The sequence below is a fragment of the Nocardia sp. NPDC004123 genome (assembly GCF_053603795.1).
On record NZ_JBSGGG010000017.1, the window covers coordinates 168,972 to 224,478 of the forward strand.

Genomic DNA, 55,507 nt, shown 5'->3' on the forward strand with positions numbered 1-55,507 from the left:
ATCAGATCCGTGAGCACGTCCTGCATGGTGCGTCCTCCGGGCGCGATGCGGCTGGTAGGCACTGCGTCCACCTCCAAACTAGACTCGGGTTGTGACGCCCGCCCAGCTTCGGGCCTACTCGACGGTGGTGCGGCTCGGCTCCGTCCATGCGGCGGCCAGAGAGCTGGGGATATCCGACGCCGGTGTCTCGACGCACATCGCGCAGTTGCGTAAAGAGCTCGACGACCCGCTGTTCACTCGCACGGCGGCCGGTCTGGCCTTCACGCCCGGTGGGTTACGCCTGGCCAGCCGGGCGATCGAGATTCTCGGACTGCAGCGCCAGACCGCCATCGAGGTGAGCGAGGCGGCGCACGGCCGGCGGCTGCTCCGGATCGCGGCCTCGAGCGCGTTCGCCGAACATGCCGCGCCCGGCCTCATCGACCTGTTCGCGGCGCGGGCGAAAGATCTGTCGGTCGAGCTGAGTGTGCATCCCACCAGCCAGTTCCGCAGCTTGATCGAGACCCGTGCGGTGGACATCGCGCTGGGACCCGGGCAGAACGACACCGACACGGCCATCACCACCCGGCCGTTCCTCAAGTACCAGATCATTTCGGTAGCGCGCCCCGACAGCCCGCTGGCGGACGTCGCACCGCATCCGGCGCTGCTGCGGGAGCAGCAGTGGATGCTGGGCCCCGGCGCCGGCAGTGTCGACGGGCGGATCGCAACGATGTTGCGCGAGTTGGCGATTCCCGAATCACACCAGCGGATCTTCCAGAGCGACGCGGCCGCCCTCGAGGAGGTCCGCCGGGTCGGGGGCATCACCCTAGCGATCGGCTTCGCCGTCTCCTCCGACCTCGCCGCCGGTCGGTTGACCCGCATCAAGGGAGCCGGCCTTCAGGCATCCGACGAGTGGTGCGCGACCACTCTGCCACCCGACACCCGACAGCCCGCGGTGTCGGAACTGCTGCGGTTCATCGCCACCCCGCGATGCATCCAGGCGATGATCCGCGGGTCCGGGGTCGGAGTCACCCGGTTCCGCCCGAAAGTGCATGTGACGTTGTGGAGTTGACCCTACTGACCGGCCAGATTTCCGCGCCGAGACACCGAGGGAGCAGCACATGGACGACGAGTTCGAACGCACGCCGCGTCTCACGGCCTTCCCGCGCATCGACGACTACGGTTTCATCTCCGACTGCGAGGTCACTGCGCTGATCGCCCCCAGCGGGGCCATCGAGTGGATGTGTCTGCCTCGCATCGACTCCGCCAGTGTCTTTGCGGCCATCCTGGATCGCTCCGCCGGTTCGTTTCGGTTCGCCCCGGTCGAATTCATGGTGCCCACCGATCGCCGCTACGTCCCCGGGACGATGGTCATGGAGACGAGTTGGCGCAGTGGCGAAGGGTGGGCGACGGTTCGCGACGCGCTGCTGGTCGGGCCCTGGCGGCATCAGACACCCGGCCACAGCGCCCATCGTCGAACCCCCACCGACTACGACGCCGAGCACATATTGCTGCGGACAGTGCATTGTGAGACCGGGCAAATCCAGTTCGGCCTCGACTGCCACCCGTCCTTCGACTACGGCAAGAATCATGCCCATTGGGAGTACCTCGACAGTTACTACCTCGCGCAGGCCAGCGCCGACGGGACCGATCTGGAGCTGACGCTCAGCACCGACATGCGCTTGGGACTGGAAGGTACGCACGCGCTCGCGCGCACCCTGCTGAAGGCGGGCGACACCCGTTTCTGCGCGCTCTCCTGGGGTAGTCGCAACGCGCCCACCGCCGTCGACGAGGCCGAAGAACGGCTGCTGCGGACGGTCCACCATTGGCGGCACTGGCTCGCCGGCGGGCGGTTTCCGGACCATCCATGGGCGGCCCAGCTGACCCGCAGCGCGCTGACCCTCAAGGGGCTGACCTTCGCACCCACCGGTGCCATCAGCGCCGCTGCCACCACTTCACTACCCGAAACGCCAGGTGGACAACGCAATTGGGACTACCGCTACTCGTGGATCCGTGACTCCGCCTTCGCGCTGTGGGCCTGTACACGCTGGGCTTCAGCTGGGAGGCGAACGACTTCTTCTCCTACATCACGAACTTGACCGAAGGCGTCCGCGACATGCAGATCGTCTACGGCATCGGCGGCGAAAGCGACCTCACCGAGCAGACCCTCACCCACCTGCGCGGCTACGAGAATGCCAGCCCCGTGCGCATCGGCAACGACGCGTACCGGCAACGCCAGCACGATGTGTGGGGCGCTGCGCTGGACGCGGTCTACCTCTACGCGCGCAACCAGGACCGAATCGACGCACGCGCCTGGCCGGTGCTGGGCCGGGCCGTCAAGAGCGCCCTCACCTACTGGCGCGAGCCCGACCATGGCATCTGGGAAGTGCGCGGAAAGCCCCAGCACTTCACCTCCAGCAAGGTGATGTGCTGGGTGGCCGCCGACCGCGGTGCCCGGCTGGCCCGCATCCACCAGGACTTCGAACGCGCGCATCGCTGGCAACAGGCCGCGGACGAAATCCACGCCGACATATGCGCTCACGCGGTCGACTCCCGGCAGGTGTTCACCCAGTACTACGGCAGTACGGCGCTGGATGCTTCGGCCCTGCTCATCCCACTGGTTCGATTCCTGCCTCCCGACGACGAACGGGTACGCAACACGGTGTTGGCCATCGCCGACGAATTGACCGAGGACGGCCTCGTATTGCGGTACCGAGTCGGTGAAACCGACGATGGATGCACGGGAGAAGAAGGCGCCTTCACGATCTGCTCGTTCTGGCTGGTCTCGGCATTGTCGGAGATCGGCGAAAAGAAACGAGCCAAACAGCTGTGCGAGAAACTGCTCGCCTACGCCAGCCCCCTCGGTCTCTACGCCGAGGAGATCAACCCTCGAACCGGCCGGCACTGGGGCAACTTCCCCCAGGCGTTCACCCACCTCGCGCTGATCAACGCCGTCATGCACGTCATCCAGGACGAACAAGCGGTCACGCGGCAGGCGCTCGGCGGGGAATCGATCTCCCCGCGGCTCGACGATGCATCATTCTCGCTGGGATACATTCGGTGACGTCCCTGGCGGGCTCAGTGGCGTTTGGTGATCACGACCGGTTTGATCTCGGTGGGAATGCCGTCCAGCGCCGAAACCGGGATGCCGAGAACAGTGGCGGTGACCTCCCGCGGAATCGAATTCAGGGCAGCGAGAATGCCGATATCGTCGCTTGTCTCCGGGGCGCTGGTGTTGAAGACGATAAGTAGTTCGAGTGGGGCGTCGGCGCGGGCATTTTCGAAGTAGTGAAAGAACCCCTGCGGGGCGAAGACCAGGTCGCCCGCGTGTGCTTCGAATACATCGTTGTGGTAGCTGCCGTCCGGATGGGTACCCATGACCGTCCATTTCGCGCTGCCGGAGATGTGGTAGTTGAGTTCCCACGCCGTGGGGTGCCAGTGCGGTTCGCGGACGCCCCCGGGCTCGAGCCGCACGAAGTACGCCGCACCGTTCTGGCCGGCCAGCACCGGGAAGTTCTGTTCGTGGGCTCCCTGCAGCGTGCCGCCGTCGTAACGGTCCGGTTCGGCGGCGGTGAGGTGGAACAGATGCGCGGACTTGTTCAGATTGGCATCGATGCTGCCGGCACTCGGTAGTTCGGTCCGCGCAGGCTCGGCGCAGGCCGCGGCGGCTGTCAAACCCGCACCGAGCGCCGCGCCGCCCAACATTGCCGCACCGGTCCCGATGGCAGCGCGGCGGTTCACTGCCGGTGTTTCGTCAGGACGATCGCTCGACATGTCGCTCCGTTCCACACAGATTCGTCGCGGTCAACTCAGGGTTCGTCGCGGTCAACTCCGGGCAAATGCATCGACAGGGGCGCTCGACAGGGAAGCGTACCCAGGGTCGCGCCGCCGGCGCTGAAGCCACTCCCGGACAGATGAACGCGCCGGGAGTGGTGGAACAGCAACGACTTACGCAGCGCTGCGAAGAAGACGTCGATTTCTGTTGTGGCGCTCAGCTTTTGATGACCTCCCCGAGGCCATCCGCCAGCGAGTCCGTTTCACCAGCACCGAAGGGGACACTCCAGCGGAGTACCCCCTCGAAACCACCTCTGATCAGGCGAGTTTCAGGCTGCGGCCGATGATCTCCTTCATGATCTCGGTGGTGCCGCCGTAGATGGTCTGGACGCGGGCGTCCATGTACGCCTTGGCAATCGGGTACTCGCGCATGTACCCGTAGCCGCCGTGCAGCTGCAGGCACTTGGTGATGAGGTCGACCTGCTCCTCGCTCGACCACCACTTGACCATGGCGGCCTCCTCGACGGTCAGCTTCTGGTCGTTGAGCAGCTCGATGCAGCGGTCCACGAACACGCGCACGGCGGTGGTCTTCGTGGCCAGCTCGGCGAGCACGAAGCGGGTGTTCTGCTGGGCGCCGATGGGCTTGCCGAACGCCTTGCGGTCGCGCACGTACTGGCAGGTCAGGTCCAGGCAGGCCTCCATGGCGGCGGCGGCCATGACCGCGATGGACAGGCGCTCCTGCGGCAGGTTCTGCATCAGGTGGACGAAGCCCTGCCCCTCGGTGCCCAGCAGGTTCTTGCCGGGGACGCGAACGTCGGTGAAGGACAGCTCGGCGGTGTCCTGCGCCTTGAGCCCGATCTTGTCCAGATTGCGGCCGCGCTCGAAGCCGGGCATGCCGCGCTCGACCACGAGCAGCGAGAAGCCCATCGCGCCCTTCGACGGGTCGGTCTGGGCGACCACGATCACGATGTCGGCATTGATGCCGTTGGTGATGAAGGTCTTGGCGCCGTTGAGGATCCAGTCGTCGCCGTCCTTGACCGCGCGGGTCTTGATGCCCTGCAGGTCCGAGCCGGTGCCGGGCTCGGTCATGGCGATGGCGGTGATGATCTCACCGGAGCAGAAGCCCGGCAGCCAGCGCCGCTTCTGCTCCTCGTTGGCCAGCTCCAGCAGGTAGGGCGCGATCACGTCGTTGTGCAGACCGAAACCCAGGCCGGAGTAGAAGCCCTTGGTGACCTCCTCGGTCACGATGGCGTTGTAGCGGAAGTCCAGCACGCCCCCGCCGCCGTACTCCTCCGGCACGGCCATGCCGAGGAACCCCTGCTTGCCGGCCTCCAGCCAGACCGAGCGATCGACGATGCCGTCGTGCTCCCACTGCTCATGCTGGGAAGCCACATGCTGATCGAGAAACTTACGGAACGACTCCCGGAACAGCTCGTGTTCGGGTTCGAAAAGAGTGCGCTCCACGCCAACCTCCTACAGTGACCACATCGGCACCATCGCCTGTGCTCATTACCGTACTCGAAAGTCGAACGGAGGTTAACTTCACGGGAGAAGAAAGTGGTCCGAACTGCGACAGTCGCCATTGACGCCGCGGAACGGGGCTGCTGAACCCCGGTAAACCTACCGGGAAATCAGGGTGATGCTCAGAGGCCGAAGCGGCCCAGGGTGCGGCCCAGCAGGCTGCGACCGCGGTCCCGGTCGCGCTCGGCCAGCAGGAAGTCCAGTTCACCTTCCAGGGCCTTCTTCACCACGGTCTGCAACTCGGTGGCGGCGGCCTCGAGATCCTCGGCGTCACGCCAGGGGCTGGTGTCGATCGGGGTGCCGAGGGCGTAGTAGAAGCGCTCGGGCTTGGGCACCAGTGTCGGACCGAGGCCGCGAATCAGCGGCGGCGTCAGATTCGAGCGCAGGCCCAGGCCCTCGACGGCCTTGCGCAGCGGCAGCATGACCGGGTGATCGCCGTCGAAGACGATGTCGTAGATGTCGTCGCCGCCGATCATGGCGATCGGGACGATGGGCGCGCCGGTCGCGATGGCCATCTTGGCGAAGCCGGTGCGGCCCTCCCACAGCAGCTGGTACTTCTGCCCCTTGCCGCGCATGGCCTCGCGGCCGCCGCCCGGGAACACCGCCACGGCCTCGCCCTGCTCCAGCAGCGTGGTGCAGTTGTGGCGGTTGCCGCGCACGATTCCCCAGCGGTGCAACACATCTCGCAGCCCCGGCAGATCGATGAGCACATTCTCGGCGAGCCCCCGCACCAGCCGATCGTGCTGCACCAGAATCTCGTGCGCGAGCAGCGGGGCGTCGGTGCCGCCCGCCAGGCTGTGATTGCCGACGAGCAGCACCGGGCCCTGCTCCGGGAAGTTCTCCATCCCGTAGAAGCGCGGGCTGAACCAGGCCCGCGAGGGGGCGACGAGCAGATCGATGATGCGGCGATCGGCATCGGTGAGATCGACGTGCAGTGGCGCGCCGTCGGTCAGCCCCCTGGGCGATTCGGTGTCGGACCATTGATCGTCATGACGAGACAAGACAAACCCTCCCTGCAAGAACCTTCGATAACGGCATCGTAACGAAAGTTCGCGCAGGTCACCGAATCAGGGTTAGAACAGGTTCGAGCGCCCGAATGAGACAAACTCGGCTTCGAGTTCCAATTTGCCGGAATCGGTGAAGAGGTTGTACTCCGGTTTGCCGCGACCGGCCCAGCGATAGATCGGCTCGGCAGTGTGCCAACGCTGTTCCTGGAGTTCGCGTTTGAGCACCTTGTTGGAGCCGGTGACGGGCAGATTTCCCGACACCCGCAGCAGCCGGGGCGCGCCCTTGCTGCCGAGATCGTCCTGGGCGCTGAGGAATTCGGCGAACTCGGCGGCATCGAATGCGGCCGGGTCGGCCACCTCGATGGCGGCCATCACCTGGTCGCCCGAGCGGGCGTCGGGAACGCCGTAGACCGCGGCGGCAATGACCGCCGGATGGCGTCGGATCACCTGTTCGATCAGCAGCGTCGAGGTGTTCTCGCCGTCGACGCGAAGCCAGTCGCCTTTGCGTCCGGCGAAATAGAGGAATCCGTCCGCGTCGATATATCCGAGATCGCCGGTCCAATACCAACCGTTCCGCAAACGTTCGGCATCCGCGACATCGTTTTTGTAATAGCCCTCGAAGACGAGCGCACCCGCTTTGTCGATCATCTCGCCCACCGATTCGTCCGGATTCAATACACGACCGTATTCATCCAATTCCGCTCGCGCGCAATCGGCGAGGGTCTCCGGATTCACCACCGCCACCCCCGGATGGGCCGGCCGGCCCAGCGCCGCGGCCGGAGCGGCCGGGTCGATGGCGGCCAGGGCCGGGCCCTCGCTGGAGCCGTAGCCCTCGAAGAGCTCGGCCCCGAAGCGGCGCCGGAACTCGGCCTGGTCGGCCACCGACGCCTCGGTACCGAAACCACGGTCCAGGGTGTTGTCGGCGTCCTGCGGACTCACCGGGGTGGCCAACAGGTAGCCGAGCGCCTTGCCCACATAGGTGAAGAAGGTCGCGCCGAAATACCGCACGTCCGAGAGGAATCCGGAGGCCGAGAACTTCGGGGTGAGGCAGACGGTCGCACCGTTGGCCAAGGCCGGAGCCCACAGCGCCATGATGGCGTTGCCGTGGAACAGCGGCATGCAGCAGTAGTCGACATCCTCGCGCACGTGACCGAACTTGTCGGTGGCCGCGTACGCGATCACCGCCAGGCGGCGCTGCGTGCACTTGACCGCCTTGGAGGTGCCGGTGGTGCCGGAGGTGAACAGCAACAGCAGCAAGGCTTCCGGGCCCGCGTGGGCGGCGGGCTCGACCCGGTGCGCGTCGAGCCGCTCGGCGTAGGCCGGATCGTCGACCAGCAGGAACCGCTCGGGTTCCAGGCCGAGATCCAGCCCGCGCAGGCGGGCCATCCCGGCCGCGTCGGTCACGATCAGCTGGCAGTCGACATAGCGAATATCGGCCTCCAACTGGGCGTTTCCGCGCGTCGGATTGATGCCCACCAGGGTCGCGCCCGCCAGCGCGGCAGCGCCCAGCCAGAAGACGAAGTCGGGCACGTTGTCCAGCAGCACCCCGATGTGGAAGGGCCCGTCGCGCCGCAGTTCCCGGGCCAGTTCGGCGCGCGCCGCCGACTCCCGCACCACCGCGTCCCAGGTCCAATCCCGGTCGCGGGTCCGCACTCCGAGCCGCTCGTCGCCGAGGCGGTCGAGCAGCATGGTCGCGATGTCCGCGCGACGCCGGGGTTGCTCCGGCGACACCGCCGGAGTCTCCGCCGTCACGGCCGGGGGTGCCACTGACAGGTCCGTCATGTCCGATTCGCCTTCCATATGCCGAGTCTCGCCGCTGTCAGACGGCCGGGTGCACGAGTTCGACGTATTCCCTGGGCAGCTCGTCGAAGGACAGCTTGCGGATCTCCACCGGGCCCGAGTGGTAGGAGTCCTCGCCGACGATCAGGCCGTTCGCGTCGACCGGCCACAGCAGCAGCTGGCGGAAGGTGATCAGGTAGTCGGCGGCGGGATCGTCGACGGGGATGCCGATCTGGGCGGCGTAGGCGCCCGGATAGATCTGCTTGAGGAAGCCCTCGGTGACCACGCAGTCGTCGTCCACCAGCAGGCGGTCCAGCTCGAACTCCAGGATGTTGGACTTGCTCTCGACGAAGGCCGAGTAGTAGGCGTGCACGGTGTCCCACCCCTTCGGTCCGACATCCTGGCCCGCGTTCCAGAAGTGGTAGTCCGGTTCCGCGACCAGGGTGCGCATCAGACCGTCCAGGTCGGGGGCGGCCTCGGCCTTCATGTGCTCGATGACGATGCCGAGCACCTGGCGGTGGCGCTCGTTGGTGGTGACGGCCAGCCGCTGCTCGAGCAGCTCCCAGGTCTTGGCCGGATCGACAATCGCCATGGTGTGAATCTCCTTCTCCCGCACCGGTTGTGCCCACCGATCGTCACCGAACGACGTGACCCGGATCACCCGCCGCCCGTCGCGGGTATCACCGCCTTCACCCGACACCTGTCGGATCGGGCGGCATGCGGCCCGCCAACTGCGCGGAGGACAACGTCATGCGCCGGACCGTCAGCACCAGGGTGGCGGTGAACCGGTCCAGCGCCTCGTCCACATCCCAGCCCATCACCGCCTCGACCTGCGCTATCCGCGCGGCCACCGTGCTGTGGTGCAGGTGCAGTTCGGTCGCGGTCCGCCGCAGGGTGCCGAAGACGCAGAACGCCTCGAGGGTGTCGACGGCCAGCGCTCCCGCCTCGGTGGCGGCGAACTCGTTGATCCGCATGACATCCGCCGTCCCCAGCAGCCGCTGCACCGGCAGATCCGCCAGCAGCTCCAGCGCCCCCAGCCGCTCGAACGCGATCACCCGCCGTCCGTGCCAGGTCGACGACGCGAATCGCATCGCGCGGCGCGCCTGCTCCCACGAGGTGGCCGCCGCGAAGGCCGGCAACCGCTCCCCCACCCCGATCCACGGCCCGCCGGTGCCCGCCTGCGATGCCGGGAACGACTGCGCGACAGCAGCATTCAAGACATCCGACAGCCCACGGTCGACCATCGACGGACGCCCGGGACCGGTCGGGACCGGCACCGCCGAGCTCCCGGCCGCCGGCACCGAGCGGTCCGAGGCGGCAGCCGGGCGTCGCGTGGTCTCCCCGGCACCACCGGGCGGCGCGAAATCCTGGACCAGCACCGCGGTCGTCGCCCCGATCACGGCCTGCCGCAGGATCGGCACGTGCTCGCCGATGATCCGCACCGCGGCCGCGGCGCCCGGCCCGGCCACCGCCAGCACCCGCGTCGCCCGCGCCGGATCCAGCCCGAGCAACCGCATGGCCCGCACGCGATCCTCACGCCGTTCCTTCTCCGAGAGCACCACTTCCAGCAATGCCGGATCATCCATCCGCAGCGGATTGGCCGCCTGCCGCACCGACACCACGCGCAGACAATGCCGCAGCCGATCCAGCACCACGCCGTCCAGCGGATGCGCCGCGGCCGCAGGTTGCCCGTGCGGACCCGAGCGCTCAGCGATCATGTTGTCCCGCTGCCGATTTCGTGGTCCGGCCGCCGTCGCACCGTTGCGTCGCGGCCGGTCGGATTCCCCTGCGGCGGCCGCGGCCGGCGCCGCCTGCCGCTCCAGCCAGACGGCGGGGTCGGTCCCGACCGCGTCGGCGGGCGTGCCCGTGGCGGGCAGCAGGCGGCCCGCGGCGTCGTAGCGGATCACGGTCCCGGACGGCCAGCTCGCCCCGACCGGGCATTCGGCCAGCAGCGCGGCGGCTCGCACGACCGTGTCGGCATTGGCGGCGGACTCGTCGAAATCGTCGAAGTGCGCGATGACGCGCAATACCGCGGTCGAATCAGCACCGAGCTCGGACAGTCGCAGCGGGTTCGGGGTCGGCGCAGGCTCCATCCCGCTGCTCCCTCCACTCTGATGGGATATCCCCTCAGATTCGCAACCGCTCGGCCGAATTCATCACGAATCGGTCGAACCGTCCAACTGAGTGGGACGCGACAACGCCGAGGGGTCAGGCGCGAAGGAACAGTCTGAGCGATTCGTCGACCACCGCATCGCGGGTGCGGTGGTCCGGATCGGCCTCGGGGCGCAGCCAGATGGAGGCGTGGTTGAGGATGCCGTGCAGGCAGTGCAGGGCCACCGAGGGGTCGGGGCAGTCGAAGGCGCCGGAATCGATTCCGCGGTCGATGACCTCGCGGAAGAGGCGGTCGTGGCGGCGGCGCATGGTCTTGATGGCCTCGGAGTGCTCGCTCGGCCAGGGGGCGGGGAACGAGAAGAGCTTGCCGACCTCGGGATACAGCACCGTCAGCACATGCAGCTGGGCCGCGATCAGGACCCGCAGCTGCTCGGCGGGCGGCGCGTCGGCGGCGGTGTCCAGGGCCGCGCGGAGGCTGGTCAGGACGTCGGCGGTGAGTTTCTCCAGCGCCGCGGACACCAGCGCGTCCTTGCTCGGAAAGTAGTGGTAGAGCGTGGCTTTGGCGATGTCGGTGCGCTCGGCGACGTCCTCGAACCGCATGCCCTGATAGCCACTGCTGGACAGGATCTGCAGCGCGGTCGCGATGATCTCCGCCTTGCGGCGGTCACGCCGGCGTGCCGCGCGCCCGGCGGGGGCGGCGTCCTCGTCCACGGTCGAAGTCATCGCTCGATCATAGGCGGCGCTCGGGTCGGTTGTTCCGACCACAAAGATGGTTTACCGACTAGCCAGATCAAAACTCGACCCGTAGGTTGGGAAATGTGACGGAGACCAGCGCACCCGAGTCCAGCTACTTCCGGCGAGTCGGCGAACACCGATTCGTCCCCACCCGCCATGCGGGCGGCGCGTGGGCCGACGACGAACAGCACTTCAGCCCGGTCGGTGGCCTGATCGTGCACGAGATCCTGCGCGCCCGCGCCGATCGCCCGGGTCTGCTGTTGAGCCGCATCAGCTTCGACATCCTCGGCCGGATCGGGTTCGAGGAGTTCGAGATTCGCGTCGAGACCGTCCGGCCCGGCCGCACCATCGAGCTGGTGCAGGCCACGGTGACCATCGGCGGCCGCAGCGTGGTGAGCGCCCGGGCCTGGTTCCTGGGCGTCCAGGACACCGACAGCGTCGCGGGCGGCGAACCGGATCGGCTGCCCGCGCCCGATGAGCTGGAGTCCTGGGAGCTCGGTTCGCTCTGGTCGGGCGGCTACATCGCCTCGATCGACACCCGGCCGGTCGGTATCCCGCAGCCCGGCCGCACCACGGCCTGGATCACCACCTCCCTGGACCTGGTCGCGGGCGAGCAGTCCGAGGCTCTCGCCTCCTACATCGCACTGGTCGACACCGCCAACGGCATCGCGGTCCGGCAGGAGCCCACCAAGTGGATGTTCCCGAACGTGGACCTGACCATCCACCTCTACCGGCAGCCGGAGGGCGAGTGGACCGGCCTCGATACGACGGTCACCTTCGGCCACACCGGGCAAGGGCTGACCAGCACCGTTCTCCACGACGTCCGCGGCGCGGTCGGTTACGCCCAGCAGATCCTGACCGTGCGCCCGCAGCCCTGACCGATCGGGCCCTATAGTCGATGGGCATGACCTTCCACAGCGACAGCGGCACAGTGCCGTCGATCGTCCTGAACGACGGAAACGTGATTCCGGCACTCGGTTTCGGAGTGTTCCAGGTCGCCGGCGCGGAGACGTTCGACACCGTCACCGCGGCGCTCCAAACCGGTTACCGCAGCATCGATACCGCCGCGATCTACGGCAACGAGGTCGAGGTGGGCCGCGCCATCCACGAGTACGGGCTGCCGCGCGAACAGGTCTACCTCACCACCAAACTGTGGAACTCCGAACAGGGCTACGACTCCACTCTGCGCGCCTTCGACGCCAGCATGGCGCGGCTCGGAATGGACTATCTGGACCTGTATCTCATTCACTGGCCGGTGGCGCAGGCCGGTCGGTTCGTCGATACGTTCCGGGCCTTCCAGACCCTGAAGTCCGAGGGCCGGATCCGGTCGATCGGCGTCTCGAACTTCAACCGCGATCACCTCGAGCGCGTTATCGACGAGACCGGCGAAACCCCGGCGGTGAACCAGATCGAACTGCACCCGCACCTGGCGCAGACCGAGCTGCGGGCCTTCCACGCCGAGCACCGCATCGTGACCGAGGCCTGGAGTCCGCTCGGCCGGGGCGCGGATCTGAAGGATCCGGCCATCGTCGAGATCGCGGAGGAAACCGGCCGGACCCCGGCGCAGGTGATCATCCGCTGGCATCTGCAGCTCGGCAATGTGGTGATCCCGAAATCGGTGACCCCGTCCCGCATCCGGGAGAACTTCGATGTCTTCTCCTTCGAGCTGACGCCCGGCCAGCTGGCCCGCATCGACGGCGTCGACCGGGGCACTCGGATCGGCCCCGACCCGGCCACCCTCACCGCCGGCCTGGACGTCTGAGCCCGCCGGCTATCGAGCGGCCTTGTGCTGGTGCGCGATTCGATAGCGGCCGGGGGTGGTGCCGACGAGGGCCGTGAAAGCGGTGATGAAGCCGCTGGGATTCGACCACCCGCACGCGTGCGCGACCTGCGTCGTGTCATGGCCGTCGGCGAGGAGGACGAGGGCGTGATAGACCCGGACCTGGGTGCGCCACTCGTAGAAGGTCATGCCGAGTTCGTTGCGGAACAGCCGGCTCAGGGTGCGGGAGCCGGCTCCGGCCGCCCGGCCGAGATCCGCCAATGAGCTGTTGTCCCCGGGATTTTCGTACAGCATCCGCGCAAGGGCCTGCAACCGATCATCGCGGGGCTCCGGCAGTTGCAGTGGCTGCTCGCGCGCTTCGCGCAGTTCGTCGACGAGGACACGTTGCAGGCGGGCGCGCGCGGCGCGGTCGTGCTCGCGGGTGCCGGTGAGCGCGAGCACGATTTCGCGGGCCAGGTCGGAGGCCAGGAACACGGCGGGATGGTCCGGTATCAGCCCGGCGAGCGCGGGCGGCAGGAAGACGATCCGCATGTCGGTGTGGCCGTGCGCGCGGTGGTAGTGCGTGAATCCCGCTGGCGTCCAGGCGATTCGATTGGCCGGGACGATCGAGGTGCCGCGTTCGGTGTGCACCGACAGCACGCCGCGCGCCGCGTACACCAGGTGCCCACGCGAATGGGAATCGGCCGAACTCGCCGCGCCCGACGACCAGAGGTGGGCTCCGCCGGACGGCCACAGCCGCGACTCGAGAGGTTGGCGGCTATCGGGCATAGCTTGGCATTCTATCGGTAGCCCGCCAGCCTGCCGGTCGTCGACAGTGGATGCATGAACACGATGACGCGAGTGAATACGACTATGCGAGCAGCGATCTGCGGCCGGGCCGGCGACCCCGAGGTTCTGGACATCCGCGAGCTGCCGATCCCCGAGGTCCGGGAGGGCTGGAGCTTGGTGCAGGTGAAGGGCGCGGGCCTCAACCGGTCGGAGCTGCGGACCCGCCAGGGACACTCCCCCAGCGTGCGCTTCCCGCGGGTACTCGGCATCGAATGCGTCGGAATCATCGCCGCCTCCACCGATCCCGCGCTTCCGGAGGGCACGACCGTCGCCGCGGTCATGGGCGAGATGGGCCGCGATTTCGACGGCGGCTACGCCGAGTACGCCCTCCTGCCGAACTCCCTCCTGATGCCGATCACCACCACCCTGCCGTGGGAGATCCTGGCCGCCCTCCCCGAGTCCTACCTGACCGCCCAGGGCTCGCTCGACGCGCTGGGAATCGAGCCGGACACCAAGGGCCGGTTGCTGATTCGCGGCGGCACCTCCTCGGTGGGCATGGCCGCCGCGTCGATCGCCGTCGGCCACGGCCTCGAGACCGCGACAACGACGCGGCAGCCCAGCAGGATCGACGCCCTGCGCGCGACCGGCGTCGACCATGTGCTCATCGACGACGGCGAATCACTGGCCGCGAGCGTGCACGCCATCTGGCCCGACGGCCCGGACTACGTCCTGGACCTGGTCGGCGCCCGCACCGCGGTGGACTCGCTCCACCTGGTCCGGCGCGGCGGCACGGTCTGTGTGTCGGGCTCGCTCAGCGGATGGCTCATCTCCGATTTCGAACCGATCGCGATGATCCCCTCCGGCACCAGACTCACGGCCTTCCACAGCAAGAACCGCGAGGGCGGCGCGGGAACGCCTGTGCTGCAACGGATCATCCACGACATCGAATCAGGCGCCTACCACCCCACCATCGACCGCATCTTCCGCCTCGACGAGATCGCCGCCGCCCATCGATACATGGAAAACAACCAGGCCACCGGCAAAGTCGTGATGCTGCCCTGAGCCGCCGCGCACCGATGTTCAGGCAGGCTGCCAGCGCTCGATCCGATTCCCCTCCCGGATCGGTCACCCAGCCGCACGTCCACACCATTCAGTCGCCGCTGGGGCAAGATGCCTGGCATGAAGGTGATCCTCTTCGGAGCGACCGGCATGATCGGGCACGGGGTTCTCAACGAGTGCCTGCGCGACGCTCGGGTCGAGCAGGTCCTCGCCGTCGGGCGCAGCTCGCTCGGTGTCGAGAACCCCAAGCTGCGCGAGCTGGTCCAGCCCGACCCGTCCGATCTCTCCGCGATCGCCGGCGAGCTACCTGAGTTCGACGCCTGCTTCTTCTGCCTCGGTGTTTCCTCCGTCGGCATGAAAGAGGAGGACTACCGCCGGATCACCTATGACCTGACCCTGAAGGTCGGTCGCACGCTGGCGGCCGGGAACCCGAAGCTGACATTCGTCTACGTCTCCGGCCAGGGCACCGACAGCAGCGAGAAGGGCCGCTCGATGTGGGCGCGAGTGAAGGGAAAGACCGAGAACGACCTGCTCGCACTTCCCTTCCAGGCGTACATGTTCCGCCCCGGATTCGTCCAGCCCATGGACGGCGTGATCTCCAAGACCCCGCTGTATCGCGCCGCGTACGCGGTCACAGGCCCACTGATCCCGCTGCTGAAGCGGCTGGCCCCGAACGCGTTCAACGACAATCGCGAAATCGGTCGCGCCATGATCACCATCGCAGCCTCCGGAGCGGACAGCCACGTCCTCACGCCCCGGCAGATCTCCGCGCACGCCAGGTCGTAACGGAGAGCGTCAGCCCTGACCAGTTGCCTCGCGAGGCCACGACTTCGGCGGTCGACGACGCCCTCGATCCGACCGCCGCCATGTCACCGGCGGCGGTGTGCCGGATCAGCTGTTGCACTCCGTGGTCACGATGCGCCATTCGTCGTGCGTGCCGACCGCGCTGCCGACGGGCGGTAGGCCCGAGGGCCCGGTCGGCAGCGCCACACCCGACCGGTCGTCAGCGGAAGCCGCCGTAGGGCACCGTGATGATCTCCAGTCCGTGGCCGTCGGGGTCGTTCCAATAGAGGCCGCGCCCACCGTCATGGGTGTTGATCTCGCCCTCGAGGGTGTGGTGGGGGTCGGCCCACCAGGTGAGGCCGCGGTCCTTGATACGGGCGTGAATGGCGTCGAACTCTGGCTCGGAGACCAGGAAGGCGTAGTGCTGGGGGTGCGGGATGCCGCCGCCGTCGGCGAAGTCGAGGGAGACGTCGTTGTCGAGGACGACCATGAGGAACGGTCCGGCGACGACGGGGGCGGGGAGGCCGAGGATGTCGGCGTAGAAGTGGGATGACACCTGCTTGTCCGAGCAGCGGACGATGGTGTGGTTGAGGTGAACACTCACAGTGCTTCTCCTGATCGTGTTGTGCCGGGCGCCGCCACCGCCGCCTCCGCCGGGCGGGAGCCTTGCGCATCTCCGGCATGGTCAACCCGATGGCGGCCACACAGCAATTCTGGCAGGTCCGCGTCCGCTCTCGACGCCTCCGAATCCTCGACCACCGCGCCGGCGGCCCGCGACGACATCGCCTGGGTCGCGGTGACCACCGCCTGTCGACGCTGATCCGCACCCGAACCAAGGAGCGGCCGAGTACGGAACGCGGACCGTTCGACACGGGTAATCAGCGAAAGTGGATGCTTGTCGAGTCGCGCTGGGCAGCGCGGTGGACGGGTGTTCGTCTCCGACAACGCGGCGGCGAGGAGCGTCTGATGTGCGTCTGCACGTACTCCGCGCATGAAGTTCCCGAAATCCATGCGAGAGACCGTCAATTCAGTCATTTCTTAGCCTCGCTATCTGGGAAATGTCCGCCACGGACGCCGCCGAGACGGACTTTCATCGCATTTCGTGAAATGTCAGCGAGGGACTCACTCCGGCAACACGTTTGGATGTCTACTTATCACAGAGCGTCAGCAAATCAGATTCGACCGCAGGTTCATTCGCAATCCGAAGAAACAGTGGGAGTCGTAATGCCTTGGGATGCTTGGGTTTTGTCGCTGATGACCGTTTTGGGCGGAATATTGCTCGCCGCTTGCCTCGTCGAAGACATCAGGAGCTCCGCTCGCCGCGCACGGGCGGGGCGGCACCGTGCGGAGCGGCGACAGGCGAGGAGCTGAGCCCCGGCGATGACGCCGGACACGCCACAGCCGGAGGTAGTCGGCTACCTCCGGCCGGGCGGGTCAGGAGGGTTGTGAGCCGTTGGGCGAGCCGCCCGCGTGGGCGAACTCGGTCAACTGGCCGGCGAGAGCATCCGGGACGCGGGCGTGGACCCGGGTGCCGGACTCCTCGTGTTCGGAGCTGAGGATCTTGCCGTCGGCGTGGATGCGGGCGAGCAGGTCGCCGCGGGTGTACGGCAGCAGCACGCTGACCTCGACATCCAGGCCGCCGAGGATCTGGCCCAGGAGGTCACGGAGCTGGTCGAGACCCTCGCCGGTGCGGGCCGAGACGAAGGCCGCGTCCGGCAGCCAGCCGCGCAGCTGGGTCAGCTCCAGCGGTTCGAGCGCGTCGATCTTGTTGACCACCAGGAACTCCGGCGGCGCGGGCAGCTTGGACTCGCGCAGCACGTCGGTGATGACCTCGCGGACCGCCTTGATCTGCTGATCCGGCAGCGGGTCGGAGCCGTCGACCACGTGCAGCAGCAGGTCGGCGCCCGTCACCTCTTCCAGGGTGGACCGGAACGCCTCGACCAGCTGGGTGGGCAGGTGACGCACGAAACCGACGGTGTCGGTGAACACCACTTCGCGGCCGTCCTCCAGGGCGGCGCGGCGGGTGGTCGGATCCAGGGTGGCGAACAGCGCGTCCTGCACCAGGATTCCGGCATCGGTCAGCGCGTTCATCAGCGACGACTTGCCCGCGTTGGTGTAGCCGACAATGGCCACCTGCGGGATGCTGCTCTCCGAACGCTTGGCGCGCTTGGTGTCGCGGGCGGTCTTCATCTCGCGAATCTCGCGGCGCAGCTTGGCCATTCGCTCACGAATGCGGCGACGGTCGGTCTCGATCTTGGTCTCACCGGGACCACGCAGACCCACACCGCCATTGCTGCCGGCGCGACCACCGGCCTGCCGGGACATGGACTCACCCCAGCCGCGCAGCCGCGGCAGCATGTACTCCATCTGCGCGAGCGAGACCTGCGCCTTGCCTTCGCGCGAGGTGGCGTGCTGGGCGAAGATGTCCAGGATCAGCGCGGTGCGGTCGATGACCTTCACCTTCACGACCTTCTCCAGCGCGGTCAGCTGCGCGGGGGTCAGTTCACCGTCGCAGATGACGGTGTCGGCGCCGGACTCGAGAACGATGGCGCGTAGCTCCTCGGCCTTGCCGGAGCCGATATAGGTGGATTTGTCGGGGCGGTCACGACGCTGGATCATCGCGTCGAGCACCTCCGAACCGGCGGTCTCGGCCAGCGCGGCCAGCTCGGCCATGCTCGCCTCGGCCTGCGTGGCCGTACCCTCGGTCCAGACGCCGACCAGCACCACGCGCTCCAGGCGCAGCTGCCGGTACTCGACCTCGGTGACGTCGGTGAGTTCGGTGGACAGACCCGCGACACGGCGCAGGGCGCTGCGGTCCTCGAGCTGCAGTTCACCTACCGTCGGCGCGGCCGACCAGCCGTTGCGGCCGGTCTCGGGGGCGTCGTTGATCTCCTCGTCGAGGTCTTCGGCGGGAGTGAACTCATACGTTTCTGGCTTACTCATACACCTCCATGTTCCCACGTCCCAACGAACGACCGCACTCGGTTATTTCGCGGCGAAGCGTTCCCCGGCTCGCGAGATGACATCGTCGAGGACTTCGCGGGAGCGCAGCAGCTCGGCGATGGTGCGGTCGATGCGATCGCGTTCGGCAACCAACTCGTCGACGAGCTCGGGCGTGGCTCGCTCGTTGGCGCCCCCGTCGGTGTCGCGCATGCAGGGCAGGATCTCGAAGATCTTCTTGCTGTTGAGGCCGGCGGCGAAGAGCTCCTGGATGTGGATGACGCGGTCGACGGCGAGGTCCGGATAGTCGCGCTGGCCGCCGGGGGTGCGGGCGGCGACGAGCAGGCCCTGCTCCTCGTAGTAGCGCAGCGATCGTTCGCTCACGCCGGTGCGTCTGGCCAGCTCACCGATTCGCATGCGGCACTCCGGATTCCGAGGCTTGCACCTCACATCAATGTCAGGTTCTACCTTACGGTCATGACGAACACGGACCTCTTCAGCACCGGCCGGATCGGCCACCTGGAACTCCCGAACCGGCTGGTCATGGCCCCTATGACCCGCAATCGCGCCGCAGCCGACGGGACCCCCACCGAGCTCATGGCGACCTACTACACGCAGCGCGCGGGAGCGGGACTGATCATCGCCGAAGCGGCCACCCCGAACCCGGCCGGGCTGACCTACCCGAACATCCCGGCCCTCTACACCGATTCGCACCTCGCCGGCTGGCGGCGCGTCACCGACTCGGTGCGGGCCGCGGGCGGGCGGATGTTCCTGCAACTCCAGCACGGCGGGCGGGTCGGGCACCCGGACAACAGCGGACTGACCCCGGTCGCACCGTCGCCGATCCCACTGCCGGAGACCATCCACACACCGTCCGGCCGGCAGGAGGCGGTGACTCCGCACGAGCTCACCGAGGACGAAATCCAGGACACCATCGCCGATTTCGCGACGGCCGCCCGCAAGGCGGTGGCCGCCGGATTCGAGGGCGTCGAGATCCACAGCGCCAACGGCTATCTGCTGCACCAGTTCCTGTCGGGCAATACCAATCACCGCACCGACGCGTACGGCGGCTCGATCGAGAACCGGATCCGGTTCACCCTCGAGGTGGTGGACGCGGTGATCGCGGCCATCGGCGCGGAGCGGGTCGGGGTGCGGATCGCACCCGGCGTCACCGTCAACGGCATCGCCGAAACCGATACCGGCGAGCTGTACCCGGCACTGGTCGCGGCGCTGGCGCAGCGCCATCCGGCCTACCTGCACGTGGTGTTCGCGGACCCGGAAAGCACGCTCTTCCAGCAGATTCGGAGCTTGTGGCCGACCACGCTGATCGCCAATCCGAACCTCGGCTGGGGCGTCCCGCTGCCCGCCGACGGCGGCGCCGCCGCGGCCCGTGCGCTGCTCGCCGCGGGCGCGGACCTGGTGTCACTGGGCCGGTCGTTCCTGGCCAACCCGGATCTGGTGGACCGCCTGCGGATCGGTGCGCCACTGAACCCGGTGCGCGACGCACACCTGATGTATGTCGGCGGCGCAGAGGGCTACACCGACTACCCGGCACTCGAATCCGCCGCCGACGCGGCGCTCAGCAGCACCGCGGCGTGATCAGCGGGTCAGGCGTCCTGCCACCACTTGGCCGCAATGCGGCCCGTCGCCACCAGCTCCGACGGGCCGCGCAGCCAGGCCGCCCCGTTCTCGATACCGACGGTCACCACGCCACCGGGAATGCGGACCTTCACATGCCCGACATCGGAGGCCAGGTCGAAGCCGTCGCGGGCCAGGGCGGCGGCCGCCGCGGCCACGGTTCCCGTTCCACAGGAGCGGGTTTCGCCGACACCGCGCTCGTAGACGCGCATGTCGACGCCCCGCTCACCGTCCGAGCCGACGGCCAGCGCGGTGAGGATCTCGACGTTCACGCCGTTCGGGAACAGGGTGTGGTCGAAGCCCGGCAGCTGCTCGAGGTTCAGTTCCGCGAGCGAAGCCGTGGTCAGCTCCGGGTCCACGCAGGCCAGGTGCGGATTGCCGACATCGATGCCGAGGCCGGTGAATTCGCGTCCGCTCACGGTCGCGGTCGAGATGCCGAGCGTCTTCACCCGGCCCATGGCCACGGTCACCTCGCCGTGCACGGGATCGGCGTGGTGCACCACCACCGGCCGCGCGCCAGCGCGCGAACCGACCACGAATTCCGCACTCTGCTCCATCCCGGTCGCGACCAGGTAATGCGCGAACACGCGCACCCCGTTGCCGCACATCTCGGCGATGGATCCGTCCGCATTGCGGTAGTCCATGAACCAGTCCCCGGCGCTGACGCCCTCGGGCAGCGCGGCCAGCACGCCGGTTTCGATCAGCGCGCCCGCGCGCGCGACCCGCAGCACCCCGTCCGCGCCGAGCCCGCGCTGCCGGTCGCACAGCGCGGCGACCCGGGACGGCGTGAGCTCCAGCCACGCGTCCGGGTCCGGCAGCACCACGAAATCGTTCTGGGTGCCGTGGCCCTTGCTGAATTCGATGTCAGCGGCGCTGTTCTCGGTCGTCATAGTCCTCACCGTAGCGCCCGGCGCTGCCGGGATATTTCGTAGAGGGCCACCGCGGCCGCCGAGGGCGCACCGAGGGTGCCGTCGGTCGGGATGCAGATCAGCTCGTCGCACACCTGCCGCCAGCCGGGCGCGAGCGATTCGCTCTCGTCACCCAGGACCAGGACGGTGCCGCCGTCGAACTCGGCGTCGTCGAGGGCAAGGCCGCCGTGGTCGTCACTGCCGACGAGACGGGTGGCGACGCCGCGGGCCCGCTGCCGGTCCCGGAACGCGCCCACCTGCGCCGGGCCCGAGGCGCGCAGCACGGGGACGGCGAAGAGCGCACCGTCGGAGGCACGCACGCTCTGCGGGTCGTAGTGGTCGACGCCGGAACCGGTCACGATCACCCCGCCCACCCCGAACGCCGCCGCCGAACGGATGAGCGCCCCCAGCCGGATCGCCGACGCGGGCCGGTCGATGACCACCACGGTGGCCGGATCCTCCGGCGTGCCCGGCGCGAAATCCTCCAGCTCGGGCCGCTGGGTCACCGCCACCGCCACCAGTTCCGGCACCGGCTCACTGGGTTCGGCCAGCCCGGCCATCACCTCCGGCACCAGCCCGACACTGGGCACGCCACTGGAATCGAGCACCTGCCGCGCCCACGGTGACGGCTCGGGTAGCCGGTACACGAGAGTCTCCAGCGGCCAACGGCATTCGAGGGCGCGGCTGATGGGCCGCATGCCCTGCACCAGGAATCGATTGTCCCGGATCCGGGCGGCACGGGTGGTCAGGTAGGCCTGCCACACCTGAACCGCCGCGGTGCGAGTGTTCGCGCGACGCGTCACTGGGGTTCCTGTTCGTCCCTCATCGATGAGGAGTTGACGAGGGCCAGCGCGGTGTCCGCCAAAGCGGGATCCGCGCCGTCCACCCATCGCACCCGCTGGTCTCGACGGAACCACGAACGTTGTCGCCGGACATAGCGCCGGGTGCCGATGAAGGTGCGCTCCTGAGCTTCGTTCAGCTCGTATTCGTTGTCCAGGAAATCGAGGACTTGCGCGTAACCGATGGCGCGCCGGGCGGTTTGGCCGTGGCGCAGGCCCAGCGCGACGAGGCCCTCGACCTCCTCGACGAGACCGGATTCGAACATGGTCGCGGTGCGCACCTCGATGCGGGCGTCCAATTCGGCCGTGTCGCGGTCGACGCCGATAATGAGCGTCCCCCACCGTGGTTCACCGATCTGAGGCGCCGAGGCGGCGAACGGCTCACCGGTCAGCTCCACCACCTCCAGCGCACGCACCATGCGGCGGCCGTCGGTGGGCAGGATGGTCTGCGCGGCCACGGGGTCGGCCCGCTTCAATGCCTCGTGCACGGCGACGGTGCCGCGATCGGCCAGCACCGCCTCCCATTTGGCGCGGATCTCCGGGTCGGTGGCCGGAAAATCCCAATCGTCCAGCAGCGCTTGGACATACATCATGGAGCCGCCGACGATGACCGGGGTGCGCCCGCGCGCCATGATGGCCTCCACATCGGCGCGGGCCGCCGTCTGATACGAGGCGACGGTGGCGGTTTCGGTGATGTCGAGGACGTCGAGCTGGTGGTGCGGGATGCCGCGGCGTTCGGGCACCGGCAGTTTGGCGGTGCCGATGTCCATGCCGCGGTAGAGCTGCATGGCGTCGATATTGACGATCTCGCCGTCGAGCCGCTGCGCCAGATCCAGGGCCAGATCGGATTTCCCGGTGGCGGTGGGGCCGACCACGGCGATGGGCCGGGTCATGTGACGGCTCCGCCGGGTTCACGCGGACGCCACACGCTGACGTGGTAGGCGACGCCGAACGGGGCTGCGGCGTAGAGGGTTTCGACGTCGGGGTCGGCGGGATCGGTGGCGAACAGCCCGGCCAGCACCTGGTAGGCGGGACGGCCCTGCACCTCGATCTCGGCGCACAGGCGCGTGTCCAGGGCGGCCAGGGCCTGCCGGTCCCCCGCGCTCAGCGCCCGGTCGATGGCCTCCTGCACGCCCGCGGCGCGCTCGTCCAGATACCGGGGGGCCTTGAGCGACAGGGTTGCCGCGCCGTCGCCGACGACCAGCACGGCGATCGATTCCGGCTCGGCGTCCAGGTCGGCCCGCAGCTGCCGGCCGAAGCTCAGGCTCTCGTCGGCGGAGGCATCGGCCGAGATCAGACGACATTCGGCGGTGGCCTCCGGCGCGACCTGCTCGCGCAGCCAGCCCGCGATCAGAGCCGGCAGCGGCAGCATCGGGTCCGCGACACGCTCGGCAACCACCCCAGACAAACCGACACACAGGTCCACCCCGTATCCCCGGAATGTGCCCACCGCATCGGATCCGATCACACGGCCGGAATCGCGGCCGCCGGAACCCTCCTCCGGCTCCGCCACGCCGACCACGATCCACCGCGACGCGCGGGCCGCCAACTCCCCCACGGCCCGCAACACCGCAGCTCGCAGCTCCGCGACCGTTCCTTCGGCCGACGCACCGGCCGCGCCCCCGAGTTCGGGCACCAGCACGGGCGGCGAAGGGACCAGTGACGCAACACAGAACACGCCGACAACCGTAGCGCTAACGCACCTCACCAGCCCCACCCCCACCGATCGCCGCGCCGCCGAAGCGGGCTCAAAGACAGCATTTCCCATCTCAGCCTGGTTGAATGGGATGAGCTAGACCGATGAGCTAGGGCGTAACCAGGCAGCCGTGACGCGCGGCAGGGACGAGGAGCAATGACCGACAACAACGGAAACGAGAAGGCTACCCACCCGGAGTCGACCCCGACGCCCAAGCCCGGCGCGCCGATGCCCACCCCGAGCGAGGGCGCCGAGCCATCACCGGCGGCCGCCACCGCACCCCGTCCTGGGGGCCCGCGCCGCAAACCCGAATCCCCCAAACCCCATGCCGTCAAGCCCACGCCCGGCGCGGCGGCACACCATCCGCATCCGGTCGTCGTACCGAGCGTGAGCGACCCTAGCCAGTGGGGACGGGTCGACGACGACGGCACCGCCTGGGTGAAGACCGCCGACGGCGAACGTGTCATCGGCTCCTGGCAGGCCGGTGACGCCGCCGAGGGTCTGGCCCACTTCGGCCGCCGCTACGACGATCTGGCCACCGAGGTCGCCTTGCTCGAGGCCCGACTTGCCGCCGGCACCGATGCCCGCAAGACCAAGACCGCCGCCACTGCGATTGCCGAAACATTGCCAACGGCCGCGGTCATCGGCGATATCGATGGGTTGACGGCCCGGCTGCAGGCCATCATCGAACACTCCGACGAAGCGGCCGCGCACGCCAAGGAGGAGAAGGAACGCACCCGGCACGAGCAAACCGAGCGCAAAGAAGCCCTGGCCGCCGAGGCCGAGCAGATCGCCAACGACTCCACCCAGTGGAAGGTCGCCGGTGACCGGCTGCGGGAGATCCTGGACGAGTGGAAGACCATTCGCGGCGTGGACCGCAAGGTCGACGACGCGCTGTGGCGTCGCTTCTCCAAGGCCCGCGAGGCCTTCAACCGCCGCCGCGGCGCTCACTTCGCCGAACTCGACCGGGAGCGTGCCGCCGCCAAGGGCCGTAAGGAAGAGCTCTGTGTCCGCGCCGAGGAGCTGTCGGGTTCGACCGACTGGTCCGGCACCGCGGCCGTCTTCCGCGACCTGCTGACCGAGTGGAAGGCCGCCGGCCGCGCCCCGCGCGAGGCCGACGAGCAGCTGTGGCGTCGGTTCAAGGCCGCGCAGGACGTCTTCTTCGCCGCCCGCAATGCCGCCGCCAGCGAACGCGACCACGAGTTCGAGGAGAACGCGTCCGCCAAGGAAGCGCTGCTGCACGCCTACGAGCACATCAAACCCGATGCCGACCTGGACACTGCCCGCAGCGCCCTGCGCGAGCTGCAGGAGAAGTGGGACGCCATCGGCAAGGTCCCGCGCGAGCGCATGCACGATCTGGAATCGCGCCTGCGCGCCATCGAGAAGAAGGTCCGCGAGGCCGTCGACGCCCAGTGGCGCCGCACCGACCCCGAGGCCATGGCCCGCGCCGCCCAATTCCGCGAGCGCGTCGCCCAGTTCGAGGAGCAGGCCGCCAAGGCCCAGGCCGCCGGCAAGACCCGCGACGCGGAGAAGGCCCTGGAGCAGGCCAAGCAGTGGCGCGAGTGGGCCGAGGCCGCCGAGGGCGCGGTCAGCCAGCGCTGAGCCGACCGCCTGGGTTCCCTTGTCGCCCAGGCGATCAGCACTCCGGGTGCGGTCGTGATCAGGCTCGGTGCATCGCACCGAGTCGCGAAGAGCTGATCGCGCACCCGGTGACCACCGGCACGGCCGGCCCTGAACTCCCCCCGGCGAGCCGATGCCGGATCTGGTTGTGGCCCACCATGGTTGGTGCGCTGGCACGGCCATCCTCGGCCGGGGCTTCAGTTGAGGTGGGCCGGGGCGGGTTCGGTGACGATCTCGTGGCGGGTGGGGCGGTGCGAGCGGCGGTATTCACTCGGGGGGAGGCCTACTTCGCGGTTGAAGTGGGTGCGGAGGTTGGCGGCGGTGCCGAGGCCGCAGCGGGCGGCGACGACGTCGACGGGGAGGTCGGTGAGTTCGAGGAGTTCGCGGGCTCGGATCAGGCGTTGGGTGAGCAGCCACTGGAGCGGGGTGCCGCCGAGTTCGGCGTGGAAACGGCGGGCCAGGGTGCGCTCGCTGAGGTTGGCATGGCCGGCGAGGTCCGCGACGGTCAAGGGGTGTTCGAGATTGGCGAGGGCCCATTCGAGGGTGGTGGCGAGGCCGGTGTCGGTGGGCTGGGCGGGCACCGGGGACTGCAGGTATTGGGCCTGGCCGCCGGCGCGGTGCGGGGACACGACCAGGTAGCGGGCGGCGGCATTGGCGGCCCCGGCGCCGAGGTCCCTGCGGATCAGGTGGATGCACAGGTCCATGCCGGCCATGGTGCCGGCGCTGGTGAGGATGCGGCCGTCGTCGATGTAGAGCACGCCGGGGTCGATGTCGAGGTGGGGGTGGCGCTCGCGCAGGGCGGCGATGTGCCGCCAGTGGGTGGTCATGCGGCGGCCGTCGAGCAGGCCCGCGGCGGCCAGCACGAAGGCGCCGGTGCACAGGGAGGCGATGCGGGCGCCGCGCTGGTAGGCGGTGCGGACCGCCTCGACCAGGTCGGCGGGCGGGTCCTCGCGGACGTTCGGGGTGGACGGGACGATCACGGTGTCGGCACTGATCAGATCGTCGTAGTCGTGATCGGTCAAGGCCACGAAGGGATCTCGCAGCGTGGCGTGCTGGGTGTCGCGCGGGCCGCAGAGCTGGAAGTCGTACCAGGCGGCGGGGTCGACGCCGAGGGGCGGCTCGTAGAAGACCTGGTACGGGATGGCCACCTCGAAGATCGGCATGCCGGGTGCGACGGCGACGGCCAGGGTTCCGGGACCGGTCGATTCCATGACTCGAATCTAGCGCCGCGTCGTGTCAGAAATCTAGCGCAGTGTGGCATTCCTGCCACTCGTGGATCGTGCCGCTGCTTCGCATAGTCGAAGACATGACCACGACGACCGACGCCACAACCGCACTCCCCCAACCGGATACGGCTCCCGACCCGCGCCGATGGCGGGTGCTGGCGATTGCCGCGATCGCCCAGTACCTGGCCATCCTGGATCTGTTCGCGGTCATCGTCGCCTTCCCTGCGCTACAGCAGTCCTTCGGCCATGCCTCGACCGGCGCGGTGTCGTGGACACTGAACGCGTACACCATCGTCATGGCCGCCCTGCTGGTTCCGGCCGGCCGGTTCGCCGACGACACCGGCCGCAAACGCGGATTCCTGCTCGGCATAGCGCTTTTCGGGCTGGCGTCCATCGCCTGCGGTCTCGCTCCGAACCTGGCCGTTCTGATCGTGGCCCGCGTGCTGCAGGCCGCGGCCGCCGCTCTGCTCATCCCGACCGGGCTCGGCCTGGTGCTGCCGGTGTTCCCGAAGCGCGAGCACGCCACGGTCATGGGCATCTGGACCGCGATCGCCGCGGCGGGCGGCGCGAGCGGCCCGGTCATCGGCGGACTGCTGCTGCAGGCCGGCTGGCGCTGGATCTTCCTGCTGAACGTGCCGTTCACGGTGGTGGCCTGCGCCTTCGGGCTGCGCGTGCTGCCCGATATCCAGCAGCGCGCCCACCGGCGGCTGGACCTGCTGGGCGCGGCGCTGATCCTCGGGGCCACCGCCGCCTTCACCACGGTGTTCGTGCAGGCCACCGACTGGGGCTACACCGCCCCGGGCACCCTGGGCTGCCTGGTCGCCGCCCTCGCCCTGACGGCCCTGTTCGTCCGCCACGTCCGCCGCCACCCCGACCCGGTGGTGAGCCCGATCGTGTTGCGGCACCGCCTGTTCCGCACCGCCGCCCTCGGCGTCTTCTGCTACTACCTGGCCTTCGCCGCCATGATCCTGGAGGCCACGCTGTTCATGACCGAGGAGTGGCGGTATTCGACCCTGCGCGCCAGCCTGGGCGTGGCGGCCATGCCGATCAGCTGCCTGCTGCTGTCGCCGCTGTCCGGCCGCTTCGTCGCGCTGGTCGGGGCGCGCGCCTCGGCGGCGCTGGGCGGGGCGGCCATCGCGCTGGGCTGCGCCTGGTGGGTGCTGGCCAGCGGCTTCTCGAATTCCTATGCGGTGGTGATGGTTCCGGGCGCGATCCTGGCCGGGGCCAGCACCGCGCTGCTGCAACCGCCGCTGTTCGGCGCCTCGACCCTGCTGCCCGCCGACCAGATCTCGCTCGGCTCCGGCACCCTGATGATGGCCCGCCAGACCAGTTCCGCCCTCGGCGTCGCCATCCTGACCGCCATCCTCGGCGACGCCGCCCACCGCACCATGACCGAGTTCCGCGCAGGCTGGCTGTACATGGTGGCGGCGGGCCTGGCGGCCATGGTCGCCGGACTCGCCTACCGCCCCGACCGCGCCGCCGCCTGACCTCACCCGCGAATACGAAAAAGGCCCGGTGGCAACCACATTCGGTTGCCGCCGGGCCTCTGGGTCGATTGCTCAGTCCTCGCCGAAGAGGCGACGGCGCTGCTGTTCCTCGGCCTTGGCCTCGGCCAGGCGGCGCTGTTCCTCGGCGGCCAGCTGCACGGAGGTGCGCGCCCACACCACCCGGACCCAGTGGAAGGTCAGCACGATGATGGCGATGGTGGCCACGATCAGGCCGATGCCCGGGCCCGCACCGTGGTAGTTGCCGAGGCCCGGGGTCTGGCGGTGCCAGATGGACAGCACGCCGAACACGCTGCCGATGGCCGACCCCGCGACCGCGATCCAGGCCAGCAGCCAGCGGCGGGTGATGAGCGCCAGCACCGAGAACCCGATGCCGAACACCACGACGAACCAGACGAAGACCCGCGAGGGCAGGCCGATGTGGTCGGCCTGGGCGACCGTGTCGTACAGCAGCACGTCGAAGCCGCGGGTCTTGCCCGCGTGCGGCAGCACCAGCGAGGCGAGCAGCACGAACACCGAACCGGCCACGACCATGGCGCGCACGCCCGGGTCGATTTCGCCGGCGATCTTGCGTTCGACGGCCTCGAGGTCCGCGCGGAACTGCTCGAAGTCCTGACTGTTCTCGGCGGCCTGCATGCTCTCCTCGTTCGCCTCGGGCGTCGGTTCCGACGCCGGTTCCGATTGTGCTGCTTCGTCTTCCGGATGCTCCGGCCGGTCACGAGGCTCGTCCGGGCCGGTGGGCTGCTGCTCGGTCATACCACTCGAGATCCTTGCTGACGGCTAGCGCTCCCGCGCCGGGATGTGGTCAGGCGGTGTGCGAGGAGTACCCGTGACGGATCGATCCCTCGCACGTACCCCAGCGATCCTGCCCTATGACGCTGCGTAGTTGACAGCGACCCCACCATTCGCCGCCCGAGGTGGCGCCGACCGGCGCGGTAGCCGCGGGCCGGACTACTCGCCGCAGGCCGGGCCGCAGCCCGCGGCCGCGGTCTCCACCACGACCGGCGCGCCGATGCTCGGCAGGCCCAGGCCGACGCCGATCGGCGCGGTCTTGGGCGTAACGCCACGCTCATGGGCGTCCCCGGCATGGGTGCGGCGGTGGGTGCGCACCTCGCCGTCGGCGATCAGGTAGTGCGGTGCCGCACCGGTGACATCGACGGTGATCACATCGCCGGGCCGAATCTCGTTGCCGGGAGCCGGATCCACCGGCGGGCGGAAGTGCACGAGCCGGCCGTCGCGGGCGCGACCGGACATGCGCGCGGTCTTGTCGTTCTTCTTGCCCGCGCCCTCGGCGACCAGCAGCTCGACGGTCGAGCCGATGAGCGCCTGATTGCCCTCCAGCGAAATCTGCTCCTGCAGCGCGATGAGCCGGTCGTACCGTTCCTGCACGACCTCCTTCGGCAGCTGATCGGGCATGGTCGCCGCGGGCGTGCCGGGCCGGATGGAGTACTGGAAGGTGAAGGCGCTGGTGAAACGCGCCTGCCGCACCACATCCAGGGTGGCCTGGAAGTCCTCCTCGGTCTCGCCCGGGAAGCCGACGATGATGTCGGTGGTGATGGCGGCGTGCGGCATGGCCGCGCGCACCTTCTCGATGATGCCGAGGAACTTGGCGCTGCGGTACGAGCGGCGCATGGCCTTGAGCACACGGTCCGAACCGGACTGCAGCGGCATGTGCAGCTGCGGGCAGACGTTCGGCGTCTCGGCCATGGCCTCGATGACGTCGTCGGTGAACTCGGCCGGGTGCGGGGAGGTGAAGCGCACCCGCTCGAGACCCTCGATATTTCCGGCGGCGCGCAGCAGTTTCGCGAAGGCGCCGCGGTCGCGCGGCTCCTCCGGATCGGCGAAGGAGACGCCGTAGGAGTTGACGTTCTGACCCAGCAGCGTCACCTCGAGCACGCCCTGCTCGACCAGTGCCTGTACCTCGGCGAGCACGTCGCCCGGACGCCGGTCCACCTCCTTGCCGCGCAACGCCGGAACGATGCAGAACGTGCAGGTGTTGTTGCAGCCCACCGAGATCGACACCCAGCCCGCGTACGCCGACTCGCGCTTGGCGGGCAGCGTCGACGGGAACGCCTCCAGCGATTCGATGATCTCGACCTGGGCCTGCTCGTTGTGGCGGGCCCGCTCCAGCAGCACCGGCAGCGAACCGATGTTGTGGGTGCCGAACACCACATCCACCCAGGGCGCCTTCTTGACCACGGTGTCGCGGTCCTTCTGCGCCAGGCAGCCGCCGACGGCGATCTGCATGCCCGGGCGGTCGGCCTTGATGGGCGCGAGGTGCCCGAGGGTGCCGTACAGCTTGTTGTCGGCGTTCTCGCGCACCGCGCAGGTATTGAAGACGACCAGGTCAGCGGTATCGCCGGCCACGGCTTTGACGTAGCCGGCGTCCTCGAGCAGACCCGAGAGCCGCTCGGAGTCGTGCACGTTCATCTGGCAGCCGTAAGTGCGTACCTCGTAGGTCCGGGCCGGGGAATTCACCCAACCAGGGTAATAGGTGCCCGGCGCAGGCCATAAACCCCGTCCACGCCGGGTGACCCGGGTCCTCGTGGCGGACCTGTGATCGCCCGGGCAGGTCCGGCGGATGGTCATGGAATTGTCGGCGAATCATCGTCCGACCGGGCGACGGTGGTCTCAGCAGCATCAATCGCTGGTTACGCGGGGGTGTCGAGTCCTGCCACAGTTCGAGCCGCCCTGGCAAAGACGAGCATTTCGGGCACGACATGATTAGGGTCACTGGTCATGACCGACGTGGCCGATTCCATCAGCACTCCCGCGCCGATGATCTCGATGCGGAATGTGGACAAGCACTTCGGCTCGCTGCACGTATTGCGTGACATCAATCTCGAAGTGCCCAAAGGGCAGGTCGTGATCGTGGTGGGGCCCTCCGGCTCCGGCAAGTCGACCCTGTGCCGAACCATCAACCGGCTCGAGACCATCGACTCCGGTGAGATCGCCGTCGACGGCGTGAAACTGCCCGACGAGGGCAAGGCCCTCGCGAAGCTGCGCGCCGATGTGGGGATGGTGTTCCAGCAGTTCAACCTGTTCGCGCACAAGACAATTCTCGAGAACGTGATGCTGGCGCCGGTGAAGGTGCGGCGCGTCGACAAGACCCAGGCGCGCGCCCGGGCACTGGAACTACTCGACCGGGTGGGCATCGCCAATCAGGCCGACAAGTATCCGGCGCAGCTGTCGGGCGGTCAGCAGCAGCGCGTGGCCATCGCGCGGGCGCTGGCTATGAACCCCAAGGTGATGCTGTTCGACGAGCCGACCTCCGCGCTCGACCCGGAGATGGTGTCCGAGGTGCTCGAGGTCATGGTCGGGCTGGCCAAGGACGGCATGACCATGCTCGTCGTCACCCACGAGATGGGCTTCGCGCGGCGCGCGGGCAATCGGGTGCTGTTCATGGCCGACGGTCAGATCGTCGAGGACACCGAGCCCGAATCCTTCTTCACCGCACCGAAATCGGATCGCGCCAGGGACTTCCTGGGCAAGATCCTCTCCCACTGACTCCGCTCCACTAGGGAACACTCCCGCACTCCACGAGAGAACAGGACGTTCGATGAGGATCAACCACGCAATCCGGATCGCCGCCGGAGTGGCTGCCCTGGCGCTCGCCGTCACCGCATGCGGCGGCGGCAGCAACAAGACCGCCAGCCAGCACGCGGCCGACGGCAAACTCACCGTCGGCATCAAGTTCGACCAGCCGGGCCTGGGACTGCTCAACAAGGACGGCAGCTACAGCGGTTTCGACGTCGACGTCGCCAAGTACGTGGCCGACAAGATGGGCGTGAAGCCGGATAACATCACCTTCAAGGAATCGCCGTCGGCGCAGCGCGAGACGCTGATCCAGAACGGGCAGGTCGACTTCATCGTCGCCACCTACTCCATCACCGACGCCCGCAAGCAGAAGGTCGACTTCGCGGGCCCGTACTTCGTGACCGGGCAGTCGCTGCTGGTGCGGTCGGACAACACCGACGTCACCGGGCCGGAATCGCTGACCGGCAACAAGAAGCTGTGCTCGGTCAAGGGCTCCACCCCGGCGCAGAACGTGAAGGACAAGTACGCCAAGGAAGTTCAGCTGCAGGAGTACGACACCTACTCGCTGTGTGTGGAGGCGCTGAAGTCGGGCGCGGTGGACGCGGTCACCACCGACGACATCATCCTGCGCGGTTACGCGGCACAGTCGCCGGGCGCGCTGAAGGTGGTCGGCAAGACCTTCTCCGTCGAGAACTACGGCATCGGCGTGAAGAAGGGCGACACCGAATCGCGCGGCAAGATCAACGACGCCATCGATGCCATGATCACCTCCGGCGCGTGGAAGGCGGCGCTGGAGAAGGAATTCGGCAGCACCGGCTTCCAGATCCCGGAACCGCCCAAGGTCGACCGGTACTGATTCGCGGGCGCGCCAGGTGATTTCACGTCTCGCGAAATCACCCGGCGTGCTTCGTCTTCCGATCGGAGGAATGGGGCAGTCGTGTTCGACTTGATCTCCAACTATCACACCAAACTGCTCGACGCGTTCTGGGTGACGATCAAACTGACGCTGTATTCGGCGTTCTTCGCGCTGATTCTCGGCACCATCGTGGCGGCCATGCGGGTGTCACCGATGCCGATCGCACGCTCGATCGGCGCACTGTACGTCAACATCATTCGCAACACGCCGCTCACGCTGATCATCGTGTTCTGCTCGCTGGGCCTGTACCAGACCCTGGGGTGGCGACTGGCGGCCGAGGGGCCGAACAGCATCGCGGAGAACAGTTTTCGCTTCGCCATCGTCGGATTGAGTGTCTACACAGCGGCTTTCGTGTGCGAATCGCTGCGGGCCGGCATCAATACGGTGCCGTTCGGGCAGTCGGAGGCGGGGCGTTCGCTGGGACTCACCTTCGGGCAGAACCTGCGGCTCGTGGTGCTGCCGCAGGCGTTCCGGGCGGTCATCGCACCACTGGGCAGTGTGTTCATCGCCCTGACCAAGAACTCGACCATCGCCTCGGCCATCGGCGTCGGTGAGGCCGCGCTGCTCATGTCGGAGATGAACGAGAACGAGGCGGCGCCGCTGAGTGTCGGCGCCATCTTCGCGCTCGGGTTCGTGATCCTGACATTGCCGACCGGTCTGTTCTTCGGTTGGCTGGCCAAGCGATTCGAGGTGGCGCGATGACCGCGTCCGTGCTCTACGACGCGCCGGGACCCCGCGCGCGCCTGCGCTACCGCATCTACTCGGTCGTCGTCATCGCGGCCGCGATCGCGGCGGTCTGGTTCGTCTATCACGGCCTGGCCGACAAGGGGCAGTTCACCGCCGACAAGTGGAAGCCCTTCACCGAGGGCGATACCTGGCGCACCTACCTCCTGCCGGGTCTGCGCGGCACACTCGAGGCGGCGGCGCTGTCGATCGTGCTGGCGCTGATCCTCGGAATGGTGTTCGGCATTCTGCGGCTGTCGGACCATCGCGCGGTGCGCTGGTTCGCCGGTGTGATGGTGGAGATCTCGCGGGCCATTCCCGTGCTGATCCTGATGCTGTTCCTGTTCACCCTGTTCGCCCAGCAGAACGTCTTCCCCTCCGACCAGCTGGCCCTCGCGGCCGCGGTGGCGGCGCTGACCATCTACAACGGATCGGTCATCGCCGAGATCGTGCGCTCGGGCATCCGGGCGCTGCCCCGGGGACAGACCGAGGCCGCCGTCGCCCTGGGCATGCGCAAAACCCAGGTAATGGTGACGATCCTGCTGCCGCAGGCCGTCACCGCCATGCTGCCGGCGCTCATCTCGCAGATGGTGGTGGCGCTGAAGGACTCCGCGCTGGCCTACCAGATCACCTATCTGGAAATCGTGCGCAGAGGCACGCAGCTCGGTGCGGCGGAAAAGAATCCGATCCCGTCGCTGATCGTGGTGGCCATCATCATGATCGTCATCAACTACGCGCTGACCGTGATCGCCACCCGGGTCGAGAAGTGGCTGCGCACCCGCAAACGCGGCTCCCGGGCCGTGCTCGCGGCGGGCGCCGTCACCCCTCCCCCGGGCATGGATGTCGTCATGGTGGACCAGTCCGCGCCCGGCGTGATCGGCGACGCGCGGTCGGGGAACTGACCTCGGACCCCGGTTCGGGAGCCGTGACTCCCGAACCGGGACAGGGCATTCCGGGAATGCTCAGCCGACCCGGGGACAATTGCTCCATCCAGCTCGCATACTGGTCTTCATGAACGAAGACGACAGCGCTCGAAGAGAATTCGTCTTCGGGCTGTTCCTGACCACCATCGTCACCCCCCTCCTCGCCGGCCTCACCGCCTTCGCCGCCGTCATCGGCGCGCTCGCCATCCACGAGGCCGCAGGCCGCCTCCTGGCCTCCCGCCGCGACAAACCACCCCGCCCATCCGCACCCCACATGTCCACCCCCCGCGCCCTCCGCCACACCAACCACCGCCACACCCGCCGCGCCCTCTCCACCCGCCGCCCGGGCGGCGTCCTGCACTGAAGGCTGTACGTACGGCATCCTCGAGCGTGACGATCCCGAATCCAGTTGTTTTCGCCCTCGTGTACCCCTCGTATCTGTAGTCGTGCTTCGTGGTGGTTTCAGGTCACAGTGATCACATGTGTGAGGGCGTGAGTACGGGGCTGTCGATTCGGCTCGGAACTCGCTCGTGGGGGCGATTGAACCGGTTCAGGGGCCGGCGCGTATTCCTCGGTGGGACGGGCAGACAGGTTGTTTCATCAACCGGCTTCATCACACGAAGTGGGACGTCATGACCACCAACGTCACCGATAGCAACGTCAAGGATCCGGGCAAGAATATCGATTCCATCGGGGTCGATGTGGGGCTGCTGGTGTTACGGGTGTTCTTCGGGGGGTTGTTGTTCGTGCACGGCAGCCAGAAACTGTTCGGGTGGTTCAATGGCGCGGGCTGGCACCAGACCACCACTGGGTTCGAGAAGATGGGGTATCACCCTGGCAAGGTGTTCGGCACGCTGGCGGGGCTGTGTGAATTCACCGGCGGCGCGCTGCTGTTCCTCGGGCTGTTCACGCCGCTCGCGGCGGCGATCGCCATCGGCACCATGATCAACGCGATGAATGTGACCTGGCCCCACGGGCTGATGGGTTACGAGAGTGCCCTGCTGTTCGCCGTGGCAGCGCTGACGCTGGCGATCGCCGGGCCGGGCCGATTCTCCCTCGACTACAACCGGCCATGGGCACGCCGCGGCGTCATATGGGGCGCCGCCGCCCTCGCCCTCGCCGTGGTGGCCGCGGTGATCACCTTGGTCATCAAGTGGTCGGGATAGACGCCGAGCTCTCGGATCGAGCCGAGAGCGCAGTCAGGCATCGAATCCGTTGGCGGCCAGTTCGGATTTCACCACCGAGTAGGCGGTGGATTGGCTGAAACCGCGCCGGGCCAGGAGGCCGACCAGACGGCGGATGGCCTTGTCGCGGTCCAGGTCTCGGGGCAGGGTGCGGAGTTTGGCGCGCACCAGTTCGGCGGCACGATCCTGCTCGTTCTCTGGCGAGTCGGTCTCTGACGCCGACTCTTCGGAGTCGCTCTCGCCGAGGGCGCGACCGCCCAGCACGGCCCTGCCACGCGGCCCGGCCTTTGCGCGACGCATCGGCGATGAGGTCATGCGGTCGGAGTTCTCGTCCTGGCTGTCGGAATTCTGCTCACGACGAGCGCCGGTCCGCTCGCTCATGTGAAGTGCGCCCGACGCTGCGAGCTCCGCCGCCACCACCTGATACGCGGTGCCGGGACTGTAGCCGCGCCGCGCGAGCATGGCGACCAGGCGACTCATGGCCTTGTCGCGGTCCAGGTCCGGGGACAGCGTGGTCAGCTTCCGGCGCACCAGCTCCCCGGCGCGGGCATTCTCGTCCTCGGCGGTCACTGACTCGAGTGCCGGTTCGGCATCCTCCGACGCAATGCCCTTGCGCCGCAATTCCTCGGCGAGGACCTTCTTGCCCTTACCCGAGTAGGTGTGCCGTGACCGCACCCACTGCTGCGCGAACGCCGCATCATCGATCAGCCCGACCTCGGTCAGCCGATCCAGCACCCGCTTCGCCACCGCAGCAGTGAAACCCCGATCCGCCAACCGATCCGCCAACTCGGCCCGGCTCCGAGCCCGATCGGTGAGCAACCGCAGGCAAACATCCTTCGCCTGCGCCTCGGTCCCCCCGCCCCCGGCACCGACCGATCCCCCCGGCTCCCCTCCGGATTCCGAACGCCCACGATCACGTCCGCGCCGCCGCCCACCCCGACCGAACTCCTCCCCGCGATCGGCCGAGACTTCCGAACCGACATCGGCCGAATTACCACGACCGCCGTCGTCCCGACCCCTCGACTCGCTTCCACCCCTTGACTCGTCCCCGCCGATCGACTCTTCCCCGCCGTGTCGCCGCCTGGCCCGACGACCTCGCCGATCCGATTGCGCGCCACCTCGTTCCGAGAAATCCGCTGCACGATCCGCGCCGAGTCCCCCACGCCCCTGCCCCGAGAGCTCACCCGGCTCGTTGTAGGAGTCCGCAAACGCCCGCTCGACCGAGGTTGAGCCGGATCCACGAGTGTTTCGACGACCGCGCTTCCCCGCGCTCGGCCCACCCCTCGCCGCTTTCGCAGCCACGACCGCATTCGCCTCGGCCAACGCGGCCCGCGCCGCCGCCAGCTTGTCCTCCGGAGTACCGCCGACCGAGTTCTGGGCCGTATCACCGGCATCCCCATCCACAGTCGCGGGCGTACAGTCACCGAGCCGGCGCTGGCCGGAGTCTGGCCCGGCGTCGAGTTCGTTCGGTCGAGCCTCGCGATGTGCCGCCCGACCGAGACGCGCGGAATCAGCGGCGTTCGCCTCGGCCGATTCGGCCCGCAGCGCGTCCTCCCGGCTTTCGGTGGCCGAGATCGGTTCCGCGGCTGGGTGGGTCGAAGCGGGTGGGACCGAGTCTTCGTGGATATATGCGGCAGAGTGGGTTCCGCCATCACCGGGGGCAGTGGGCGCTTCCTCTGGCCACTGCCCCCGGTGATGGCGGCGCCCGGTGGGCGAAAGGTAGTGAGGGCGGGAAGAATTCGAGGCCGCAGACTCGGGGCCGATCGCCGAGGCAGCAGGCGTGGGACCGATGACGGACGCGGCGGGGCCAGAGGGGTCGCCGGGCGGATAGTCCGGCGGCTCATGGTCTCGGCTCGGGTCGGCGGGTTCTGGCCGCGATGGCTCGGAGAGCTCCGGTCGGTGCGACGGGGGCGGCTCGGGTGTGGTGGTCGCATCGTCTGTGGTGCGCCAGGTGGAGTGATCGGTGTCCGGCGAATTGTCTTCGGGGACAGGGTGATAGGACGTGGCAGGGGCGGATGGGCCGTAGTTCCAGGTGCCGACGCCGGAGGTGTAGGGGTCGGCGGGGCCGAAGAGGTCGTGGCCGGGCTCGGGGGTTCGAGGCCTGGGAGCGCTGGGGCGGCGGCCGGCCTGGCGGGCGGCGGAGGACTCCAGTTGGCGGCGGAGGCGTTCCACCGCGTCCAGGCGTGCGGGCCCCGGCGAATCGGGCCGGGGCCCTTCGGGTTCCCGAGGGGTCATGGATCAGAAGTCGGCGGGAGCCTCTTCGGCGGTGACGTCCGCGCCGATGCCGAGCTTCTCCTTGATCTTCTTCTCGATCTCGTCGCGGACATCGGTGTTCTCGAGGAGGAACTTGCGGGCGTTCTCCTTGCCCTGGCCGAGCTGGTCGCCCTCGTAGGTGTACCAGGAGCCGGACTTGCGGATGAAGCCCTGATCGACACCCATGTCGATGATCGAGCCCTCCTTGGAGATGCCGATGCCGTAGAGGATGTCGAACTCGGCCTGCTTGAACGGCGGGCTCACCTTGTTCTTGACGACCTTGACGCGGGTGCGGTTACCGACCGCGTCCGAACCGTCCTTGAGGGTCTCGATACGGCGGACGTCCAGGCGGACCGAGGCGTAGAACTTCAGCGCCTTACCACCGGTGGTGGTCTCGGGGGAGCCGAACATGACGCCGATCTTCTCGCGCAGCTGGTTGATGAAGATGGCGGTGGTGCCGGAGTTGTTGAGCGCGCTGGTCATCTTGCGCAGCGCCTGGCTCATCAGGCGGGCCTGCAGACCGACGTGGCTGTCACCCATCTCGCCCTCGATCTCGGCGCGCGGCACCAGGGCGGCGACGGAGTCGATGACGATGATGTCGATGGCACCGGAACGTACCAGCATGTCGGCGATTTCGAGGGCCTGCTCACCGGTGTCCGGCTGCGAGACCAGCAGCGCATCGGTGTCGACACCCAGCTTGCGGGCGTAGTCGGGATCCAGCGCGTGCTCGGCGTCGATGAAGGCGGCGACACCGCCGGCGGCCTGCGCGTTGGCGACCGCGTGCAGGGCGACGGTGGTCTTACCCGAGGATTCCGGACCGTAGATCTCGACGATGCGGCCGCGCGGCAGGCCACCCAGGCCCAGCGCCACATCCAGCGCGATGGAGCCGGTCGGAATCACCGAGATGGGCTGACGCGCCTCTTCGCCCAGACGCATGACCGCGCCCTTGCCGAAGCTCTTCTCCACCTGCGCGAGCGCGAGCTCGAGCGCCTTGTCACGATCGAAAGCCTGTGGTGCCATCGTCTGATCCCCTTCTCAACGGGTGTGTCTCATGCTGTGGTTGGCGCCCACGTTAGAGGGCGGCACCGACAAGTTCCGACGACGAGCTTAGACGAACAGATGTTCGATGCAAGCGACGCGCTGAGCGACACGCGAAACACCTGGTGGCAAGCATTCGGCAATCAGGGCAGCACCGCGAGTTTCTGCGCGTCGACCAGCGTCTGCGACTGCTTGAACACCCGCAACGCCGTCGTCACCTCGATATCCCGGAGGCCGGGCAACGCACCGAGCCGTTCGGTCACGTACCGGTACAGATGGGCATTGTCCCGGCAGACCAGCGACGCGGTCAGGTTGGCCGGCCCGGTGATCGCCGCCAGGTAGGCGACCTCCGAATGCTCCGAGATGGCCTTGCCCACCTCCTCCAGCCGCGCCGGATCCACCCGCATCCACAGCACCGCGCGACACGTGTAACCCATGAGCTGCAAAGCGAAGTCGAGATCGAAGTAGAGCACGCCGGACTCGATGAGCTCGCTCATCCGCCGGGCCACCCGGGTCGCGCTCCAGCCGGTGGCGGCCGCCAGCCGCGCGTAGGGCGCGCGCCCGTCCCGAGCCAGGATGGCCATCATCGCCTCGTCCTCGCGCGACAGCGTGACCTGGGTTTCCGGACCCACGGGCTCCCACATCGGCGGCCGCGGGCCGAGCTCGCGCAGCTGCTCCGCGGTGAAGAACCGGTCGTAGCGGGGCCACTCCTCGGGGAACGGAAACTGCCGCATCACCTCGTGCACGGTCAGCCCGACCACCGAACTGGCGCGCGGAATCACGCGCAGCAGCAACTCGTCCCGCCGCTCGATCGACCGCGTGCGGCCCGCGCACATGATCTCGAAACCACTGGTCAGCAGCGACACCCAGCTCAATTCCGGTACCCGCGCGAGGGATTCGGCCAGGGCGACGGTCTTGGCGGGCGTCGAGGTGATGCGCATGACCCAGCGCGGCTGCCCCAGCGGCACCGTGTTCACCTGGCCCGCCACATGAATCATGCCGCGCGAGCGCAGTGACCGATACCGCCGCGCCACCGTCTGTTCGGAGACCCCGAGGATCGCCCCCAGCCGTGCGAACGGGATGCGCGCATCGGTGACCAGGCCGTGCACGATCTGTTTGTCGAGCACGTCCAGGACGGAGGAATCATCCAGCTCTTCCTCGAACATAGGAGGAATCTACCGCATCGACTCGGATAGCTAGCTGGATCCAAGCGCCTATCCCATCCTTGGGGACGAAATCGTTCGTTCTCTGGAGGTTCTCATGCGGAAGTGGTTGCCACTCTTCGCCGCGTGCCTGGGCTCACTGATGCTGCTCATCGACGTCACCATCGTGAATGTGGCACTGCCGGACATCGCCGCCGACCTGGGCACCGGCCTGTCCGGGCTGCAATGGGTCATCGACGGCTACGCGCTGGCGCTGGCCGCACTGCTGCTCATGCTCGGCTCGCTCGCCGACCGGTTCGGCGCGAAACCCACCTATCTGATCGGCCTGGCCCTGTTCGCGGCCGCCAGCCTGGCCTGCGGTATCGCCGGGTCGGCGGGCGTGCTGGTGGCGGCGCGCGCGGCGCAGGGCATCGGCGGCGCGGCCATGCTGGCCACCACACTGTCGCTGCTGCACGCCACGTATACCGGTCGTGATCGCGGCATCGCCTTCAGCGCGTGGGGCGCGGTCTCGGGCGCGGCGGCCGGTATCGGCGTGGTGCTGGGCGGCGTGCTGACCGATCTGCTGTCGTGGCGGTGGATCTTCTTCGTCAACCTGCCGATCGCCGTGATCGCGATCGTGTTGTCCGCCTTGGCATTCGGGCCGTCGCCGCGGCACGCGGACCGGCGCATCGACGTCGGCGGGATGCTGAGCTTCACCGTGGCGGCGACAGCCGTCACCTACGGCATCATCCGGGGCGGCGAGCACGGCTGGGGTGATCGCGGGGCGGCGGTGGCACTGATCGTCGGCGCGTTCTCGCTGATCGCGTTCATCGTGCTCGAATCACGCAGCGCAGCACCGATGTTGCCGCTGCCCCTGCTGCGCAGCGCGGGCTTCACCGCGACGCTGATCGCCGCGGTCGGCATGAGCTTCGCCGCCTTCGCGTCCAGCCCGCTGGTGTCACTGTGGCTGCAGCAGTACCTGCACCTGACCCCGCTGCGGGCCGGGTTGTCGATGCTGCCGATGTCGGTGTGCGCCTTCCTGACCTCGGGCATCTTCGGCCGGTTCCTGCACGAGATGGCGCCGAAGTGGACGATCGGCGGCGGCCTGCTGGCGATCGGCGCGGGCAGCTCCCTGCTGACCCTCATCGACTCCGGATCCTCCTGGACCGCCGCGATTCCCGGCTTCCTGGTGATCGGTGTCGGCGTGGGTGTGATGGCTCCGCCGCTGATGGCGGTGGGCATGGCCGCGGTCCCGCCGCGTCAGAGCGGCACCGCGGCCGGTGCGATCAACACCGCGCGGCAGCTGGGCCTGGCGCTGGGAGTCGCGGTGCTGGGCACCGTCTTCCGCAACGCGAGCGATGCGCACCCGGTGACTCACGGCTTCGTGGACGGCCTGAACTCGGCGACGCTCACTGCGGGGGTCTTCGGAATCGTCTCAGCTGCAGTCGTTTTCGCTCTCTACACCCGCGTATCCCGCCCCACCCCCGAGACCCCCGTCCTCGGCCCGCCCGAGCCCGCGGCGGTCGCCTGACCGGAAAATCAAGATCAGGGAGCTCTCACGGTGGAATTCGCCCGAATTCCCCGCAGTGAGAGCTCCCTGATCTTGTTGTCACCGAATGGGGAAGCCCAGGGCGTCCTCGTCGGGGGTGCGGGGGCCGAAGATGCGGCGGTCGGACTCGGCGATGGGGACGTCGTTGATGCTGGCCTCGCGGCGGGACATGCGGCCGTCGGGGGCGAATTCCCAGAGTTCGTTGCCGTAGCTGCGGTGCCACTGGCCCTCGTCGTCGTGCCATTCGTATTGGAAGCGGACGGCGATGCGATTCTCGGTGCAGGACCACAGGTCCTTGCGCAGGGCGTAGCCGTTCTCCTTGGCCCACTTGCGCTTCAGGAAATCGACGATTTCGGCGCGGCCGGTGAGGAATTCGTCGCGGTTGCGCCAGACGGAGTCCTCGGTGTACGCCTGGGCGACCGTCTCGGGATCGCGCGTGTTCCAGGCATTTTCGGCAGCGCGGACTTTGAGCTTGGCGGATTCCAGGTCGAAGGGAGGCAGTGGAGGACGCATGAGGGAGACCTTTCGATTCGGTGCGGGTGGGCTGGGCGCTAGGGGTTGGCCGGGGACAGCTCGGGTTCGCTCCAGCGCAAGGGTGTGGCATTCGTGATTTCGACGACTTCGGTGAGGGTGAAGTCGATGGCGCATTGGGCACCGGCCGGGAAAGCGGCTTCCTCCCAGGTGATCTCGGCGGTCCCGGTGAGTTGCAGGGTGGTGCCGGTGCGCCAGTCGGGAATCAGGAGGCCGCAGCGCGGGTCGGCGGCGATATTGCCGAGGGTCATGAACATGGAGTTGCCGCGGTAATCGGGCCAGCGCAGGCGGGTCGGGGAAAGCACCTGCAGGAAGCCGGGATTGCCGCCGCGATGGGAGGCGTCGGCATTGCCGTCGACATCGGCGGACGCGATGAAGAACGCGTCGGCGCGGACGATGAGCTGCCGCTGAGACTCGTCCAGTGCGCTGGTCCGGCGCACCGTCGGAGCCCCGCCCGACGCCCACTCCTCGATCCCGCGGCGGGAGATGTACTTCGGGCAGTTCGAATACACCTGCTCGGTATCGATGTGCAGCCCGGTCGCGGTGGGTGCGATCACGCCATTGACCCGCATCCGCCGCCGCACTTGCGGCTGCAACGCGATCATGCCGACATGCCTTGTGCCGCGCAGCGATTCGGCGAGCGGATCACCGGCCACCGGCCGCGCCTCGACCTCGATCGCCCGCTCCCCGGAGGCGTACACGAACCCGGGCGGCCCCACCAACTGCCCCGCCCACATCCGCCCACCGTCATCCCCGGCGGCCACCACGATCATCGGCTGCTCCGCCAGGAATGCCGCCGCCGCGGCCGGGATATCAGCGCGGATCATCCGCCCGACCCGCTGAGCAATATCCTCCTGCCCCATGCGCCGCTGCACGGCCAATTCCCCAGGGTGATAGCCGATCCCGCTCGCCGTCACGGCACCCTTCGACATGGCGCCACCGGCAGTCACCGTGCCGGTGGTCGATCCGGGCTCGGAGGCCTGCGCGCCGGGCTTGTCCGTGGCCGATACTTTCCCGCCGTGGTGCGCATCGCGTGTCGAGACGGCGTTCATGTGAGCTCCCATCGGGCCGCCTGCGGAGGTGACCGGTCTTCTCGGGTGAATTCTGGTGCTGGTGGCTGTATTCCGGATCAGAAGAAGCCGCAGGTGGGGGCGGCGCCGGAGGGGGCCGGGGCGTGGTCGGCGCCGGAGGGGGCGTAGATCTCGAGGCGGATGCCGTCGGGATCGATGAAGAAGATGCCGCCGGAGGAGGCGCCCTCCCCATGGGCGACCACGCCGTCGTGGGCGAAGGCGACATTCAGGGCCTTCAGGGCGGATTCCGCCTCGCGGACCTGGTCGATGGTGTCCACCTGGAACGAGAGATGGTGCAGGCCGGGGGTTTCGGCGGAGAACTCGCCGTCACTCTGCTGCCAGAGGGTGACCTGCAGTTTGCCGTCGCGGCCGAGGAAGGCGAAGCGCTGGGCGCCCTCGCCGCCGGCGCCGAGCTGTTCGAAACCGAGGGCGCGCCGGTAGAAGGCCACCGAGCGGTCGAGGTCGGTGACATTGAGGCCGATGTGCCCGGTGGCGAGAACGGGTGCGGTCATGGGAACCCCTTCGGAAGATGTAACCATCGTAGTTCGTTTGACTAGTTAGAAACTAGCGGCGGCCAACACCTGCCGTCAACCCCTATAGTTTGTTTTGCTGGTTAGAAAGGAGTCGTCGGGCCGATGCGCGCACTACGGCGGTTACCCTCAGGCGTGCCAGAACCACGTCCCCACCTCGGTGAACCGCTCGCCCTGGACCTGCTCAACACCCGCTGGATCGCGGCGACGGGACACCAGGACCTGCTCACCAACGTGTCCGGGCTCCGCGGGTGGCTGGCCGACAACGACCTCGACCTGCCCGCGGACGAGGCGACGTTGCACGCGCTCGTGAGGACCCGGGAAGCGATCCTGCGCGCGGTCCGCGGCGAGACCGCCGACGACCTCAATACCGTCCTGGCACACGGCCGCATCCGCCGCGCCCTCACCCCGGACGGCCCGGCCGCGCTCCCCGAGGTCGCCGATCCGGCCTGGCTACCCGGCTGGCTCGCCGCCGACAACCTGCTCCACCTGCTGGCGAGCACCCCGGACCGCATCAAGCAGTGCGCGCACCCGCAGTGCATCCTGTACTTCCTGGATACGTCGAAGAACGGCACCCGTCGCTGGCATTCCATGGCGGCCTGCGGCAACCGCGCCAAGGCCACCCGGCACTATGCGAAGAAGACGCAGGCGGAGTAGGCGAACCCGCTGTGGCTCAGAACAATTCGTCGAGCAGGCGGTAGTAGGCGAGCCGCGCCGGATCGGGATCGGGCAGGCCGTAGGCGGCGAAGAAGGCCTCCACCTCGCCGGCGCCGAAGTCATCGCCGAGATCCCGTGCGGCCAACGCCAGATCGCGGTAGCGATCCGCGACCCCCAGCCGGCCCACATCGATGAGAATCCCGCCCGCCAGCACGTTCGGCGGCGTGTAATCACCGTGCGCCACAACGAGATCCTCGGCCTCGGGCCGTTCGGCGACCAGCTGTGCGTACACCTGCGCTGCCGTCCGTCCGAGATTGTCCGCATCGAAATCATCGACGTCGACCAGACCTTCGGCAACCCGCCGAGACGCCTCCGCCAGGGTGATGTCGAGCCGGCCGTCGAACGGACAGCCCGCCACCGGCAGCGCGTGCAACCGCCGCAACGTCTCGCCCATCAACATGCCCGGCGAACCCGGCTGCACCGAGGCCACACTCGGCACTCCCGCATCGACGAGCACCAGCGTGTCGTCCTCGAAGACCGCGATCTCCGGCACCGCCATCGACCGCTCCCGCAGCCACCGATACCGCGGAAACTCCGCCACCGCGACCGCACCATGCTTGACCCAATACGTTCCATTGGCCCGGACGACCCCGCCACTGCGCCCCTCGTGATCGTCCGACCACGCTGGATTCGGCCCGAGCAGCTCCGCCACGCGCGGCGGCAGCCGCAGCCTCATGCGGATCTGCTCACCATCGCGACTTCGGCACATCGAATTCCGCGCACAGTGCCCGCCACACGTCGCGGGGATCCACCCCCGCCTCGATGGCCTGGGCCCCCGTCCGCCCCATGGACGGCAGTACATGATCGGTCAGCAGCACGTCTCCCCGCGCCGTCCCGAACTCGGTATGCAACAGCTCCTGGAACTCCGTCAACCGCACGGCCGCGAGCCTACGCCACCGCCCCGCACCCGGGCCAAACCCAGCCGCGGCCACCCACCGCCTCCGACAAACCGCCTCGCGGTGTCCTACCAACCGGCGTCGCGAGCGAAAGTCAGACGGCGGGTGGGGATTCGACGGCGGCGTGGCAGATTTCGACCGGGTCGGTGACCACGGTGATGCCGGTGGCGGCGGAGTGGGCGGCGGCGGTGTAGGCGGGGTCGTCGAGGATGCGTTTGACGGCGTCCCGGACGGCTTCGGGGGTGACGGGGCGGACCAGGATCGAACTGCCCTGGCGCGCGGCGCGATTGGCGAGTTCCCACTGGTCGCCGCCGCCCGGGGCGGTGACGATGGGGACGCCGGCCAGCAGGGATTTGGCGAGCAGACCGTGGCCGCCGCCGCCGATCACGACCGAGGTGTGGCGCAGGATCTCGTCCTGGCGGCCCAAACCGGCTGTGGCCCAGGACGGGAGGTCGGCGGGCGGAGTGTCGAGCATGGAGACTGCGACCCGGACGCCTGCGCCTTCGAGTGCCTCGAGGGCGATGTCGACCAGGCCCGCCGTGCCGGTCTGGGCGGTCGAGGGGGCGACCATGACCAGGGGGGCATCGCCGGGCGGTAGATCCAGGATGTGGTCGGTCGGCTCCCAGAGCAGCGGGCCGACGAGGTGCGCATTCTCGGGCCAGTCGGGGCGCGGCACCTCGAGGGCGGGCAGGGTGGCGACCAGGCGGGCGGTCGGGCCCGGGTCCTCCGGTGGCAGGCCGATACTGGCGCGGGCCTGCTCGCGTTGCAGTCCCCCGCGCCGGATGGCCCGCGACGTCAGCCCGCGCAGGACCGAGTCCCGGGCGCGCCCGCGCATGCCCTCCCCCGCGGCGAGCCCACTCCCGATGGGCGGCAAGCCCTTCGACGGCAGGTACAACGGGTGCGGCGACAGCTCCACCCAGGGCAGCCGCAGCCGCTCCGCCGCCATCCCGCCCCCGACGGTGAGCACGTCCGACACCACCAGTTCCGGCAGCATGGCGCTCAGATCGGGCAGGATCTCGGTCGAAATGTGCGCGGCCCTTTGATGAATCCTGGCGCCCGCGTCACTGTCGTCGTCCTCGGCCCGGGGTGCGAGGCCCTTCAGCCGCCGCACCCCGATCCCGGCCTCCCGGGCCGCGTCGAACCACCGCGGGCTGGTGAACAGCACCGGCTCATCGCCCGCGGCCAGCAACCGCTGACACAACGCCATCGCCGGAAACGCATGCCCCGGATCAGGCCCGGCCACCACCGCTACTCGCACGGCCCCAGGGTGCCACACCCGACCGACGCCCCCGGCACCTTCACCCACTGTGGTGGCCCGTGTCACTCGACCACCAGCGCACTCGGCGCCGGGACCGGCCGTCGGGCCCGGCCCTCAGCCCGCGAAGTGGTAGAGCTCGAAGGTCAGGGCGTGGGCACCGGGAACGCCCTCCTTCGGGCCGGCGGTCATTTCCAGGACGGCGCGGGCCTGGGTTTCGGCCGGGTCGGGGCTGAGGGCCTCGAGGTAGCGGCGGTGGGCGGTGAGGGATTCGACGGCGGTCTCGAAGGTGTCGGTGACGTCGAGCCCGTGGCTGCCGTCCGGGACGCCGTAGACGGCGGCCCAGCGTGGCGACCAGGCGGGCAGCTCGGCGAGCTCGGGGTGAATCCATTCGTTGCCGGCGTCGGACACGGCGTCCAGGGCGGCGCGGCCGACGGCGCGGTGGTCGGCGGAGTTGGCGTAGCCGCGGACCCAGGTGTCGCCGAAGTTGAACAGCACCACCATGTCCGGGCGGTGGCGGCGGATGGCCGCGGCCAGATCCCGGCGCAGGGCCAGGGATTCCTCGATCCGCCCGTCCGGGTGCCCGAGGAATTCCACCTCGCTGACGCCGACGATCTTGGCCGAGGCCCGCTCCTCGTCTTCCCGCAGCGGCCCGCACTCGGCCGGCGGCAGCCCCGCGATCCCCGCCTCGCCGCTGCTGACCAGCACGTAGCGAATGGCCTTGCCCTGCCTGGTCCAGCGCGCGACCGCGGCGGCCGCACCGTATTCGATGTCATCGGGATGCGCGGCGATGACGATCCCGCGCTGCCAGTCCTCGGGAAGCTGCTCCATATCCTGCATTCAACACCAGCCGCCACCGCCCACACCTGGCCGACGCGAACTTCGCACCCCACCGCCACGCCGCGGCGTCACAGCATGGCGAGTACGCCCTCGAAGGCCGCTTCCGCCGCCCCGAGCAGCTTCAGATCCGGGCCCAGACGCGACTTTTCGATGCGAACCCCGCCGAAGGCACGGCTCACCATGCTGCGGCGGTGGACCTGATCGCGGACCCGCGCGATGGCCGGTTCGGGGAGCGCGGTGAAGAGGTCGCCGAGCACCAGCAGTTCGGGCCCGAGGATATTGACGACATTGACCAGGCCCAGGGTCATCCAGTCGAGGTAGTCGGCGAGCCTGGTTTCCCAATCACCGCGCAGCTCACGGAGTTCGGCGACGATCGCCCCGCGCGGGCCGTGCTCGGGCATGCCAAGGGCGCGGCACAGCGCGGCCTCGCCCACCTCGGTCTCCCAGCAGCCTTCGTTGCCGCAGTGGCACTTTCGCCCGCCCGGCCGCACCGTCATGTGGCCGATCTCGCCGAGATACCCCGCGGATCCGCGCAGCAGCGCGCGCTGCGCGATGAGCCCGCCGCCGACCCCGACATCGGCGGAGACGAAGACCGCATCGGCGGCCGTGCGCCCGACACCCCTGGCATGCTCTGCGAGCGCACCGAATTCGGCGTCGTTACCGACGGTGACGGGTAGGTCCAGCACCGCATACAGCCGCTGTCCCAGTGCCACCTCACCCCAGCGCAGGTTGGCGGCATGGTGCACCAGGCCGTCCGCGCGCCGCACCACACCGGGAACGCACACGCCTGCCGCCACCGGCCGCAGGCCCAGATCCTCCGCGAGCATGGTCGCCGATTCCGCGACGTGGGTGATCACCTCGTCCGGTTCCCGTTGCCGCCCACGCAGATTCCAGCTGTTGCGTCCCATGACCTGCCCGCCGAAGCCGACCAGCGCGATCCCCACGTGCTCGACCTGCACATCCACCGCCAGCACCACCGCCGCCTGTGGTTGCGGCAGCACCAGCAGCGAGGGCCGCCCGGCGCCGCGCGCCAGCCGCGGCACCTTCTCCTCCACCACCCCGTCCTCGGCGAGCCCGTCGACGAGCATCTTGATGGTGGACCGATTGAGCCCGAGCTCGACCGCCAGCGCCGCCCGGGTGGCGGGGCCTCCGATGTGTAGCAGCCGCAGGAGGCTCGACCGGTTGAACCGGCGCACCTCGTCCGGTCGGGCGACGGTCATGGACTCGGTAATACCATTGCGCGGCTCAACGGCCCGTTATCGCCACGCGGCGTCTCGAGAGCGCGTCGACGGTGGCGGCGAGCAGCAGCACCAGCCCGGTCACGATGGACACGACCGCCGCGGGCTGCCGCAGCAGGCCCAGTCCGTTCGACACGACGGCCAGCACCGCGCCGCCGATCACCGCGTCGGCCACCCGGCCCCGGCCGCCGAACAGGGAGGTGCCGCCGATCACGGCCGCGCCGACCGCGAACAGCAGGGTGTTGAGCCCGCCCGCCTGCGGATCGACCGAGCCGACCTTCGAGGAGTAGACGATGGCGCCGATCGCCGCACAGGCCGAGCAGATGACGAAAACGCTTGCCCGCAACTGGGTTACGTTGATGCCCGCGCGCCGGGCCGCCTCCAGGTTCCCGCCGACGGCATAGATGTGACGGCCGTAGGTGGTGCGGGTCAGCACATAGGTCCCCGCGACCAGCAGCACGAGAACGATCGGAACCACGTACGGCACACCGGAGATCACGATCAGCTTGCTGGGTGAACGATTCACGGTGAGCAGCGCCGTCACCGCGATCGCGAACCCGCTGAGCGCCACCACTTTCGCGACCACCAGCGGCGTCGGCGACGTGACCAGCCCGCGACGCCGGCGCCGCAGATGCCCGCCCAGCGTGACCGCCGCATAGCCACCGGCCGCCACCACGCACAGCACCCAGCTCCCGACCGTGGACAGATTTCCGTTCGCCACCGCATTGAGCACGTGCGAGGAATTGATCCCCAGCACCCCGCCCTCGCCGATGAGCTGCAGGATCACCCCCTGCCACGCCAGGAACAGCGCCAGCGTCACCACGAACGACGGCATCCCGATCTTCGCGATCAGGAACCCGGTGATGCACCCGATGGCCGCGCCCACACACACCGCGAGCAGCATCTCGATCCACGGATTCGCCTGAAACCCGATGACCGTCAGCACGATCCCCAGCACCGAGAACGCCACCCCGGGCCAGATCCGCAGCAGCCCCGCCAGGATCGCGGCCAGCACCAGCATGGCGTTGAACACGAAGAACACCGTGGATCCCATGCCGGTCAACAGGTTCCCGTTGTCGACGTAGTGCATGGCCAGCACCGCCCCCGCCACCCCGGACGCCGTGCCCGCCGACAGATCGATCTCGCCGATCAGCAGCACGAACACGATCCCGATGGCAATGATGGTCTGCCCCGCCCCCTGCGCCAGCAGGTTCGCAATATTGTTGAGCGAGAAGAACACATCCGACATCAGCGAGAACAACACCACCAGCGCGATCAGGCCCAGGATCGCGGGCAGGGATCCGATATCCCCGGCGCGCAGCCGGGCCGCGTAGTCGCGCACGGCTTCTCGCGTCGACCGGGTCGTGGTGTCGATCCCGAAGTCGGTGATGGCGGTACCCGGTTCGGCCGTCGCCGATTCCGAAACATTGGTCATAGCAGTGGCTTCCTCACAGCACCGCGGCTTCCGGCCGCGCCAAGCCCAGATCGCCGGAACGCCCGGCGGTGATCAACTCCACCACCTGGCCGGTGGTGACATCGGCGGTCCGCACCTGCGCGGCCATCCGGCCCAGGTACAGCACCGCGATCCGATCGGCGACCTCGAACACGTCGGCCAGGTTGTGGCTGATCAGCACCACCCCCAGCCCCTGTTCGGCCAGCCGCCGCACCAGATCCAGCACCTGCCGGGTCTGCGCCACCCCGAGCGCCGCGGTGGGTTCGTCGAGCAGCACCAGATTGCTGTTCCACAGCACGGCTTTCGCGATGGCCACGGTCTGGCGTTGCCCACCGGACAGGGCTGCGACCGGGGTGCGCACCGATTTCACGGTGCGCACCCCCAACGAGGCCAGGGTGCGCCGCGCCGCCTCCTCCATGCTCGCCTCGTCCAGCAGCCACGGCTTGCCGCGCTCCCGGCCGAGGAACATATTGGCCACGATGTCGAGGTTGTCGGCCAGGGCCAGGTCCTGGTAGACGACCTCGATGCCGAGCGCCGCCGCATCCTTGGCGCCACGCAGGTGTACGGGTTCGCCACGGAATCGCACCTCGCCGGAGTCGGCGGCGTGGATTCCGGCAACACATTTCACCAGCGTGGATTTGCCCGCGCCATTGTCGCCGACGAGTGCGGTGACCTCTCCCGCCGGCACGGTGAGGTCCACGTCGTGCAGCACGTGCACCGGTCCGAAACTCTTGTTCAGGCCGGTGATCTGGAGCAGCGGCTCACTCATGTCTCTCGATCCTCAGGCGATGCCAAGTTCGGTGCAGGCGGACTTCACGTCGCCCGAGCAGACGTCGGAGGCCTTCACGAAGCCCGAGTCCACCACCTGCTTGACCTCTGCCCTGGTGATCAACTGCGGTTGCAGCAGCACCGATTTCACGTCCCGCTTGCCCTTGGGATCCTGACTCACGCCCTGCGCCAGGGCATCCGCGGCCGCCTTGTCACCCTTGGCCAGGGCCACAGCGAGTTTCGCGGCGTTCTCGGCCTCCTCCTTGATGGGCTTGAACACGGTCATGTACTGGTCCCCGCGCAGCACCGCCTTGAGGCCGTCCACGGTGGCGTCCTGACCGGTCACCGGCACCTTGCCGTTGAGGCCGTTCTTCTTCAGCACCGTGATCACCGCACCGGCCAGGCCGTCATTGGCGGCGACCACGCCGTCGACCTTGCCGTTTGCGCCGGTCAGGATCTGCTCGAAGGTGGTGCCACCCTTCTGGTTGTTCCAGTCGTCGATGGCTTGGCTGCGTACCAGTTTCAGCGCGCCCGAGTCGTACAGGGGCTGGAGCACCTGCTCCTGGCCCTGGTGGAACAGGGTCGCGTTGTTGTCGGTCGGCGCGCCCTCGATCTCGACGACCTGCGCGCCCGGCTTGTCCTTCAGCGCGGTGGCCAGCCCCTGGCCCTGCAGGGCGCCGACCTTCACATTGTCGAAAGACACGTAGTAGTCGGAGGATCCGCCGAGGTTGAGGCGGTCGTAGTCGATGGTCGGGATGCCGGCCTGCTTGGCCTTGGCCGCGACCGCGCTGCCCACCTCGCTGTTGATGGAGGCGATGAGCAGCACCTTGACGCCCTTGGCGATCATGCCGTCGGCCAGGGTGGAGAATTTCTGGACATCGCCCTGCGCGTTCTGCACGTCGGCGTCGAATCCGGCCTCGTTCAAGGCTTTCTGCAGTAGCGGCTTGTCGAAGGATTCCCAGCGGGCCGAGGTGGCGGTCTCGGGGAGGATGACCCCGACCGTCCCATTGGCGCCGCCGCCCGATGGCGCACTCGACGAGGAGGTCGTGCTGCTGGAATTGGATCCGCAGGCGGTGAGGGTGAGCAGGCCGGACAGTGCGAGCGCGGCGGCGGCGTAACCCCGTCGGCGTCCGGACTTCGTCGGCGGGAGCGCGCTTTTCGTCCTCATCAGGGTGACCTTTCACGCGGCGGTCACTGGGTTGCAACCGCACACACGGCATATGTTGTGGGCAACAACATATGCCGTGTGAGTCACTCATATAGGACGTTTGGCCAAATCGATGCGGCCCGGTTCAGGGCAGCAGGATGACCTTTCCACCCGCGTGCCCCTCTATGACGAGCTCGTGCGCCGCGGCCGCCTCCGACAGCGGGAACGTCTTGGCGATCGCCAGATCCAGCTTGCCCGTGGACAAGAGCGGCAACAACTCACGCCAGGCATTGCCGCGGATCTCGGTGCCCGGATCGGCCCCGGGACCCATGCCGAGGGCCTTGAACCCCTCCGCGGCCGCCCGATCGAACGCCACGATGGTCGCGATCCGGCTCCGGTCGGCCACCAGTTCCAAGGAGACGTCGATCGCCTCCTCGGTGCCCACCGTGTCGAGGGCAACATCGATTCCGTTGGGGGCCAAGGCCTTGACGCGATCAGCCAGTCCCGGGCCGTACGCGACCGGCTCGACGCCGTAGGCGCGCAAGCGTTCATGCCGGCTCGGCGAGGCCGTGCCGATCACCCGCGCGCCCCGCGCCACCGCCAATTGCACGGCCAGCGCGCCGACACTGCCCGCGGCACCGTGGATCAGCACGGTGTCCCCGGGCCCGACGCCGGTCGCCGCGAGCAGATGCACCGCGGTCCCGCCGACACTGAGCACACCGGCCGCATGCTTCCAGTCCACATCGGCGGGTTTGGGCACGACCCGGGCGGCCGGCCCGGTGACGGCGGTGGCGTAGCCGCCGCCCACCGTCGCGATCACCTCGTCGCCGACCGAGATCGGCCCGGCCGGCCCCTCGGCGTCGGGACCCACCGCGGTGACCACTCCGGCCACCTCCAGGCCCAGCCGGATGGGCAATTTGCTGGGATCGGTGCCGAACGCACCGCTGTAGAGCTTGTAGTCGAAAGGATTCACCCCGGCGGCCCGCACCGCGATGCTGACCTCACCCGGCCCCGGCTCGGGCACCTCGACCTCGACCAGCGACAAGACTTCCGGTCCACCGTAAGCGGTGGCAACGACAGCAGTAGCCATCCCGCGATCATACGAAAAAAGGACCGCCCGTCCCCGCTACCGGGGCTGGACGGTCCGAAAGTTTCGACCGATCAGAACTTGCTCAGCGGCGACTTGTCCTTCGAGCCCGACACCGCCTTGTACAGCATGTACAGACCGAAGACGATGGCGCTCACCAGCAGAATCGGGAACAGTGCCTTGATCAGCCACCCGAGCACCGCGAAGGCGATCCATACGAGGACGACGACGCCGAGAATCTTCCAGAACATTACTGACCTCCCTAGTCTCCGAACCGCCGGCCGCGCGATCCGACACCATCCATACTGCGTCGCCCGCCTGAGAAAATCACCAGGTCAGCAGCGAAATCCGGGACAGATCAGGGTTCTCCCCGAGTCCCCCGGCCGAGGCGGCAGGCCGCGTTCGCCGGGGCCGCAGCCCGCCGACCTGCAACAGCCCGAGCCACGCCCCGGGAAAGCCCGGTTCACAGCGCTGCGGGCAGGTCAGGGATGGGCGCGGAAGCGCTGGTCGGCCAGATCGGTGAGGGCCTGGGCCCAGCCGTCGAGGCGGTCGGCGGCGTCGCGCAGGCCGAGCATGGCCCAGCCGAGATCGTCGGCGATGGCCGCGCTCTCGGGGACCGCCAGCACCCGGGCCGCGGCCGCGACCATGCCCTCGTATTCGACGACTCCGCCGTCAAGGCGGGTGGAAACAGCCCGGACGTGCTCGCCCAGTGGCGAACTCGCGCCGAGCGCACCGGCGGCCTGCTCCATGGCGACCACATCCTGTGCCAGCGCGTGCAGTGCGGCGGCCCCGGACGCGGCTGTTTCCAGGGTGTCGTTGAGATCGTCCTCGGGAAGCCGGCCCGTCCGTGCGATCTGCGAGTGCAGCCCGTGCAGCGCCCGCTCGGCCCGGACCAATCGGGCGATCGACGCTCGCGCCGCGGACCGGATCGGCGGCAGCTTCCGAGGCACGAAAGCGGCCTGCGGCAGCGGCTCCCGGCGCATCTCCAGATACCGCCGGGCCGTCACCGCGGTCCCGGTGACCAGCGCGACCGCACCACCACCGACTACGACCACCGCCCAGGCCGGCGCCGAAATCAGCACCAGTCCAACGGTTCCGGCCGTCGTCAACCCCGAAGCTGTTCCCAGCCGGAAACTCCGACGCCGTGCCCGGCGCCGCTTCCGCAGCTCACGCTCCCGCGGATCCGCCCACCTCCGCACGGCCACCAGCGCCTGCTCCCCCACCCCCCGCAACGTATCCGGCAGCCGCTGCGCCAACTCCTCGGGCTCGAACCCGGTGGGCGCCAACACTTCTCGCACCGCCTCGGTGGCCCGCTCGCGCCGCGCCCGTTTCCGCCGGTCGCCACCCGCAGTACCGGCGGGGTCACCGGCGCGGGCGCCACGTCCGGACACGGGTTGCGAATGAACCGGTGGCTGCACCGTGGATTCACGCGGCGCTTGACCAGCGCCCAGTGGCGATCCGCGGTCGATTCGCGGCGGCGTGGATGGCTCCGGCGCAGCGGATGCCGAGTGGCCAGTGAACCCGGCCGGATGGGGCGAGCGGTGCTCCGGCGCTGAGGAAATATTCGCTGCCGGTGTGGAAGCCGTTTCAGGCCCGGCGGTTTCGGGCTGCGCCGGAGGCTGCGCGGTTGCGGGCGGCGGGAACGGGGAGGGGAAACCCGGGATGGGGTCGGCGGTTCTGGTGCGGGTACGGCGCAGAAAACGGGCAGGGGAGGTCGCGGGACTCTTGTCGGCCCGCGATCTCCCCATCGTGCACTACCTTTCGCGCAGCAGTTACTGCTGGGCGGCCTGGCCCTTGTTGAAATTGGGCTGGGCGGCCGGCTGCGCGGGCTGGCCCTGCGGGATCTGCTGCTGGGTGCCACCGGCAGGCAGCGAGTCGCCGCGCATGGAGGCGCGAATCTGCTCGAGGCGGTTGTGGCCCGCCATCTGGACGCTGGCCTGCTGGACCTCGAGCATGCGGCCCTGGACCGAGTTGCCCGCCAGCTCGGCGGCGCCGAGCGCGTTGGCGTAGCGGCGTTCGATCTTCTCGCGCACCGCGTCCAGGCTGGGGACGGCGCCGGGGGCCGACAGGGTGGAGTCCATCTGCTGCAGCGAGGCCGAGACCTGCTCCTGCATCTTGGCCTGCTCCAGCTGCGAGAGCAGCTTGGTGCGCTCGGCGACCTTCTGCTGCAGCAGCATGGCGTTCTGCTCGACCGCCTTCTTGGCCTGCGCGGCGGCCTGCAGCGACTGGTCGTGCAGCACCTTCAGGTCCTCGACGGACTGTTCGGCGGTCACCAGCTGGGCGGCGAAAGCCTCAGCGGCATTGGTGTATTGGATGGCCTTCTCGGTGTCACCGGCACCGCTGGCCTGGTCGGCCAGCATAACCGCCTGGCGCGCATTGGCATTGAGCTTCTCGACCTCGTCCAGCTGGCGGTTGAGCTTCATCTCCAGCTGCCGCTGGTTGCCGATCACCGACGCGGCCTGCTGCGACAGGGCCTGATGCTGGCGCTGGGCTTCCTCGATGGCCTGCTGGATCTGAACCTTCGGATCCGCATGCTCCTCGATCTTCGAATCGAAGAGGGCCATCATGTACTTCCAGGCCTTCACGAACGGATTAGCCATCGATTGATCCCGCCTCCATATGACGTGCCGCGCCCCGTAGCGCGACAGTAGTGCGCGACCGTCGCGCACCCCTGTTGTCCCTATCTCCACTGTGCAACGGCCGTTCCGGAGATTTCGGCAACAGCGCGACGCCTCCGGCACGAAGCCTACAGAGAATTTATCCCTTTCGGCTCCACAGCACAGTGATCACTTGGCAGCCACCAGCACCAGACGATCCGACTTCGGGGCCGGAATCACAATGCGGGGGCCGAAAGTTCCATCCGCGGCCAGGGCAACGTCGCCGTCGCCACCCCGCGGGGTAACCTTCGCGGCCACCTTGGCGAGCCCGGCTTTGGCGGGCACTTTGCCGGCTCCCACACCCGCGGTGGCCTTGTCGGCGGCCAGCGCGGTGGCCTTGTCGGCGTCGGCCATGGTGGAACTCACGTCGAAGAGCACCTGCGCCAG

Annotated in this window: 55 protein-coding genes and 2 pseudogenes (2 of these 57 only partly in view); 17 read left to right on the plus strand and 40 right to left on the minus strand. The window is 68.7% G+C overall.

Annotated elements, in window-relative coordinates; translation table 11 throughout:
- A protein-coding gene (locus ACWEQQ_RS25445) for an XdhC family protein (protein WP_452350006.1) crosses the window boundary here: on the minus strand, window positions 1-26 show its 5' portion. The gene continues 1,108 nt to the left of window position 1, outside the view; 26 of the gene's 1,134 nt are visible here — the first part of the coding sequence; its start codon is at window positions 24-26; its stop codon lies off the left edge, out of view.
- Between the two features lie 65 nt (window positions 27-91).
- Between ACWEQQ_RS25445 and ACWEQQ_RS25450 the strand changes: the two genes are divergently transcribed.
- Window positions 92-1,048 carry a LysR family transcriptional regulator gene (locus tag ACWEQQ_RS25450; RefSeq protein WP_452349947.1) on the plus strand — a complete coding sequence of 319 codons (957 nt, stop codon included), beginning with the start codon at window positions 92-94 and terminating at the stop codon, window positions 1,046-1,048.
- A gap of 49 nt (window positions 1,049-1,097) precedes the next feature.
- Window positions 1,098-3,040: pseudogene (locus tag ACWEQQ_RS25455) on the plus strand (glycoside hydrolase family 15 protein).
- A 14-nt stretch (window positions 3,041-3,054) separates the two neighbouring features.
- Here ACWEQQ_RS25455 and ACWEQQ_RS25460 read toward each other — a convergent pair.
- The 7 genes from ACWEQQ_RS25460 to ACWEQQ_RS25490 form a co-directional block, all read right to left on the minus strand.
- The gene (locus ACWEQQ_RS25460) at window positions 3,055-3,717 is read right to left on the minus strand and encodes a cupin domain-containing protein (RefSeq protein ID WP_379398742.1); all 663 of its coding nucleotides are present in this window, start codon (window positions 3,715-3,717) and stop codon (window positions 3,055-3,057) included.
- 351 nt (window positions 3,718-4,068) lie between these two features.
- Window positions 4,069-5,214 carry an acyl-CoA dehydrogenase family protein gene (locus ACWEQQ_RS25465; protein ID WP_452349948.1) on the minus strand — a complete coding sequence of 382 codons (1,146 nt, stop codon included), beginning with the start codon at window positions 5,212-5,214 and terminating at the stop codon, window positions 4,069-4,071.
- Window positions 5,215-5,393: 179 nt separating this feature from the next.
- Window positions 5,394-6,272 (minus strand): lysophospholipid acyltransferase family protein, encoded by an 879-nt coding sequence (locus tag ACWEQQ_RS25470; protein WP_452340379.1) that lies wholly within the window; start codon window positions 6,270-6,272, stop codon window positions 5,394-5,396.
- Between the two features lie 72 nt (window positions 6,273-6,344).
- Complete coding sequence (locus tag ACWEQQ_RS25475; protein WP_452350007.1) at window positions 6,345-7,967, minus strand: AMP-binding protein; 1,623 nt, start codon at window positions 7,965-7,967, stop codon at window positions 6,345-6,347.
- Between the two features lie 130 nt (window positions 7,968-8,097).
- Complete coding sequence (locus ACWEQQ_RS25480; RefSeq protein WP_379398794.1) at window positions 8,098-8,649, minus strand: nuclear transport factor 2 family protein; 552 nt, start codon at window positions 8,647-8,649, stop codon at window positions 8,098-8,100.
- Between the two features lie 97 nt (window positions 8,650-8,746).
- Window positions 8,747-10,150, minus strand: a complete 1,404-nt coding sequence (locus tag ACWEQQ_RS25485; RefSeq protein WP_452349949.1) for a PucR family transcriptional regulator — start codon at window positions 10,148-10,150, stop codon at window positions 8,747-8,749.
- A 115-nt stretch (window positions 10,151-10,265) separates the two neighbouring features.
- Window positions 10,266-10,892, minus strand: a complete 627-nt coding sequence (locus ACWEQQ_RS25490) for a TetR/AcrR family transcriptional regulator (protein WP_452349950.1) — start codon at window positions 10,890-10,892, stop codon at window positions 10,266-10,268.
- Window positions 10,893-10,987: 95 nt separating this feature from the next.
- Between ACWEQQ_RS25490 and ACWEQQ_RS25495 the strand changes: the two genes are divergently transcribed.
- Entirely contained in the window at window positions 10,988-11,782 is a 795-nt protein-coding gene (locus ACWEQQ_RS25495) for a thioesterase family protein (protein WP_452340382.1), read from the plus strand.
- Window positions 11,783-11,808: 26 nt separating this feature from the next.
- Entirely contained in the window at window positions 11,809-12,666 is an 858-nt protein-coding gene (locus ACWEQQ_RS25500) for an aldo/keto reductase (protein ID WP_452349951.1), read from the plus strand.
- A gap of 9 nt (window positions 12,667-12,675) precedes the next feature.
- Here ACWEQQ_RS25500 and ACWEQQ_RS25505 read toward each other — a convergent pair whose 3' ends face one another.
- On the minus strand, window positions 12,676-13,452 hold the full coding sequence (locus ACWEQQ_RS25505) for an AraC family transcriptional regulator (protein WP_452349952.1): 777 nt from the start codon (window positions 13,450-13,452) through the stop codon (window positions 12,676-12,678).
- A 54-nt stretch (window positions 13,453-13,506) separates the two neighbouring features.
- On the opposite strand from ACWEQQ_RS25505, the gene ACWEQQ_RS25510 reads away from it, so the two are divergent.
- A complete protein-coding gene (locus ACWEQQ_RS25510; protein ID WP_452349953.1) occupies window positions 13,507-14,514 on the plus strand; it encodes a zinc-binding dehydrogenase in 1,008 nt (335 codons plus the stop codon).
- Between the two features lie 117 nt (window positions 14,515-14,631).
- Window positions 14,632-15,297 carry an epimerase gene (locus tag ACWEQQ_RS25515; protein ID WP_452349954.1) on the plus strand — a complete coding sequence of 222 codons (666 nt, stop codon included), beginning with the start codon at window positions 14,632-14,634 and terminating at the stop codon, window positions 15,295-15,297.
- 217 nt (window positions 15,298-15,514) lie between these two features.
- Here ACWEQQ_RS25515 and ACWEQQ_RS25520 read toward each other — a convergent pair whose 3' ends face one another.
- The 4 genes from ACWEQQ_RS25520 to ACWEQQ_RS25535 all read right to left on the minus strand — a co-directional run bounded on the left by ACWEQQ_RS25520 (window position 15,515) and on the right by ACWEQQ_RS25535 (window position 18,651).
- Window positions 15,515-15,898: a VOC family protein gene (locus ACWEQQ_RS25520; protein ID WP_452349955.1), complete on the minus strand. Its 384-nt coding sequence runs from the start codon at window positions 15,896-15,898 to the stop codon at window positions 15,515-15,517.
- Window positions 15,895-16,329, minus strand: coding sequence for a hypothetical protein (locus ACWEQQ_RS25525; protein WP_452349956.1), 435 nt, complete (start codon window positions 16,327-16,329; stop codon window positions 15,895-15,897). Before ACWEQQ_RS25525 ends, ACWEQQ_RS25520 begins: the two co-directional genes overlap by 4 nt.
- A gap of 399 nt (window positions 16,330-16,728) precedes the next feature.
- Window positions 16,729-18,237: a GTPase HflX gene (gene hflX, locus ACWEQQ_RS25530; RefSeq protein WP_452349957.1), complete on the minus strand. Its 1,509-nt coding sequence runs from the start codon at window positions 18,235-18,237 to the stop codon at window positions 16,729-16,731.
- 42 nt (window positions 18,238-18,279) lie between these two features.
- Window positions 18,280-18,651, minus strand: a complete 372-nt coding sequence (locus tag ACWEQQ_RS25535; protein WP_452349958.1) for a MerR family transcriptional regulator — start codon at window positions 18,649-18,651, stop codon at window positions 18,280-18,282.
- Window positions 18,652-18,711: 60 nt separating this feature from the next.
- Between ACWEQQ_RS25535 and ACWEQQ_RS25540 the strand changes: the two genes are divergently transcribed.
- Entirely contained in the window at window positions 18,712-19,833 is a 1,122-nt protein-coding gene (locus tag ACWEQQ_RS25540; protein WP_452349959.1) for an alkene reductase, read from the plus strand.
- Window positions 19,834-19,841: 8 nt separating this feature from the next.
- Here the strand turns inward: ACWEQQ_RS25540 and dapF are convergent, their stop codons facing one another.
- Genes dapF through ACWEQQ_RS25560 form a run of 4 tightly spaced genes read right to left on the minus strand, consistent with a single transcriptional unit; the run spans window position 19,842 to window position 23,297 of the window.
- Window positions 19,842-20,762, minus strand: coding sequence for a diaminopimelate epimerase (gene dapF / locus ACWEQQ_RS25545; RefSeq protein WP_452340390.1), 921 nt, complete (start codon window positions 20,760-20,762; stop codon window positions 19,842-19,844).
- Between the two features lie 5 nt (window positions 20,763-20,767).
- Complete coding sequence (locus ACWEQQ_RS25550; protein WP_452340391.1) at window positions 20,768-21,583, minus strand: TrmH family RNA methyltransferase; 816 nt, start codon at window positions 21,581-21,583, stop codon at window positions 20,768-20,770.
- Window positions 21,580-22,512: a tRNA (adenosine(37)-N6)-dimethylallyltransferase MiaA gene (gene miaA / locus ACWEQQ_RS25555; RefSeq protein WP_452349960.1), complete on the minus strand. Its 933-nt coding sequence runs from the start codon at window positions 22,510-22,512 to the stop codon at window positions 21,580-21,582. Before miaA ends, ACWEQQ_RS25550 begins: the two co-directional genes overlap by 4 nt.
- Window positions 22,509-23,297: a hypothetical protein gene (locus tag ACWEQQ_RS25560; protein WP_452349961.1), complete on the minus strand. Its 789-nt coding sequence runs from the start codon at window positions 23,295-23,297 to the stop codon at window positions 22,509-22,511. Before ACWEQQ_RS25560 ends, miaA begins: the two co-directional genes overlap by 4 nt.
- 174 nt (window positions 23,298-23,471) lie before the next feature.
- Between ACWEQQ_RS25560 and ACWEQQ_RS25565 the strand changes: the two genes are divergently transcribed.
- Entirely contained in the window at window positions 23,472-24,917 is a 1,446-nt protein-coding gene (locus tag ACWEQQ_RS25565) for a DUF349 domain-containing protein (protein ID WP_452349962.1), read from the plus strand.
- 215 nt (window positions 24,918-25,132) lie between these two features.
- Here the strand turns inward: ACWEQQ_RS25565 and ACWEQQ_RS25570 are convergent, their stop codons facing one another.
- A complete protein-coding gene (locus ACWEQQ_RS25570) occupies window positions 25,133-26,146 on the minus strand; it encodes a GlxA family transcriptional regulator (RefSeq protein WP_452349963.1) in 1,014 nt (337 codons plus the stop codon).
- 95 nt (window positions 26,147-26,241) lie between these two features.
- On the opposite strand from ACWEQQ_RS25570, the gene ACWEQQ_RS25575 reads away from it, so the two are divergent.
- A complete protein-coding gene (locus tag ACWEQQ_RS25575) occupies window positions 26,242-27,648 on the plus strand; it encodes an MFS transporter (RefSeq protein ID WP_452349964.1) in 1,407 nt (468 codons plus the stop codon).
- Between the two features lie 72 nt (window positions 27,649-27,720).
- Here the strand turns inward: ACWEQQ_RS25575 and ACWEQQ_RS25580 are convergent, their stop codons facing one another.
- Entirely contained in the window at window positions 27,721-28,302 is a 582-nt protein-coding gene (locus ACWEQQ_RS25580; RefSeq protein WP_452340538.1) for an Rv2732c family membrane protein, read from the minus strand.
- Between the two features lie 315 nt (window positions 28,303-28,617).
- Window positions 28,618-30,255 carry a tRNA (N6-isopentenyl adenosine(37)-C2)-methylthiotransferase MiaB gene (gene miaB, locus ACWEQQ_RS25585; RefSeq protein WP_452349965.1) on the minus strand — a complete coding sequence of 546 codons (1,638 nt, stop codon included), beginning with the start codon at window positions 30,253-30,255 and terminating at the stop codon, window positions 28,618-28,620.
- 189 nt (window positions 30,256-30,444) lie between these two features.
- Between miaB and ACWEQQ_RS25590 the strand changes: the two genes are divergently transcribed.
- The 6 genes from ACWEQQ_RS25590 (at window position 30,445) to ACWEQQ_RS25615 (ending at window position 34,931) form a co-directional block, all read left to right on the plus strand.
- Window positions 30,445-31,173 carry an amino acid ABC transporter ATP-binding protein gene (locus tag ACWEQQ_RS25590; RefSeq protein WP_379398792.1) on the plus strand — a complete coding sequence of 243 codons (729 nt, stop codon included), beginning with the start codon at window positions 30,445-30,447 and terminating at the stop codon, window positions 31,171-31,173.
- Window positions 31,174-31,225: 52 nt separating this feature from the next.
- Window positions 31,226-32,059, plus strand: coding sequence for a glutamate ABC transporter substrate-binding protein (locus tag ACWEQQ_RS25595; protein WP_452349966.1), 834 nt, complete (start codon window positions 31,226-31,228; stop codon window positions 32,057-32,059).
- Between the two features lie 81 nt (window positions 32,060-32,140).
- Window positions 32,141-32,821, plus strand: a complete 681-nt coding sequence (locus ACWEQQ_RS25600) for an amino acid ABC transporter permease (protein ID WP_452349967.1) — start codon at window positions 32,141-32,143, stop codon at window positions 32,819-32,821.
- Window positions 32,818-33,744: an amino acid ABC transporter permease gene (locus tag ACWEQQ_RS25605; protein ID WP_452349968.1), complete on the plus strand. Its 927-nt coding sequence runs from the start codon at window positions 32,818-32,820 to the stop codon at window positions 33,742-33,744. Before ACWEQQ_RS25600 ends, ACWEQQ_RS25605 begins: the two co-directional genes overlap by 4 nt.
- 109 nt (window positions 33,745-33,853) lie before the next feature.
- Window positions 33,854-34,129, plus strand: coding sequence for a hypothetical protein (locus ACWEQQ_RS25610; RefSeq protein WP_452349969.1), 276 nt, complete (start codon window positions 33,854-33,856; stop codon window positions 34,127-34,129).
- Between the two features lie 166 nt (window positions 34,130-34,295).
- Window positions 34,296-34,931: a DoxX family protein gene (locus ACWEQQ_RS25615; protein ID WP_452349970.1), complete on the plus strand. Its 636-nt coding sequence runs from the start codon at window positions 34,296-34,298 to the stop codon at window positions 34,929-34,931.
- A 33-nt stretch (window positions 34,932-34,964) separates the two neighbouring features.
- Here the strand turns inward: ACWEQQ_RS25615 and ACWEQQ_RS25620 are convergent, their stop codons facing one another.
- From ACWEQQ_RS25620 to ACWEQQ_RS25635, 4 genes and pseudogenes are all read right to left on the minus strand, one after another.
- Window positions 34,965-35,330, minus strand: coding sequence for a hypothetical protein (locus ACWEQQ_RS25620; RefSeq protein ID WP_452350008.1), 366 nt, complete (start codon window positions 35,328-35,330; stop codon window positions 34,965-34,967).
- A gap of 6 nt (window positions 35,331-35,336) precedes the next feature.
- Window positions 35,337-35,813 (minus strand): annotated as a pseudogene (recX, locus tag ACWEQQ_RS25625) (recombination regulator RecX); the annotation flags it as partial.
- A gap of 1,374 nt (window positions 35,814-37,187) precedes the next feature.
- Window positions 37,188-38,222: a recombinase RecA gene (recA, locus tag ACWEQQ_RS25630; protein ID WP_354839607.1), complete on the minus strand. Its 1,035-nt coding sequence runs from the start codon at window positions 38,220-38,222 to the stop codon at window positions 37,188-37,190.
- 161 nt (window positions 38,223-38,383) lie between these two features.
- A complete protein-coding gene (locus ACWEQQ_RS25635) occupies window positions 38,384-39,406 on the minus strand; it encodes an Lrp/AsnC family transcriptional regulator (RefSeq protein ID WP_452349971.1) in 1,023 nt (340 codons plus the stop codon).
- Window positions 39,407-39,500: 94 nt separating this feature from the next.
- On the opposite strand from ACWEQQ_RS25635, the gene ACWEQQ_RS25640 reads away from it, so the two are divergent.
- Entirely contained in the window at window positions 39,501-40,913 is a 1,413-nt protein-coding gene (locus ACWEQQ_RS25640) for a DHA2 family efflux MFS transporter permease subunit (protein WP_452349972.1), read from the plus strand.
- Between the two features lie 78 nt (window positions 40,914-40,991).
- Here the strand turns inward: ACWEQQ_RS25640 and ACWEQQ_RS25645 are convergent, their stop codons facing one another.
- From ACWEQQ_RS25645 to ACWEQQ_RS25655, 3 genes are all read right to left on the minus strand, one after another.
- Complete coding sequence (locus ACWEQQ_RS25645; protein WP_452340404.1) at window positions 40,992-41,444, minus strand: nuclear transport factor 2 family protein; 453 nt, start codon at window positions 41,442-41,444, stop codon at window positions 40,992-40,994.
- Between the two features lie 38 nt (window positions 41,445-41,482).
- Entirely contained in the window at window positions 41,483-42,364 is an 882-nt protein-coding gene (locus ACWEQQ_RS25650) for a pyridoxamine 5'-phosphate oxidase family protein (protein ID WP_452350009.1), read from the minus strand.
- A gap of 227 nt (window positions 42,365-42,591) precedes the next feature.
- Entirely contained in the window at window positions 42,592-43,044 is a 453-nt protein-coding gene (locus ACWEQQ_RS25655; protein ID WP_452349973.1) for a VOC family protein, read from the minus strand.
- Between the two features lie 153 nt (window positions 43,045-43,197).
- Between ACWEQQ_RS25655 and ACWEQQ_RS25660 the strand changes: the two genes are divergently transcribed.
- Window positions 43,198-43,719, plus strand: coding sequence for a CGNR zinc finger domain-containing protein (locus ACWEQQ_RS25660; protein ID WP_452349974.1), 522 nt, complete (start codon window positions 43,198-43,200; stop codon window positions 43,717-43,719).
- 16 nt (window positions 43,720-43,735) lie between these two features.
- Here ACWEQQ_RS25660 and ACWEQQ_RS25665 read toward each other — a convergent pair whose 3' ends face one another.
- The 13 genes from ACWEQQ_RS25665 to ACWEQQ_RS25725 all read right to left on the minus strand — a co-directional run.
- A complete protein-coding gene (locus ACWEQQ_RS25665; RefSeq protein ID WP_452349975.1) occupies window positions 43,736-44,455 on the minus strand; it encodes an APH(3') family aminoglycoside O-phosphotransferase in 720 nt (239 codons plus the stop codon).
- A 10-nt stretch (window positions 44,456-44,465) separates the two neighbouring features.
- On the minus strand, window positions 44,466-44,657 hold the full coding sequence (locus tag ACWEQQ_RS25670; RefSeq protein WP_040859434.1) for a DUF3046 domain-containing protein: 192 nt from the start codon (window positions 44,655-44,657) through the stop codon (window positions 44,466-44,468).
- 112 nt (window positions 44,658-44,769) lie between these two features.
- The gene (locus ACWEQQ_RS25675; RefSeq protein ID WP_452349976.1) at window positions 44,770-45,933 is read right to left on the minus strand and encodes a glycosyltransferase; all 1,164 of its coding nucleotides are present in this window, start codon (window positions 45,931-45,933) and stop codon (window positions 44,770-44,772) included.
- Window positions 45,934-46,047: 114 nt separating this feature from the next.
- Complete coding sequence (locus tag ACWEQQ_RS25680) at window positions 46,048-46,761, minus strand: PIG-L deacetylase family protein (protein WP_452349977.1); 714 nt, start codon at window positions 46,759-46,761, stop codon at window positions 46,048-46,050.
- Window positions 46,762-46,838: 77 nt separating this feature from the next.
- Window positions 46,839-47,990, minus strand: coding sequence for an ROK family protein (locus ACWEQQ_RS25685; protein WP_452349978.1), 1,152 nt, complete (start codon window positions 47,988-47,990; stop codon window positions 46,839-46,841).
- A gap of 25 nt (window positions 47,991-48,015) precedes the next feature.
- Entirely contained in the window at window positions 48,016-49,443 is a 1,428-nt protein-coding gene (locus tag ACWEQQ_RS25690) for a sugar ABC transporter permease (protein ID WP_452340411.1), read from the minus strand.
- Between the two features lie 13 nt (window positions 49,444-49,456).
- Window positions 49,457-50,230, minus strand: a complete 774-nt coding sequence (locus tag ACWEQQ_RS25695; RefSeq protein ID WP_040859440.1) for an ATP-binding cassette domain-containing protein — start codon at window positions 50,228-50,230, stop codon at window positions 49,457-49,459.
- A 12-nt stretch (window positions 50,231-50,242) separates the two neighbouring features.
- Window positions 50,243-51,397, minus strand: a complete 1,155-nt coding sequence (locus ACWEQQ_RS25700; RefSeq protein WP_379428320.1) for a sugar ABC transporter substrate-binding protein — start codon at window positions 51,395-51,397, stop codon at window positions 50,243-50,245.
- A 124-nt stretch (window positions 51,398-51,521) separates the two neighbouring features.
- Window positions 51,522-52,466 carry a quinone oxidoreductase family protein gene (locus tag ACWEQQ_RS25705; protein WP_452349979.1) on the minus strand — a complete coding sequence of 315 codons (945 nt, stop codon included), beginning with the start codon at window positions 52,464-52,466 and terminating at the stop codon, window positions 51,522-51,524.
- A 71-nt stretch (window positions 52,467-52,537) separates the two neighbouring features.
- Window positions 52,538-52,714 (minus strand): hypothetical protein, encoded by a 177-nt coding sequence (locus ACWEQQ_RS25710; protein WP_354839568.1) that lies wholly within the window; start codon window positions 52,712-52,714, stop codon window positions 52,538-52,540.
- Between the two features lie 231 nt (window positions 52,715-52,945).
- Window positions 52,946-53,854 (minus strand): phage shock envelope stress response protein PspM, encoded by a 909-nt coding sequence (pspM, locus tag ACWEQQ_RS25715; protein WP_452349980.1) that lies wholly within the window; start codon window positions 53,852-53,854, stop codon window positions 52,946-52,948.
- A gap of 381 nt (window positions 53,855-54,235) precedes the next feature.
- Window positions 54,236-55,063, minus strand: coding sequence for a phage shock protein PspA (gene pspA / locus ACWEQQ_RS25720; protein ID WP_354839563.1), 828 nt, complete (start codon window positions 55,061-55,063; stop codon window positions 54,236-54,238).
- A 186-nt stretch (window positions 55,064-55,249) separates the two neighbouring features.
- Window positions 55,250-55,507: the 3' portion of a helix-turn-helix domain-containing protein gene (locus ACWEQQ_RS25725; protein WP_354839560.1), read on the minus strand. Its footprint extends 186 nt past the window's final position; the window shows 258 of its 444 coding nt (coding positions 187-444); its start codon lies beyond the right edge, outside the window — the gene reads right to left on this strand; the stop codon is at window positions 55,250-55,252.

What these genes read in the sequence shown, in the direction of transcription:
- ACWEQQ_RS25580 (WP_452340538.1), bottom strand. Translation starts at nt 28,302, where the DNA reads ATGCAGGCCGCCGAGAACAGTCAGGACTTCGAGCAGTTCCGCGCGGAC.
- ACWEQQ_RS25595 (WP_452349966.1), top strand. Translation starts at nt 31,226, where the DNA reads ATGAGGATCAACCACGCAATCCGGATCGCCGCCGGAGTGGCTGCCCTG.
- ACWEQQ_RS25680 (WP_452349977.1), bottom strand. Translation starts at nt 46,761, where the DNA reads ATGGAGCAGCTTCCCGAGGACTGGCAGCGCGGGATCGTCATCGCCGCG.
- ACWEQQ_RS25565 (WP_452349962.1), top strand. Translation starts at nt 23,472, where the DNA reads ATGACCGACAACAACGGAAACGAGAAGGCTACCCACCCGGAGTCGACC.
- recA (WP_354839607.1), bottom strand. Translation starts at nt 38,222, where the DNA reads ATGGCACCACAGGCTTTCGATCGTGACAAGGCGCTCGAGCTCGCGCTC.
- ACWEQQ_RS25695 (WP_040859440.1), bottom strand. Translation starts at nt 50,230, where the DNA reads ATGAGTGAGCCGCTGCTCCAGATCACCGGCCTGAACAAGAGTTTCGGA.
- ACWEQQ_RS25570 (WP_452349963.1), bottom strand. Translation starts at nt 26,146, where the DNA reads ATGGAATCGACCGGTCCCGGAACCCTGGCCGTCGCCGTCGCACCCGGC.
- ACWEQQ_RS25645 (WP_452340404.1), bottom strand. Translation starts at nt 41,444, where the DNA reads ATGCGTCCTCCACTGCCTCCCTTCGACCTGGAATCCGCCAAGCTCAAA.
- dapF (WP_452340390.1), bottom strand. Translation starts at nt 20,762, where the DNA reads ATGACGACCGAGAACAGCGCCGCTGACATCGAATTCAGCAAGGGCCAC.
- ACWEQQ_RS25500 (WP_452349951.1), top strand. Translation starts at nt 11,809, where the DNA reads ATGACCTTCCACAGCGACAGCGGCACAGTGCCGTCGATCGTCCTGAAC.
- ACWEQQ_RS25640 (WP_452349972.1), top strand. Translation starts at nt 39,501, where the DNA reads ATGCGGAAGTGGTTGCCACTCTTCGCCGCGTGCCTGGGCTCACTGATG.
- ACWEQQ_RS25590 (WP_379398792.1), top strand. Translation starts at nt 30,445, where the DNA reads ATGATCTCGATGCGGAATGTGGACAAGCACTTCGGCTCGCTGCACGTA.
- ACWEQQ_RS25655 (WP_452349973.1), bottom strand. Translation starts at nt 43,044, where the DNA reads ATGACCGCACCCGTTCTCGCCACCGGGCACATCGGCCTCAATGTCACC.
- ACWEQQ_RS25620 (WP_452350008.1), bottom strand. Translation starts at nt 35,330, where the DNA reads ATGAGCGAGCGGACCGGCGCTCGTCGTGAGCAGAATTCCGACAGCCAG.
- ACWEQQ_RS25605 (WP_452349968.1), top strand. Translation starts at nt 32,818, where the DNA reads ATGACCGCGTCCGTGCTCTACGACGCGCCGGGACCCCGCGCGCGCCTG.
- ACWEQQ_RS25480 (WP_379398794.1), bottom strand. Translation starts at nt 8,649, where the DNA reads ATGGCGATTGTCGATCCGGCCAAGACCTGGGAGCTGCTCGAGCAGCGG.
- miaA (WP_452349960.1), bottom strand. Translation starts at nt 22,512, where the DNA reads ATGACCCGGCCCATCGCCGTGGTCGGCCCCACCGCCACCGGGAAATCC.
- ACWEQQ_RS25490 (WP_452349950.1), bottom strand. Translation starts at nt 10,892, where the DNA reads ATGACTTCGACCGTGGACGAGGACGCCGCCCCCGCCGGGCGCGCGGCA.
- ACWEQQ_RS25705 (WP_452349979.1), bottom strand. Translation starts at nt 52,466, where the DNA reads ATGGCTACTGCTGTCGTTGCCACCGCTTACGGTGGACCGGAAGTCTTG.
- ACWEQQ_RS25475 (WP_452350007.1), bottom strand. Translation starts at nt 7,967, where the DNA reads ATGCTGCTCGACCGCCTCGGCGACGAGCGGCTCGGAGTGCGGACCCGC.
- ACWEQQ_RS25610 (WP_452349969.1), top strand. Translation starts at nt 33,854, where the DNA reads ATGAACGAAGACGACAGCGCTCGAAGAGAATTCGTCTTCGGGCTGTTC.
- ACWEQQ_RS25540 (WP_452349959.1), top strand. Translation starts at nt 18,712, where the DNA reads ATGACGAACACGGACCTCTTCAGCACCGGCCGGATCGGCCACCTGGAA.
- ACWEQQ_RS25525 (WP_452349956.1), bottom strand. Translation starts at nt 16,329, where the DNA reads ATGACTGAATTGACGGTCTCTCGCATGGATTTCGGGAACTTCATGCGC.
- ACWEQQ_RS25575 (WP_452349964.1), top strand. Translation starts at nt 26,242, where the DNA reads ATGACCACGACGACCGACGCCACAACCGCACTCCCCCAACCGGATACG.
- ACWEQQ_RS25665 (WP_452349975.1), bottom strand. Translation starts at nt 44,455, where the DNA reads ATGAGGCTGCGGCTGCCGCCGCGCGTGGCGGAGCTGCTCGGGCCGAAT.
- miaB (WP_452349965.1), bottom strand. Translation starts at nt 30,255, where the DNA reads ATGACCATCCGCCGGACCTGCCCGGGCGATCACAGGTCCGCCACGAGG.
- ACWEQQ_RS25700 (WP_379428320.1), bottom strand. Translation starts at nt 51,397, where the DNA reads ATGAGGACGAAAAGCGCGCTCCCGCCGACGAAGTCCGGACGCCGACGG.
- ACWEQQ_RS25710 (WP_354839568.1), bottom strand. Translation starts at nt 52,714, where the DNA reads ATGTTCTGGAAGATTCTCGGCGTCGTCGTCCTCGTATGGATCGCCTTC.
- ACWEQQ_RS25515 (WP_452349954.1), top strand. Translation starts at nt 14,632, where the DNA reads ATGAAGGTGATCCTCTTCGGAGCGACCGGCATGATCGGGCACGGGGTT.
- ACWEQQ_RS25690 (WP_452340411.1), bottom strand. Translation starts at nt 49,443, where the DNA reads ATGACCAATGTTTCGGAATCGGCGACGGCCGAACCGGGTACCGCCATC.
- ACWEQQ_RS25535 (WP_452349958.1), bottom strand. Translation starts at nt 18,651, where the DNA reads ATGCGAATCGGTGAGCTGGCCAGACGCACCGGCGTGAGCGAACGATCG.
- hflX (WP_452349957.1), bottom strand. Translation starts at nt 18,237, where the DNA reads ATGAGTAAGCCAGAAACGTATGAGTTCACTCCCGCCGAAGACCTCGAC.
- ACWEQQ_RS25685 (WP_452349978.1), bottom strand. Translation starts at nt 47,990, where the DNA reads ATGACCGTCGCCCGACCGGACGAGGTGCGCCGGTTCAACCGGTCGAGC.
- pspA (WP_354839563.1), bottom strand. Translation starts at nt 55,063, where the DNA reads ATGGCTAATCCGTTCGTGAAGGCCTGGAAGTACATGATGGCCCTCTTC.
- ACWEQQ_RS25510 (WP_452349953.1), top strand. Translation starts at nt 13,507, where the DNA reads ATGAACACGATGACGCGAGTGAATACGACTATGCGAGCAGCGATCTGC.
- ACWEQQ_RS25485 (WP_452349949.1), bottom strand. Translation starts at nt 10,150, where the DNA reads ATGGAGCCTGCGCCGACCCCGAACCCGCTGCGACTGTCCGAGCTCGGT.
- ACWEQQ_RS25635 (WP_452349971.1), bottom strand. Translation starts at nt 39,406, where the DNA reads ATGTTCGAGGAAGAGCTGGATGATTCCTCCGTCCTGGACGTGCTCGAC.
- ACWEQQ_RS25505 (WP_452349952.1), bottom strand. Translation starts at nt 13,452, where the DNA reads ATGCCCGATAGCCGCCAACCTCTCGAGTCGCGGCTGTGGCCGTCCGGC.